Origin of the sequence: Pseudonocardia charpentierae, from assembly GCF_031845345.1 — a bacterium.
Classification (GTDB): domain Bacteria; phylum Actinomycetota; class Actinomycetes; order Mycobacteriales; family Pseudonocardiaceae; genus Pseudonocardia; species Pseudonocardia charpentierae.
This window is the reverse complement of sequence record NZ_JAVREJ010000030.1, coordinates 1-51339: the sequence shown is the minus strand read 5'-3', so window position 1 is coordinate 51339 and position 51339 is coordinate 1. Positions and strand designations below refer to the sequence as shown.

Sequence of the window (51339 nt, the reverse complement as noted above, 5' to 3'; positions counted from 1 at the left end):
CCGCTGCCGCATCGGCGTCCGGGCCGGGCTGGTCCTTGCTCACTCGGGTGTCCCTTCCGACCGCCGTGTCGATCACAGCGGTCGATCTTGGGTCACCCGCGGCTTACACGGTCGTCGTGACACGCCCCTGGCGGGCCGAGACGTTCAAGTTCTCCACCGATCCCGAGCTGGAGGCCAAGGTCCGTGACGTCGTCGGGCTCTATCTGAACCCGCCGGACAAGGCCGTCGTCCTCTGCGTCGACGAGAAGTCCCAGGTCCAAGCGCTGGATCGGACCGCGCCGATCCTGCCGATGCGCCCCGGCCTACCGGAGAAGGCCACCCACGACTACGTCCGCCACGGCACCACCACCCTGTTCGCGGCGCTGGAGATCGCGACCGGACGGGTCGAGCAGACATGCCTGCCGCGACACCGCCACCAGGAGTTCCTGGCGTTCCTCAAACAGGTCGCGAAGGCCTACCCGCGGCGCAAGCTGCACCTGGTGGTCGACAACTACGCCACCCACAAACACCCCGCCGTGAAGACCTGGCTGGCCCGCAACCCGCGGATCACCCTGCACTTCACCCCGACCTCCGGGTCCTGGCTGAACCTGGTCGAGGTCTTCTTCTCGATCATCACCAGACAGGCCATCCGCCGCGGCAGCTACTCCAGCGTCAAAGAACTCATCGCCGCCATCGAACGGTTCATCGACGGCTGGAACGACCGCTGCCACCCGTTCGTCTGGACCAAGACCGCCGACGACCTCCTCGACCACTGCCGCCCCGGTCAAAGAACATCGTTTACGCGACACTAGGGACGATGACCACGCGCGATGGCATTGGTCGCCTCAGACTCAGTAGGTTAGGGCTTATAGGTCCCTTCGGGCGCATCCCGTGAGCATCTAACACCTACCGCTGCTCACTCAGCAGGCCTGAGAGCGGCTTATGATGGCAACGCACTCACCGCGCAGTTCCTCACCCGACTGCTCGCGTCTGCGATGTGTGCGCGACGCGCGGCGGCTTGGTCACGCCGGCTCGATGCTGGCCGCGCAGGCGTCGACGAAGAATCCACTTGTTACGGCGGTGCGGCTGCCACGACAAGGCGCTAATCCGAATCTGCGTTTATGTCAGATACAATCCGCCTACGAGGATAGGAGGTCGCGCCACCGTTCGCGCAGCGTGCTGCGCAGCGCGTCGTGGAACAGGCTGTAGACGGTCGCGTCGTCCTCGACCGAAGTGACGAGGTACGCGCTCATGGGTGACGCCAACAGTTCTGCGATGTCCCTGTCCCCGAACTTGGAGGAACGGCCAGCAACGGCGTTCGCGACGGCCGGCCAGATATCGCCCCAGGGAAGCCCCCGGCCGTAGGCGAAGGCAACGGCACGAAGCAGCTCGACCGCGGCCTGCCGCTCGGACTGGTCGCGGTAGGCGCGGTCGAGGTCGGAGCGGAAGGCGGTCACGACGTTGTCGTCGACGGTGTCCAGCCACGCCGAGTCGTCCGGTTGGACCGGACCGCTCCGCTGCGTGAGCGCGTGTGCCGCGAGCCGGGCGATCAGGAAGCTGCGTCCCACGCGCTCGGCGATCACCTCCGCCAGCCGGCCGGCGAGATCGTGACGACCCGCGTCCCGGTACGGCGATTCGGGCGTGTGGCGTAGGTAGCTCGCGGCGTAGTCCCGCACGTCGTCCTGGTGCCACCACGGGTCTTCGTCGACGCGGATCCGGTGCGCCGCTGTGAGGCGCTCCACGTGATCGGCCAGCGAGCCGGACCGGGGTTGGTGGTCACCGGACCCGCTGGGTGAGCGCACGCCGACGATCAGCTTGACGCCGTTACCTCCGGTCAATCGCGCGAGGGCAGAGGCGATCGCTCCGGGATCCGCGGCCTCGTCGAGGGCGTCGACGACCATGACGGTGGGCAGGCCGGCGGCCGCGCGGTCGGCGAGATGTGCGCGACAGGTGTCGATATGCGCGTCCAGGCCGACGCCGACGTCCGTCGCCCTCTCGACCTCCATCGCAGCAGCGATCTGGCCGATGATCTCGTGCGGGTACTTGTTGGTCGCCAGCACGGCCACGTCGACCGCACCTACGGGTGGACGTAGGTCGTCGGGAATCTCGGCGACCCGGTCGGCCCATAAGTCGACGAAGTCCGGGTCAGAAAGCGTCACCAGGCGGGCCAGGACGGCAGACTTCCCGCTCCCGGCACCACCGGTGACGAGCAGCGTCGACGACGCGCGGGTCGGCTCGGGCGTGACGTGCTCGACGAGGGTGCGCATCAGGTCCGCCCGACCGGTGAACAGCCACCGCCCAGCGTCGGCCCCGCTCTGCCGCGGACCCCAGTGCGTGGCGAGGTCCGACTTCGGCAGAGCGAGGTCGTGGCGCTGTGGCTGCGTAACGACGCTGTCGGGCTCACGGTAGTGCGGGTTGGGCAGGCAGACGTGCTCAGCCTGCATGATCCCCTGGTAGCCCAGCCTCACCAGGTCCTGGCCCGGATCGGTGCGGTGCAGGTGCTCGGTTACCGTGTCGACAAACTGGCTGACCAGGAAGTAGCGCCGGTGGGTCCCTCCGCGCTTGGGTCCGATCGGGCCGCGCAGCTCTTCGACCGCGCCGGCGATGGCCGCTGTCAGGGCACCGGTGGTGGCGGTCTGGTCGCGGGACGCGCTGGAGAGCATCAGCCACGTCTTCGGGAACGGTCGGTCGAAGTCGTTGATCTCGCCGGCCGCGGCCCCGGCGAAGCACGCGTCGATGATCAGCAGCAGGTGCTCGACGCCGCCCCTGCGGTGCAGCCAACGAATCAGGTCGGCTGTGCTCACGGCGGTCGCCCCGAGGTCCCCCTGCTCGGAAGCGCGAAGGACGAGCCAGTGCTTGTTTCCCTCGACCTCGCCGTGCCCCGTGACGAACACGACGGCCGCGTCACGCTCGGTCCACGGCCGGGCCGGGTTGCGGAACGCTCTGCGGATGACGTCCTCGTCGGGATCGAGACCCACCGCTGGCGAGCCGACGTCGAACGCGCGGCGGCCCAGTCGTTCCCGGTCGGTCAGCCAACGGCGCAGCTGCTCGACCTCGTTCTCCACCGGGAGGCTGCCGTAGTGCTCGTCCTCGTAGGTGCTTGTTGCTACAGCTACGAAGTGTCGGCGCATGACGTTCTCGTCGTCCGCCGGGACCGGTGTGGTCATCGCTCCTCCGGGACACCCAGCCGCGGCTCGGCGCCGAGGATGGCCGACCCGGTCTCGACCTTGCTCAGGTAACGGGAGACGTTGTGCGCGTCGGCCTCGTTGTCGACGTGCCGGTCCTGCACGCCGGGCCACAGCCGGACGAGGTCGCCCGCGCAGGCCACCGGGTCGCGCGGATCGCGCACGTTGATCCAGCGGGCGACGTTGCCCGGCACGCCAGCGGACGTGTCCGCCCCGGGGAGCGGGTCGGGCAGTCTCGACCGCACCATCCGCAGCCCCAGGGGGGAGCCCAGGGTCAGGAACAGGTCGAGGCGGTGCTCGGGGTGACGGCGCAGATACTCTAGTGCGACCACTGAACCCAGGGAGTGTCCGATCAGTACTCGGCAGGTCGGTGTGGTCGCGCGGTCGACGATGCCGTCGACCTCGGCCTTCAGGTCGGGCAGCACGAGGTAGTGACGGACCTGGCGCAGTACGCCGAGGTACAGCACCCCAGCCGCCGCCCCGAACCTCGCGTCGAGCGCGCGGAGAACCGCCTGCAGCGGCTTTGGTACCCGGACGTATGCCTTCTTCGGTGGCCCGGCCTCCGCTGCGGCGAGCTCCTCCGGCGTCACCGCCTCCCGGGCGACGTCGAGCAACTCGTCCATCTCGGCGTCGGACAGATCCGCCAGGACTTCGTGGGGCTCCGTCGAACCGCCCTTCTGCCCGGGCTCGGATGGCGGAAGAAATAAGTTGCCGTAGAAGGCGAGATCGAAGGACGGCTCCACGACCGGGCGTCCGAACGCGAGCTCGAGGCCGTCCGTCAACGCCGGACCCCACGCTCGCAACAGTTGGCGGCGGCCCAGCTGCTGCTGCGCCACCCCGTGCACGCCGACGACGACACTCCCGGCAGCGACGCTCACGGTCACACCCCTCCTTGCGGGACATCCGGTGTCGGACTCGGAAATCCGGCCACGAGCGTTTCACCCATGGCGCGCGATCCGGCATCGTCCCGCACCGCCCGGTAACGGACCCAGGTGCACCGGCGAGTTGGTGTGCGGACCGGGACGGATGGTGGGAAGTGGACGACGATGTCGCCGCAACGGAGAGGGGCATCGCCGAGCGGCTCCTGGGCCTGATGGCGGTGCGCGGTAACCAGGCCACCGTGCCTCCCGCCTACATTCGCCGACACATCGTGGAGCACGCCGCGGCGGGCGGCGATCTCGACGGGCGTTTCGTCACCCCGGAGCTGCTTCCGTTCCTCGATCCGCAACGCCTCCGCGCCGTGCTGGACGACCTCGACACCGCCGATCCGGCGACCCGAGAGAACCTGCGCATCTGGCGGCGCGCGTCGCACGCGTGGGTGTGGGACGACCCATTGTCAAACGCCTCCTCGCTGGCATTCTGGATGCGTGCCTACGGGCGCGACCCGCTCCGCTCGGCCTTCTGGACCGTCCGGTGGGTCAACGCCTTCACCGGCATCGGGGAGACCGTCGGCCGCCACCCCGGGGCGGGGTGCGCGGCGATCGTCCGGCGACCATCGGCCGGCCTCGTCGCGCTGAGCGGCGGCCACGACCCCGAGCTGCGCCTGTGGGACCTGCGGACCTTCGACCCGTTCGCCCGTGTGCGGACCCGGCACAGGTCCATCTCGTTGCTCGCCACCGTCGCGCACCCCGACGGCGCTGTCATTGCGGTGACCGGGGAGAAGTTCGAGCAGCACGTCTACCTGTGGGACGTCTGGTCGGGCGCCAAGATCTGGGGGCCCGTCGTCCACGAGCGCGGCGTCCGCGACCTCGCCGCCTGTCGCATGAGCAGCGGGGACACCCTCGTCGCCGTGCTCGGCCTGGACGGGACGGTCTACGGATGGAGCGTGCGGCAACGGTCGCTGATCGCCCGCCGGCTCGACGACACGGGTCGTCCGCCGACGGCGCTCACCGCGGTGATGCTGCCGTCCGGAGAGGTGGCCCTGGCCCTCGGCCACTACGACGGCCGTCTCACCCTCTGGAGCCCGGCGGCGGGCGGCCGAGACATCGACTCGATCGCCAGCGGGGTCGAGCGCGAGGTCGAGGCCGTCACCGCGGTGGTGAGCACCGCTGGCCGGCCGGTCGTGCTCAGCGGCGGCTCCAACCCCGGTCAGCATCCCGGCCAGTCGGTCAGGGTCTGGCACGTCGGGTCGGGTCAGGAGGTCGACCAGGGCATCGGCGAGAACTGCGCGAGCATGAAGAGCATCGCCGCGATTACATTGGGCGACGGGCGGTCGATCGCGGCGTCCGGCGGCTCGGACACGTGGCTGTGGATCTGGGATGCCGGGTCGGGAACCGTCGCGGCGGCGTTCAACGGCCACGAGAACTGGATAACGGCGGTCGACCTCGTCGAGGAGGCGGGGCGGCCGGTCGTCGTGACGGCGGCTCAGGACGACACCATCCGGCTTTGGGACCTCGCCGAGGCGGAGATCGTCGCCGACCAAAACCGCCAGCACAGCGACTTCTTCGAGGCCGTAGCCGTCGACTTCCTCCCGAGCGGTGACGGGGTAGTGGTCACGGGGAGCCGGCAGGCCGAGCTCGCCGTCTGGAGCCTGGACTCCGGGGAACGCCGTGCCGAGTTCGACGACATGGTAGGTCCGTTCAACAAGCCGACCGGCGTGGCGATCCTCCGGACGAGCAACGACACCATCGCCGTAATGTCCGCCTACGACCGGGACAAGACCGTATGTGTCTGGAGCCTGGTCGAGAACCGACTGTTGCATTCCGTGGCCGCCGGGGCGAGCGCACCGGTATTCGCCTGCACCGCGACAGGCGACGGCCGGATCCTGGCGGTCGTCCCGACCGATGAACGGACGGTGGCGCTCTGGGACCTGAGCGGCGGAGCACGAATTGGGCCCTCCTACAAAGGCCACTCCGCCTACGTGTTCCAGCACGCCGCGTTGCTGCAGCTCCCCGACGGCAGCTTCGTCGCCGCGACGGCCGACATGAACCGGGAGGTGCACTTTTGGAATCCGGCCACAGCCGAGCCGATCGATATCGTCCAGTTCCGGGCGCTCAGCGGCTTCACCGCGTTCGTCGCGCCCGACGGCACGGCGACCGCCGTCGCCGTCGACCACGACGGCGAGGTCGTCGTCCGAGACATCCGGGCCGGACGCGAGCTCCGCCGCTTTGGCACCGGCCTGCGAGGCACGCACCAGGTGGCCGTGACGACCGTCACTGGCGGCGGGACAGTACTGGCGGTCGCCTGCGACGCCTCCGTGCGGCTGTGCAGTCTGGATCGCGGGCATGCTTTCGGGCACCCGATCCACGTGACGTCGCGCGTGGCCTCACTGGCGCTAGTCGAACGGGACCGTGTGCTCTCCGTCCTGATGGTCGGCACGGACATGGTGGCTCGGGTCGACGCCGAGACGTCAGCCCTCGCCCAGTGAGGACCAGTCGCCCGCGGGCGCGTCCGCCTCGAGGATCGTGACCCCGGACGGTCCCCCGGCGACGACCAGGAGGCCGGCCCCAGACCGACGCAGGATCCGGACCGCCGTCTGCGGGCCGTCCAGGGACAGCGTGGCCAGGCGCTGCCCCGACACGACGTCCCACCTGACGATCTCGCCGGGACCGTCGTGCGGGAACTTTTGACCACCGACCGTTACTCCGCGGCGTCCGTCCGGGTCAAGGGCGACGCCCCCGACCGCGTGCTCGACCTCACCGACCGGACGCGGCACGGGCACATCCCCGGTGAGGTCCCACGCCAGCACCAGCCCCCGGTCGCGTTCGCCCGAACCACCGGTCAACGCGGTACGGCCGTCGGCGCTGATCGCCACCGACTCCATCTCGGCGTCGGACGATCCCGGCCAGGGGACCGCGCGGTGGACGGGTTCGGCGGGCTCAAGGTCCCACCACAGGACGTCGCCGTACCCGCACGGGGTGAAAGCGTGGCGCCCGTCGGCCGTCACCGCGATCGCCTTCATCGGGCGCGGCGCGGCGTGCCTGGTCACCGACGGCGGGTCGGTCTTCAGGTCCCAGCGCTCCAGGGAGCCGCCGCCACCCCACGAGCTCGTGGAACACGCCCACAGCGTCCCGCCCGGCCCCGGCGCGACGGCTGCCACGCCGTCGCCCATCTCGTGGGCCTGCGGGGTGCCGACCCCGGCATCTAGCTCCCGGACGACGAGCGTCGACCTGTCGAAGAGGAAGCTCTCGGTCCGGACGATCATCGCCTGCGTGCCGTCGGGGCTGATCGCCACGTCCGTCGGAGAGCCGGACCCGTCGTCCTCGACCGGCCGCACACCCGGACGGGCCGGATTCTGCAGGTCCCACAGGTGCACCGGGCCGCCGCAGCGCCCACTACCGGCCGTGATCATCCGGTCGTTCTGTGCGGAGAGCGCGAGCCGGTGCGCGGCGTAGCGCGGAGGCGCAGGTGCGGGGGTGTAGTGCGGGTCGAGGTCCCACAGCTCAAGCCGGCTGGTGCCGAAGAAGTTGCGGCAAGCCAGGAGAGCCCGGCAGCCGTCCGCGGTCACGGAGATCGACTGGACAGTCCGTTCCGGTCGGAGCCACGTCTCCGAGCGGACCGGCGTCGCAGTGAGGTCCCAGAACAGGACCTCGGCCCGGCCGCCGTTGCCCGGGTCGTCACCGGCGGTCAGCGCGTACCGCCCGTCCGGACTCACGGCGATTCTGCCGATCGCCTCGCTCGCGGTACCTAGCACCTCGCTAACCAGCTCGGCGCCATTTAGGTCCCACCGGACGAGCGCCTGGCCGGGGTATCGCCCGATCATCGCGAAGAGGTCGAACGCCTGCGCGGAGCCGTCGCCCAGCACGAACCGACCGTCCGCGCTGAAGGCGACGCAGCGGGCGGCCCGGCCCGCGTCCCCCCGTCGCGCAATCGTCGGCGCGGGCCCGGTCAGGTCTAGCAGGACGTTCTCGCCGCCGCGCTCGACCCGGCAGCTGAGGAAGGCCGACCGGCCGTCGGGGGAGATCGCCATTGCCATGACCCGCCCGGGAAGACCGGCGACCCGCCGGGGCTCGTTGGCGAGATCGCGCAAATCGTAGTGGAGCAGGAATCCGTCGTCGTCGTCCTCGTAGCGACCGCCCTTCCCGCCCCGGACGAGCGCGCTTCGCCCGTCCGGGGCCAGGACGACCTGCGTGGCCGGGGTGTCGTCCAGGTCGACGTCCCCCGCGCGCATTTCCGTCGCCAGCAGGTTGTCGAGGTCCCAGCGGTACACGTTGCGGCCCACCGCGAGGGCCCAGCGGCCGTCGGATGCGATCGCCACATCGTCGGCGTCCGCGTGGATGGACGACGGGCGGAAGACCGGCGGGTCGGCGTCCAATTCGACCACGGCGACGCTGCCTTCACGCCAGCTCGCGCGAACGGCGGTCCCTCCGACCACGGCCCGGCGCCCGTCGGCCGACACCGCCGCAGCCTGGACCTCGTGCTCGAGCGGCTGGATCCACCGCTGCTCCAGCGGAACGCGGTGACCACTCCAGAGGGGCAGCAGTGCATCCGGCGACCGCGTCCGCAGGTGTGCGTGCAACCGGTCGGCCAGCGGCCTGTCGAAGACGCGTGCCTGCAGGCAGAGCTGGGTGAGCCCGGCGCCCGGCGTCCGGTCGGTGAGGAGGTCCCGCTGGAAGTCCAGGCACCGGCTCAGGTCACGCAGCTGCCGGTCGGCAGGTCGGCTACGGGTCAGCGCCCGGACCACCGAGCCGAGCGTCTTCGTCGTGCCATGGCCGATTATGAGGTCGACCAGCGGCAGGTCGGTGACGAGCGCGGCCGCTCGGGACACGTCGCGCGCTGCCGCGACCTCGAGATACGTCGACAGCACGTAGGCTGGCGTGTCCGCAGGCCAGCCAGCGGCGCGGTACGTCTCGACCCAGCCGTCGAGCCGGTCAAAGTACCCGTCGGTAACCCCCCGGGCATCGAGGTTCAAGCGGGTCCGCTCGACGAGGGCGACCGGGAACAGGGCATACGCGGCGTCGTCCCCCACGGGTGCGGTCTCCACAATTCGCCCCAGGGGTCCCTCGCCGATGGCTCGCCGCACGGCCTCCTCTGTGCGCGTTGTCGAGGCCGCGCCCGAAGAGACGAGGCCCGCCAAGTCCATGCCAGTCAGTCGACCACGGGTAACGGCAAGGAACGCCAGGCAGTCGAACGCGGTGTCCTCGGTCTGCTCGTGGGATTCTGAATCAAGGATACTGGCCAGGTCGCGCCACTCCTGGTCCTCGAAGGTCACAGGGGCGACTCGCGAGGGTCTCCTAGAACGTTACCCGATGGTAGTTGGCGGCGTCGCTGCCTCTGGCCGGATTGCGGCGCCGTCAACCCGGTCACCTCCGCACTTCACCCTCGCGACGGCGCCGGCTAATGGCGGCGCCTCCTGTCGCTCGCGTAACGGCACTGCGACCCATTACCCCCGCAGCTCGGACAACCTGCGTCCGTTCCAGAGGGTGGTCACGACGTAGCCATCACGACCGTCGAAGTGCTTGTCGAATACGTCCGAGGTCCGCGCCTGCTACCCGAGTGTCAGTGCAGGAGTCGCTCACACCTGCATCTCTGAGAGCCTGCGGCCGTACCAGAGTGTGGTGACGACGTAGCCGTCGAGGAACCCCAGCACGACGTAAGTGACGAGGATGGCGCCGGCCATGGCCGTCGCACCGGCGGAAACGGGTGCCGTCCCAGTCGTTGTCGTGCTGATGCCTTGGGCGATCGCGTGCACCAACACCCCTGCCAGCCGGGCGAGGCTCCCGAGCTGTACGAGGCCTGCCCCGAGCAACAGCTTGGTCAACCAGTCGCTGATCTCCGACAGGTTGGTGCTCGGAGTGAACTGACCGGTGACCGCGTCGGGTTTCGGGTCGTCGCTCACCTTGCCGTCCTGCGTGAGCCGCAGCGCTCCGGTCGACACGACGCGGGGGATTCCGAACAGGAACCCGGCGAGACATCCGACCAGGAAGCTCGCCATCCCCGTTGTCAGGGCGACCGCGAGGTACCGGGCGTGCGGCCCGTCGGTGGCAAAGCAGTACACGACGATCACCACCAGACCGGCCGCTGCCAAAACGCCTGACAGCAGGGCCAGCCAGCCAGTGACCACGCGCGGCAGCCGCATCGTCACCTACCCATCCGCCGCTGAGGTCGCGACTGTCTCCGCATCCCGCGCTCGTCTCGGCGGTTGACCGCCTCCGTAGAGTCCTGCTGCGCTAACGGTCGCCCGTCGACCACCCACTGTTACGGGAGGTGTGCGAGTTTCGGCCACTCCACGAAAGCCGTAAGTCGATCTTGCCGACGAAGATCACGCTGGACCCGCTCGCATGGTCGTCGTCGCGTGACACCAAACGTGACACGAAACGGAGTCGACAACAGTGGGTACCAGCAACCTGAGGGGTCGGCGCTGCTACTGGTGTGCCTGGTAGTGACCCCAGTGGCGGTTGTCGGCGGTCTTCCAAACTGGCTACGCGGGTTCGATTCCCGTCGCCCGCTCCTCTGACCAGCGGTTTTGTGGTCGGAACTGATCTTTGAAGATCGCGCGTGACACGAAACTGCACTGGAAGTCACCGGTTCGACGGCGGCAGGCGAGGGTCTACGAGCGGTTTGTCCGTTGTTGGGCGAGCTGTCGCCCCGAGGTGGTTGTCGCGGTCGCCGGGATCTTCCTGCACGGCCGCATCTGCCGGCGACACAGCGGCCTACGACGAGACCGTGATTAGGTGCGGAGGTCGGGCCCATTTCAGACCCTCTACACCGGGCCAGGCGAAGATCGCTGACCCCACACCCGAGCTTGCCCGCGTACGGGGGCAAGCTCAGGACGTAGTGGTGGGTGTAGCCCTGTGCTCACGCAGTACGCCAGCGCTCGCACCGACGGCCCCGACAAGTACGGCGAGCAGCGCATACGCCGCCGGAAGTCCAAGCGCAGCCGACGTTGTCCCAATCAAGGGTGGGCCGGCGAGACTGCCGACCGTGCTGAAGCCGATGACCCGCGTCAGCACGGCAGGGTCGGCATCGCCCGCCCGCCCAGCGGCAGCGAGAATGCGCGGACTGAGAGACGAGAGGCCGAGCCCGCAGACGACCACGCCGACGAACGCCGCGACGAGTGTGGGACTCAGCAGGAGAATCACGACTCCCAGCGCTGTCGTCGCCCCGCTGAGTCGCACCATGCGAACGTCGCCGAGCACTCCGGTGATGAGGTCGCCGAACATCCGACCAATGGTCAGGGCGGCGGCAAGAGCCGTGAAGCCGAGTGCTGCGACGGCGGTCGTCGCCCCGGACTCCGCCCGGAGGTAGACCGTGATCCAGTCCGAGATGCCGCTCTCGGCGACAGCGCAGGTTGCCGCAACAGCAGGGATCAGCAGAGACCGTGGGCCAAAGCCGCCCGATCCGGTACGCGTAGGCCGCTCGGGCTGTTCAGCACTGCCGGGCATGGGGGCAAGTCGCATGCTTGCTGCCGCGGTGGCTACCGTCACGAGGACGAGTGCGACGGCAGTCGCCGCCTGCCTCTGCTCAACCAAGTGTGCGATGTAGACGAGGGCCGCTCCTGTAGCGAGCCCGTACCCGAATGGAGCGTGCAGGCTGGCCATCAGTGGCCGCCCCTCGGCCACCTCGAGCCGGGCGCCGTAGTGGTTCGCCGCCACGTTGACCTGGCAGAGCGTGACGCCTAGCAGGAGTAGCGCGAGACCTACCTGTATAGGACTGCGTGCGTTGAGCAGGCCCACCAAAACCGCCGCGGATCCCAGTTCTGCGCCTGCGAGCAGCAGGCCGTGGCTGAAGCGAGCCAGGATCCGGCGATGGAGGGCCAACCCGACGAAGGTTCCGACTGGTAGCAGGGCGAGCACCAGTCCCAGCCCCTGGGCCGAGAGTCCGGTGCGCTCCTTTACACCGGCGATCTCGGCGCCCCACAAGCCGGTGGTTAGGCCCAGGTAGGCGAAGGCGAGCAGTAACGGAGCCGTCGAGCGCGATGGCTTCACGGCCGGCGCTTTTCCGTCTCGGCGCGAACGAGCTGCGCGACGGCGTGCCGCAGTTCGCGAGGAGCGGGATCGAGCCCGACGAGTTCGGCGTAGCGGGGGAGAGCGGGCGCAATGTCGTCGCGCTGGTGCGCGGAAGCGCGAGGTTCGGGTCGGCGCCCGGCCACGTTGCGGGTCGTGATCCTGGGCCCGATATCGCTGTCGGCGTTGGCCAGCATCGTCTCGCAACTCAGCGTCGCCAGCACCTGGGTGAAGCATGCGGCGTCCGGCTCGACGCGCCCGTGATGCATGCCCGCAGGGTTCTGGCAGGCCGCGGCAGGGTGTGCGACACGAACCACCTTACGTTCAGACACTGTGGCCTCCTAGATGACGCAGACTGACACCTTGCGTCGACGCGCGACGACTCCTAGTCTCAGCGAGCGACGTAATCGGTGTCAAGGAGGCTGATCCTGTGGCAGACCCCCCGGTCCGGATGGATCCCGTTCTCGTCAAGCTCGCCGAGTGGGCACGGCAGGAGCCGCGCATGAGCCGCGAGGCCGTGGCGCGGCGTCTGGGGGTGAGCCGGGGCGCCGTGACCGGCTGGTTCCTCTGGCTGGAGGCCGTCGAGCGCGGCGATGACCCCCCGTCGAGCGCCCGGACCTTCCAGTTCGCCAAGCAGCACCCGGACGTGCAGTCGAGAATCGCGGCAGTTCTGCGACAGCCCGTCGCGGTCCTGATGGCCGAGTCGACCGGCTCGACGGACGATTACACGCTCGACCGGCACAGTGGTTCGCTGCTCAGCGACCTCGCGCTCGGCGAGGGGCCGTGGGGACGCCCCGGCGAGCAGCGTTACCGCGTCGTCGCGCTCCTTGAGCTGGTGGACGGCGTGGCGGCGACCGCGATCGTGCCCGTCCGCCGCGGCCTCGACGGTCTGGTCTACCAGTATCAGGTCGTCGTGCTGGTCGACCCAGAGCGGGACAAGTTGCCGATCAAGGAGGAGATCGACCGGGATCTACGGGCCGCCGGCCTCGACTGCTACTGGGAGCATGGACCCGGGCAGCCCGGTGTGGAGATCCGCTCAGAGGGCCGCCGGCTCGAACTGCTTGGTTCCCTGGCCGTTTCGGCGCTTACCGGGGTGCGGTCGCCACGATCCGGAACCCTCGCCGACCCGCGGTTCTCGCCCGGACTGCAGCCCCCGCGGCTGGCTGTGGTGGTCTCCCCGCCCTACGGCGGCAGTCGACCCGCCGCTGCGCTGCTCGCGGTGGACGTCGGGGCCGGGCACATCCCTGCTGAGGCATGGATCCGGCTCGTCCACTGGGCCGAGGACGCGGAACTCGGCAGTCCCAGGACGCTCGACCACGTAAGGGAAAGCGTCGCGCTCGACGCGGGCTTCGTCATGCACAGAGTCGTGCACCAGCTCGAGCGGGGCGACATCCCCGGAGCCTGGCTGATCTCGCTGGAGACGGGGTCCGCGCTCGACTACCCGCCGCTCGGTACCGCCCTCATCGAGTTGCGCGGCCTCTTCATTGCCATGCGGCTGGGTCCCGTGTGGCGGCGCATGGCGGCCTGGCGACTTGCAGGCAGCGATCTCGATGACGACCTCAACCGCGGTGGCGCCGGCAATCGCCGGATCGTGGTTTCGAACACCGAGCCGTTCGTCGCGCGGACCCCGTCTGACGCCGGTCGGCGGGGCTTCGCTGACCACCGTGTCAAAGCGGCGCAGCGGCTCGCCGAGATCGACGAACTCGAGCGGCACCTGGACGACCTGCTCGCCCGCCGCCGCGAACTCGGCCTGACCACCCACGAAGTGACGCTGGACGACCTCGGTGACGAGCTCCTGTGTGTCCGCCTCCGTGATGGCCGCTACGAGCGGGTGCACGGTGACGCGCGGCTCGCCGACGACGTGGCCTTCGCCGACGACGTCGTGCCGATGATGCGGGAGTGGCGCCGGGCCGCCGACCGGTTGTCCGTCACGTTGGTCGCGGTCGAACCTCCGATGGTGTGAGGGGTGGCCGGGATGGACCTCGAGCTGGTCGCGAACTTCCTTGGAGCCGGGGGCAACGTCGCCGCTGTGATCACCGCGTTGTTCCTCGCTGTCTACCCGAGCCGGCGCAGCCGACCGCGGCTAGGTCTGTGTTCGGGTGTCATCGACGGAACGCTTGAGGGCAGCGAGGACAACGTGCTGATCCAGGACCCGGACCACGGCATCGTGGAGTACTGGATCCGGCTGCGCGTGTGCGCGGCCGCCGGAAAGCGGACGGCGAGGAACGTGCAGTGTCGCGTGGCGAGCGTGACACCCCTGTCCCGCCCGGCCAGCCGCGTGATCCCGAGCGGCCCGCTGAACTGGTCGAGCATCGGTCCTGAGCCGCAGTCGATCCTGTCGGGCTCCTGGCTGCGGGTCGACCTCCTGGTGTTGTACGTCGAGCACCCCCAGCGCACGTGCGGCCCCCGGATCGCCATCGGCTACTCGTTCGATAAGGGGGAGGCGCAGATCATGCTGGAGCCGGGCCGTTACGAGGTACGTGTGCACCTGGGCAGTGACGACGTTCCGACGTCGTTGTGGAGCGTTGAGCTTGAGTACCTCCCCGACGCGAAGGCGATCAGCGACGCCGACATCAGGTCGCAGATCCGCCTCACACGTCTGGAGAGGCTTCGGTAAGTGGCCTGCCCTTCGTGGGTCTGATCGTCGAGGACATTTGAGCAGTCGGTCGAACAAGCCTCCTGCGGCGTCAGGTGATCGTCGGGCTGCTCGAACCAAGCTGGCCGAGGCTGTTGATGCGGAGGTCGCGTGACACGGCGCGTGACACGAACTGACAGCGACTGAGGCGCCTGTAGGACGCGAGCGAGGTGAGCTGCGAGGCCATCGGTGCAGGTAGTGGCCACAGTGGCGGGTGTCGGCGGCCTTCCAAAACTGGCTACGCGGGTTCGATTCCCGTCACCCGCTCCATATCTGACGTGCTGTTTTGCGTTGTAATCTAGATCTTGGTTGATCAACTGTGGCATCATGTTGGGCGGAAGTCGATGCAAGTCATGCCATGGCGGTCCCGGTGTTCGAAGTGAACGATGATGCGACGCTGGACGTCGCATGGGCCAGGCTTAGGTTGCGTCTCTAGTCTCGTCGCTGTGGAACAACGCAACTCGGGTGCTGGATTTCGTTGTGCGAATTGGCCAGTTGGCGTGGCGCCGCTGGCTGGCGCGCTTCGGTGGTCGCGTCGACGGTTCGACCCGTCCTCGGACTGCTCACCGCGTCAGCCGGGCTCGGCGACGTTCCGCGGGAAGCGCCGCTGGGGTTCCCAGTGACTCCCGGCTGTCCAACCAGTTGGCCCAAGACCTCTACCGACGCGCCCGAGCCCGCGGGCACGATCACCCCCACGCCGGGCGGCCTGGCCCGTGCCTGGCTCTACGTGATCTGGCGCTGCTGGCAAGACGCCACCCGCTACGACCCGACCAGCGCCACGGCTTGCAGCGCGTCCTCGATTTCGAGCGATCCGGGGACGATAAGCCCTGACGCGGAGGAGGTCGGCGGCGCGGAACAGGCCCCGAACGAAAAACCGCGTCTGTCCCTCGCAGCCGTCGGCGCAGTGAGGCTTTGCCAACCTGATGTTCGAGCAAGTCAACTGGCGTGCGGCGTGGCGTGACCACGAATGAGTGAAGCTCCTGGTAAACGGGCGGTTGCTGACCAGAACGTCCGACCAGGAGCTTCAAGGTGCTGTCCTACCCGTCTGGGATGACCGTGTCCACTCGCGCGCTGGGCATGCTCGCTGATGCGCTGCGCCGCCCACGCCGAGAGCGGGCGACCCGCTGGCGCAAGCTGTCGGCCGGCCGCCAGGCCTTGCTCGTGGTCGCCCATCTGCGTAAGGGCGAGACGTATGCCGACTGGCCTGCGGGTTCCGGATCGGGACCTCGACGGTGTACTGGAATCTGCGCGAGGGGATCGGGCTGCTCGCCGCGCTGGGCCCGACCCTGTCGGGGTGGTGCGGGACGGATCGCTCCAGTTGGGGGGTGACGGTTGTTAGCCTGTTCTGCGGTTGCGGGTGAAACCGTAGGCCTTGAACCAGACATGCCGGACGACCTGCATAAACAAGCCTGACCCGGCCGCATCAGGTTAAAGATCAAGCTTAGCCACGATCGCGCAGTGAACGTTCTGGATCAGCTGCGCGACCCGAGAATGGAGATGACGGCAACGGTGAGCGCCAGGGCCCCTGTCACCTGCAAAACAGCCGCGGCGAAGACGAGTTTCGCCTTGCGCTGAGTCAACTTGTGAGTCGTCTCCCACAGCTTCAGCCTGGTCGCAGCGATCTTCGCGACCGGATTGTCGGATGCGTCCCCCCATCGCTCCCATAGCTCGGAGCGCAGGCAGTGCGGCCTCAGTCCCCACCCCCGCGACGGCGCGTTCGCGACGCCGGCGCAGGCGGCCGCCGCGACGAACAGGACTGCAGCCGTCGCTGCGCCCGCGAAGGCAAGGCCGGGCAGCAATGCTTGCTGCACGCGGGTCACCAGCGCCGCGAGCGCCAGCAGGAGAGTGACAAGTGTGCCGGAGCTGGTCACGACAGCCAGTGCCCGCGTTTCCATGCCGCTGTTGCGCTTTTCCTCCGCCTCCAGGAGATCCTTGAGGAACGCGTCGTACTCCGCGCCGGGCCTGGACGGCTCCGCGGTATCTCCGCGCCAGATTCCGGCGGCGTCGGAACAGAACTCGACAGCACTGGGCGAGATTTGCTGCGTGGTCGGGTAGTCGGTCATGAGCATCCCTTTCGCACGTGAGCCCAATGGTCTCAGTTGTCTCGACCGATGCTCACTGTCACCATGGGCAGAACGAGACGGAGGGGGAGTGGTGGAGCCTACGCTGGCCACAGTGGTCGCGACCATCCAGAGGAAGTTCGGGCAACGGGTACTCTCCCTCGCGCCGAATGCCGGGTACGTCCTGGACGGGACGACCAACGGACCGGACAGTGAACTGCGTGTCCTCGACCTCTCCGGCGCCCTCCAGGCGTCGTGCTCGGTGCCGGGTCGCCTGGTCAAGGCCGAGCTGGCACCGGACGCCGATGCCGTCCTCGTGCTGACGGAGGACGACAAGAAGCGCAGGCGGGTGCTGATGCTCCGCCTCGACCTGGCCGAGGGGCTGCTGGTCGGTAACGAGCCCGACTGCCCGGCCGCCGCGGCGCCGGACGACGTCGCGTGGTTGCCGGACGGCTGCGCATTCGTCGTCGGCGATCGGGGTGATTACGCCGCCTTTGCGATCGCTCGCCGACTCGGCGAGCCATGGTCCGAGGTGAATCTACCGGCGGCGTTCCACGGAGGGGTGTGGGAAGTCCACTGCGAAAGCGACTGCCTGGTCCTCACCACCGTTCTTGATGGGAAGCGTGATGACTCCGGTGAGATTATTGATCGGCAGAGATCTTACGTCAGCACTTGGGCCGTGACTCCGGACGGACCGACGCCCTTGGTCGCCGACCGTCCGATGCTCGCTGTTCCCGGCATCGAGGGGTACCTGGCGAGTGCGGACGGTCGCCACCTGTCGCGCCACTTCAGCGACGAAGCCACCGGCTCAAGGACCAGCGTCTGGGCAGCTGGATCACCGCCCCGGCAGTTCGACATTCCGGGCGTGTTGAACCTCGCGATCGGCCGTGACTGCTTGGCGGCCTCGGGCCCCAGAAACCTCATCCACGTGTATCGCCTGACGTCTGAAGGTCCAGTTTCGTGGGGCCCCGGCTGGCGGCTTGGCGTATACGACCTGCTAGAGGAGGTATTCTTCGCGAACGGTCGCGAGGCCACCTACATGGTCGTGTCATTCTCTCACCGAACGCAGGTCCTTCAGCTCAACGATCCAGATATTTTGGACACCTACGTCGGTAATGCGACCCGTCGGCAAGCGGCCGTGCGCGCCTTAGGGAAGCGACAACGTGCCGACGCGGTACCTCACCTCACGCGCCTGGTGCCGCTGCACTGGAACGTCGACGTCCCTGCCGTGGCGTGGGCTCTTGGTTTGATCGGCACCGACGAAGCAGTCGACGGACTTCTCGCCATGGATCCTGATGTTCCCGAGGTGCAAGAGGCGTTGCGGATGATCGACGCTAGCCAAGCGCAAGCGGCAGTGCGACGAGGCCTCGCCGGAGACAGCCGCGAGGCGTTGCGGGGTGCTACGGCGCTGCTCGTCCGGCGACCGGACGTGCCGGCGACCGCGGAGCTCTGCACCCTGCTTGCGGATGGTGAGCCACGGATTCGGGCGATGGCTGCCGAAGCGCTGGCGGCTCGGGCCGACCCTGCAGCCCTGCCGGCGCTCATCGCTGCCCTCAGCGACTCCAACGAGGCGACGGTGCGGCATGCTTCCACAGCGGTCTTGGCCGTCGACGCGGAGCAGGTGCTCGAGGTCGTGCAGTCATGGCTCGCCCGCCGCCGACGCAAGCCGTTGCGGGACGCCGCGGCAGTGCTCGTCCGGCGACCGGACGTGCCGGCGACCGTGGAGCTTCGGACCCTGCTCGCCGATCGGGACGCAGGGATCCGGGCGATGGCTGCCGAGGCGCTGGCGGGCCGGGCCGACCCTGCAGCGTTGCCCGATCTCATCGCCGCGCTCGCCGACTCCGACAAGCGGACAGCGCAGCACGCATGGACCGGCATCCTGGCCGCGATGCCCGCCGCTTCCCTGACGGATGGTCCGACGGCGCATGGAACCGTCGAAGCGGCCATCAGGTTCGCTGCCTACGTTCGCAGGACCGGATGTAGCGACACCACCCATGTGACGGCTCCGGAGGGTGGCCGGCTCCTCCGGGCCATCGCCGCAGCTCTGGTTGACGACGAGCAGTCGGCCGATCGCGTCCTCAACGCGCTCAAGGACCTCGGGCACAGCGATCGACATGCGCCGACCGCCATGACGATTTCTCTGCTCGCCGCCGAATCCCTCGTCGAGCGCGCCCACCGCGAGAAGGCCATCTCCTTCTTCAGCCAGGCCGCCGAGCAGGCCGCACTGGTCGGATCGGCCGAGGTGGAGTGGCGTGCGCGGGCCGCAATCGGTGACGCCCTCGCTGCGTCGCGACGCTGGCGACAGGCACACCTGCACTACAGCGCCGCCGAGCGAGTCATCGATCGAATGTGGGCAGCCCTGCTCGGCGACCTCGACGACCGCAACTTCTTTCGGGACAAGGCGCACCTCTACGAGCAGGCGATGCTGTGCCGGCTACGGCTGGGCTCGACCGCGAGCGCGCTCGAGACGCTCGAGCGGGCGAAGACCCGATTTCTCGGCGACCTGATCGCCCGACGGCACGCCCGGCCGGTGCACGGGCTCGCTCGAGTCGACGAGGAGTTCTGGCGCGCAACCGGTCGGCGCCGGCCAGTCGTCTTCAGCCGCAACTCCGACAGCGTGAGCGAAGGCGACGACCTGGAGATCATCGACGTGGCTCTCGGGGAGCCCGCGAACGACGACGGTGTGCTGCCGGCCGCGCTCGCCGAGTTGGCGGACACGACGAATGACACCTACCAAGCCATGATGATGGCCTTAGACCTCTGGTCAGTCGTGGCGATGCTCCAGCGCGGCGAGTACGAGGATGAGCGCGCAGACGCCGTGCGCGACGTGCTTCTGGAGGTTGACGCCGCAATGGCCGAATTGCGGGCGGCGGCCGATGAAGTGCCGCGAACCGACGGCCGTGCCGCGGCACGACGCTACGATCAGGTCGCCACGGCGCTGGACGATCTGCGGCAACGCGATCCGGCTGCATCCGACGATGGCTCGGCAGAGCCAGGTTGGGCGCTGCGGGAGTTGCGGGGGTGGGTGGTGCCTTACCTCGATGGGGCGCAGGAATACGTCCCACTCGTGGAGGCCCTGCAGGAAGCAGCGCGATTCCCCGCGGGGCGCACCCACGTCCGCGCAGTGCGGGGATCCGAGACCGCGGAGCGCGTGGTGTTGAGCCAGCGTCGAAACGGCCCGTTGCCCGTCTTCACCGCAGCCACTCCCTCGGACGAGCAGGCGGCCGACGGCGACATCCACCCGACAGCCACGTCAGCCCTCTCCGTGGTCACCATCGCCCGCTGGCGCTACGTGCGGCAGATTGCCCGCGGCGAGACGGTCGGGGTGCGAGAAGCCGCAGGGTTGCTGGCCGGCTGGCCCGGCACCGCACTGCTGGAGTATGCCGTCACGAAGTCCGGGGCCGTCGTTTACGTCATGGTGCCGGACGCGGTTGTCGATTCGGAGCCACTACCCGACCTTTCCGGCTGGTACGGGCCTGCGGTGTTCACCATTTCGGACGTGACGAGCCAGGATCTGGAGAATCGGATTTATGGACCGCGAGGCTGGATGAAGCGGTACGAGGGCCGTCGGTCCGACCCCGTCGCCTGGCAGGAGGCGACCGACCAGCTGCTGCAGTGGCTTTACGGCGAACTGTTCGAGCCGATACGTAGGTGGTTGCTCGACAGAGACATCCGTCGCCTGCTCGTGGTTCCGCACCGCGGGCTCCATCTGCTACCTCTCAATGCCTGGTTCACGACGAGGTGGGGGCGACGCAGCTATGTCGGTGACACATTCGACGTGTCATTCTCGCCGAGCCTGACACTTCTCGACATCTGTCGAAATCGCATCGATGAGGCCACTCAAGCCGGTTCCGGCGGCCGCCTGCCCCTTGCGCTGCTCGATCCTACGTCCAACCTGCCGTACACGCGGCTCGATGCCCTCGCCATCCGTCCGGAGCCGTCACCGACGGACATACTTGCCGGGAGCGACGCCACCCTCGGCCGATGGGCGGAACGCGCCGCTAACGCGGATCCCTGCCACTACGCCGGCCACGCGGAGTACCTTCGCGCCGACCCCCTCGGCTCACGAGTGGAACTGAGAGACGGCGCCCTAACTCTCGGGCGCATGTTCGACGGCGAGGTGCCCGTCGCGCCCGGCGCGACCGTGGTCCTTTCGGGATGCGAAACGGCAATGACCGATTATGGAGACGTGGCGGACGAATACCTCGGTATCGCCAGCGGATTCCTCTTCGCCGGCAGCGCAGCCGTGCTTAGCACACAGTGGGCTGTAGCGGAGGGAGCGGCCGCGCTCCTCATTGCGGGCTACTACGCCAACCTGCGCCGAACCGATCCCTCAGCGGCCTTGGCAATCGCCCAACGTCGGCTTCGCCGCGCATCCCGAAGGGACCTGATCCGTCTCCTCGACAACACTCGGGATCTTGACAGGCTCGGCCTTCTTGGCGCGCGTACGCGCGCGCATCTGGAGGATGCACGGCAGGGGGCTCGGCAGGTCCGCCTGGACTACTCACATCCGGTCTTCTGGGCGGCCTATACCATCACCGGCCTGCATGCTCGATCGTCACCGAACTCGTAGTCGACCAACGGGTTCTGCTCGGTGATCTCGAATCGACCGACGAGGCGTCACCCGGGATCGCGGTTGTCGGCCCCCGACGACGGCGACGGCCGCACGGCGGTTTGCGGCGCGGGCGCTCGCGCTGATCCGCTTCACCCATCAGCCACGGCCCCGCGCCCCGAGCCGGGCATCCCCGTCGCGCTCGGGCGTTGCCAGTCGGGTCTAGCAAGTCCACCTACCTGGGGTTCGGGTAACGATCTTTACCGCGGTCAGCTTGCTCGACCGGCTCCTGCACCACGCCAACGTCGTGGGTCACCGACGGCGAGTCCTACCGCATGCGCGAAGCCAAAACTCGGCGGGGCCCAGCCACCAGAAGAAGCTGATCAACCCGAGGGTTGGAGACATCTACTGGCCACCAGCGGGGACCGCAACTTGGCCGTTGACACGGTCCATCTCACTGCGCCGGCCGTAGAGCGGGCCACGGTCGGCACGAGGCAGCCGCGGCGAGAACTGTCGACGTGTTGGCCCAACGCGAGCCGACTGCCCGCCGGAGCCGTGGCATCACATGTGGCGCGAACAAGCGTCGCCTGCTGTTGCTCGCGGCAACGCCGGAGCGCCTTTTCGTGGCCGTCGACGCAGGTAGAGGCCACAGCCTACGCCGAACGGTTGCCTTCCAAGCTAATGACGGGATCCCGAGGTCGATCATCCAAGAGCCTCGTGCCCTACGGCTTCCGCCGAGCTGTACAAGTCACCGCAGCGCGGCGTCCAGAAAGACCGCAGCGTCGGGGTGCAGCTCCCCACGGCTGACGTACGTGTCCTTGAGGAACTTCGCCTGCCCCATGAGGTCGGCCTTCGCGCGGTCGGTCAGGCTCATCTCGTCGTCGAGAATGGTGGCGTAGGTGCGGCGCCACGTGTGAGGCGTCATCCAGTCCAGGTCGACCTTCTCCCGCAGGACTCGGACGCTGCGGCGGACGTTGGAGGGCCAGCGGTAGGTCGGCTGCCCGTTGCGGCCGGCCGAGGCGAACACGGGCCAGGCGGGGTCATCGTCGGCGTGTAGCCGTGCCCGCAGTTGTGTTACAACGAACTGGGGCAGCGGAACGATCCGCAGCGCGGTCGAGGTCTTGCCGCCGTGCACGACCAGGCCCTTGCCCTTGACCGGGTAGACGTTCTGTCGAACCGCGACGACGGGCACGAGGCGCATGTCTTTCTCGCTGACGACGGGGATGCCGTCGAGGTCGAGGTCCATCCAGCGCACCGCGCAGATCTCGCCGATGCGCAGCCCGGAGCCGAGGGCGAAGCGGATGAGGTCCGGCATGTCGGCCCGCACGGCCGTCTTGTCGGCGTCGACGCAGACGAGCAGACGTCGGCGTTCTTCGGCCGTCAGGCCGCGTGGAGGCGCCTTCTTGTGGCCCTTGGGCGACTCGATGCGCTCCAGGTCGCGGACCGGGTTGGTGGCAACGGCGTGGTGAAGCACGGCCTGTTGCATGATGCCGCCGACGATGGCGCGCACCATCCGACGCGTGTTGGCAGCAAGCTGTGGTTTCTCGATCGTCGAGCCGTCGGCCTGCTGAACGAGCTTCCGTGCGCGCTCCAGGCGCGAGAAGAAAGCGTCGAGGTGCGCGACGTCGCATTCGACCAGGCGCAGTTCGCCGAGCTGGGGAAGCACCTGGTTGCGGAGGCAGCTCGCGTAGGTGTCCGCGGTCGAGTCTTCCCGGCGCTCGCGGATCTTGCCCATCCAGATGTCGGCCGCCTCGCGGAACCGGGACTCAGGCCGCAGGACCTCGGCGCGCTCGCCGCGTTGGGCCCGTAGCTCGTCCTGAAGCGCGAGCCGCGCGGCTGTCTTCGACTTGCCCGACTTTTGGATGTGACGGGTCACGCCATCGAACCCGCGGACGCGGCAACGGGCCACCCAGTGATCACGTTTGGGGGCGATGGAGATCGAGCCGTGCTCGCCGAGCGGCAGGGGAGGACGGGCCATCGTGTCCCTCCTGGAGAGGGTTTCCGCGGGGTTACCGTGGGCTTCGATCTCCAGAGACACTAGCAGGCCAGAGCAACAACGCTCTGGCCTGCAAGTTTGGTGCGCCGCGAGGGAATCGAACCCCCAACCCGCTGATTAAGAGTCAGCTGCTCTGCCTATTGAGCTAGCGGCGCTCGTCCTGCGCCCGTCCGCTCGGCGCCCTCGGAACGTTACCAGCTGTTCCGATCGTGCCGGGCGGCCGGGGCCGGCCGGGTGAGTGACGGGACTTGAACCCGCGACTTCCTGGACCACAACCAGGTGCTCTACCAGCTGAGCTACACCCACCATTGTTCACCGGCCGGAGCCGGCGACGAAGTTGAGCTTACCGTGCCTGGTCGGCGTGTCCGACCGGGGGAGGGGCAGGGGCCAGCGAGGCGGCGACGGCCTGGGCCTCCTCGCTCGTCGGGCCGGGCGGGGCGACGAAGAGGGTGCGCCGGTAGTAGTCGAGCTCGCGGATCGACTCCTGGATGTCGGCGAGCGCGCGGTGCGCCAGCCCCTTCTCCGGCTTGGCGTAGAAGACGCGCGGGAACCAGCGCCTGCACAGCTCCTTGATCGAGCTGACGTCGACCATCCGATAGTGCAGGTGGGCGTCGAGTTCCGGCATGTCCCGAGCGAGGAACCCGCGGTCGGTGGCGATCGAGTTGCCGGCGAGAGGGGTGGTGCGGGGGTCGGGCACGTGCTCGCGGATGTAGGCGAGCACCTGCTCCTCGGCTTCGCGCAGGGTCACGGTCGACCGCCGGACCTCCTCGGTCAGCCCCGAGCGCGCGTGCATGTCGCGGACGACGTCCGGCATCCCGGCGAGCAAAGGCTCGTCGGCGTGGATGACGAGATCGACGCCCTCGCCGAGCACGCGGAGATCGCCGTCGGTCACCAGCGCAGCGATCTCGATGAGCGCATCGCGCTGCAGGTCCAGGCCGGTCATCTCGCAGTCGATCCACACCAGACGGTCGTTCACCCGGCCAGCCTATTCGCTAGGCTCCGACGTCGTGGCAGACGACACGGGGCAGACTCCGGCGCAGCGCATCGCAGCCGGTTACGCGGTCGAGGGTGGCGCCCTGGAACTGGGTACCGTCGTCGTCGACGGGCAGGTCGATGCGGAGGCGCGGGTGCGGATCCCGCTCGCGATGCTCAACCGGCACGGCCTCGTGGCGGGCGCGACCGGTACCGGCAAGACGAAGACGCTGCAGGCGCTGGCGGGGCAGCTGTCGGACGCCGGCGTGCCGGTGTTCCTGGCCGACGTCAAGGGCGACCTGTCCGGGATGGCGCGGCCGGGCGAGGAAAACGCCCGCGTCCAGACGCGCGTGAAGGACACCGGCGACGACTGGACGCCCACGGCGTACCCCGTCGAGTTCCTCTCCCTCGGCGGCAAGAGCAGCGCGACTCCCATCCGCGCGACGCTCACCCAGTTCGGTCCGATCCTGCTGAGCAAGGTCCTCGACCTCAACGACACGCAGGAGTCGACCCTCGGGCTGATCTTCCACTGGGCCGACCAGCGCAAATTGCCGCTGCTCGACACCAAGGACCTGCGCGCCGTCATCCAGCACCTCACCTCGGACGAGGGGAAGGCGGACCTCAAGGGCATCGGCGGCGTGTCGTCCGCGACGGCCGGGGTCATCCTGCGCGCGCTGGTGAACCTCGAGGCCGCGGGCGGCGACGACTTCTTCGGCGAGCCCGAGTTCGACCCCGCGGACCTGATGCGGCAGGTCGACGGCAAGGGCGTCGTCACCCTTCTCGAGCTGGCCGACCAGGCCGGCAACCCGCGGCTGTTCTCCACCTTCCTCATGTGGCTGCTCGCCGAGCTGTTCGAGGACCTGCCCGAGGCGGGCGACCTCGACAAGCCCAAGCTCGTGTTCTTCTTCGACGAGGCGCACCTGCTGTTCACCGACGCGTCGAAGGCCTTCAAGGAGCGGATCGAGCAGACGGTCAAGCTCATCCGGTCCAAGGGCATCGGCGTGTTCTTCTGCACCCAGCTGCCCACCGACATCCCGAACGCCGTGCTCAGCCAGCTCGGCGCCCGCGTCCAGCACGCCCTGCGCGCGTTCACCCCCGAGGACCAGGCAGCGCTGGCGAAGACCGTCAAGACCTACCCGAACACCAAGGACTACGACATCGAGGAGGCGCTCACCTCGCTGGGCACCGGCGAGGCGATCGTCACCGTGCTGTCTGAGCGCGGGGCGCCGACACCCGTGGCGTGGACCCGGATCCGGGCGCCGCGGTCGATGATGGCCGCGATGCCCACCGCCGACGTGACCGCGGCCGCGCAGGCGTCGCCGCTGCACGGGAAGTACGGCACGACGGTCGACCGCGAGTCGGCCTACGAGCGGCTGACGGCGCGGATCGCGGAGCCGGAACCCACCCCGGAGCCGCAGTACGTGCCGCCGCCTCCCGCCTACGAGCCCGAGCCGCCGCGCGAGCGGGAGGAGCCGGGGTTCTTCGAGAAGGCGTTCGACTCACCGGTCGTCAAGTCGTTCCTGCGGTCGGCCGCGACACAGCTGGGTCGCGAGGTGACGCGTGGGATCTTCGGCACGCGGACGCGCACCACCAGCCGGACCCGCAGGCGCAGCTGACGCGATGGTTCATGGCGGCGCCGGACAAGGGTGAGTAGCGACTACGGATTCGCCCGCGCCGGCGCCGCGCTGCAATCTGCCCATGTCCTTCTACATGGGGTGGCGACGATGATCCGCCCGTCGCCGTGGCCGGAGCTCGACCGGCTCGCTCGTTTCGTCCGCGCCTCCGACTCGCTCGCCGACACGCTCGCTGCCTGGACCGGGCGTGGGCTCGCCGTCGAGGTCATGAACCGCGTCGACGGCGTCTGTCCGGACCCGCTGGTCGCCGACTTGCTCGCGCTGTACGACGGCGCGCGCGTGCAGGACCGGGTGGTGCTCATGCGGTGCGGCGACGTCGTCGTGGCCGCAGCTCGGTCATGGGTGGCGGCCGATTCACCGGCCCTGACGCCCGCGGTCCGAAAAGAGCTCCGGAGCGGCGCCGACCTCGGTGACCTGCTGCGGCCGCTGAGCCACCGGCGGGTGGCCGTGCAGGTGGCGGCGACTCGGGAGCGGGCCACCGGCGATCTCACGACGCCGGTGCTCACCGTGCAGGCCCGGCTGGACGTCGGGGGCACTCCGGTCGCCTGGTCCGATGAGACGATCTTCGAAGCGGTGTTCGCGAACGACGGCCGGACTGCCCGCCGCGGACCACTGAGGATCGCGGCGTGATGGCCGGCACGATTCTCACCCTGCTCGGGGTCGCGGTGACGTTCGCGGCCGGCGTGGGCTACGCGGGCGACACCCTCCGCGGACGCGTGCAGCCCAACCGCGTCACCTGGTTCGTCAGCGGTGTGACGGCGTGGATCGCGTGTGCGGGGCAGGTCGTCCAGGGCGTGGTGCTCGGCGCGGTGCTCACGTTCGCGGTCGCCGTCGTGCCGACCTTGATCGTGGCCGCCTCGCTCGTCAACCGCGACGCCTACTGGCGGACGACCCGGCTCGACGTGGTGTGCCTGGCTCTGGCCGGCACGGCGGTGCTGGTGCTGCTGACCTCCTCGGGTGACCTCGCCATCGCGATGGGCATCACGGCTCGTTGCCTCGGCGGGGTGCCGACGGTGGTCAAGGCGTGGCGGGCGCCGCGCACGGAGCAGACCACCGTCTACGCGGCCGGAGTGTTCGGCGCGGTGTGCACGCTGGTGGCGGCGCCGACGTGGACGTTCCGGACGGTCGGGTTCGCCCTCTATTTCTTGGTGTTCTGCAGCGTCATGACCGTGCTCGTCCGCATGGGCGCACTGCGGAACGGCGCGAACAGGTCCCGGGTCACGGCGTCGGCGAGCGCGACGGCGTCGTCCGGGGCGACGTCGAGCACGAGGTAACCGCCGCGTCCGGCCGCCGTGACCGCCTCCGCGGTGACGACCCCCGCGCGCCGCTGGAAGATGCTCTGCCGGAACGTCCAGCCGATCACGCCCTCGCGCTGCAGGGCGACGGTGCTGCGGCGCAGACCGCCGATGCGGGTGACGAGGTGCCGGGCGGTCAGCGCGTGCCCGAGCCCGCGGTAGCGGTCGACGGCCAGCCAGACCGCCGCGGGGAGCAGCACCAGCGACGTGACTCCGGCACCGGCCCACCACGGATCGACGAGCCAGGCGCCGGCCACGAGCGCCGCCGCCGGCAGCACCGCCCGGGTGAGCCGGCGGCGGAACGCGGCCCGCGGATGGCGACGGAGCGGGGCCCGTGTCACCTCGGCGGGATCGGCGCGCAGGGCGGCCGCGGCCACCCGGTGCGTCTCGGCGCGGGGAGCCGGGGGAGCGAGGGCGCCGCTCCCGCCATCCCGGAGGCCGGTCGACAGAGCCCGGGCCTGCGCGCCGCGACCGGCCCGCAGCAACAGCGGCTCGGTGATCTCGGCTCCGCGGAGCCGCTCGTGCGACACCGAGAGCGACCGCTTCGTGAGCAGGCCGTGCCGCACCCGCAGCGATCCGTCGGGCTCGCGGGTGAGCCGGTAGCCGTACCAGCGTTCGGCGAACAGCACGACCGCGCCGACGACCGCGACGACGAGCAGCGCCGCTCCGGCCAGGCCGATCCCGACCCAGAGCGGTGCCATGGCGACGCTGCGCGCCGCGTCGGCGACGACCCCGACGTCGCGCGGGTCCACACCGGCCTCGACCAGCAGGTTGAACACCGCCCCGCCGAGGGCGCCGACGCCCGCCAGCGCGGAGAACGTCAACGGGGCGAACCGCAGCCAGGCCCAGTCGAGCCGGGCGATCTCCACGGACGGCTGTTCCGACGGCGTGGCGGCGACGGAGGCGCGGTCGAGCAGCACCCGCCGCAGACGTTCGGCCTCTGCCGTGGTGACGGCGTCGAGGTCCATGCGGGCCGAGCGGTCCAGACCCGACGACGCTCCGGTCGCCGACCCGACTTGGACGACGCTCAAGCCGAAGATCCGGTGCAGCAGCGAAGCATTGAGATCGACGGTGCGGATCCGGTCGCGCGGCACCGAGCGTCGCTCCCGGCGCAGCCACCCGGTGTGCAGCTCGACCCGCTCGTCCGTGATCCGGTAGCGGGTGGTCCGCCAGCGGAGCACGCCGGCGAGCACGACGACGGCGGCGCCGCCGACCGCGAACCAGACCTGGGTGAGGTTGCCGGAGCGGCCGGTGAGCAGTACGACGAGCAGGAAGGGGAGCAGCTGCATCAGGTTTTTGACCGGCCCGACCACGAGCATGCGCGGATCGAGGCGCCGCCATGCCTCGTTGAGCGGGGCAGTGTCGGTCACGTGGCGTCGCCCGACGTCGCGTGGGTGGTCTCGGTGAGAACGCGGGCCAGTTCGGCGGCGTCGTCGGCGGCGAGCCCGCGGATGCGCACGGCACCGCGGGCCGACGCGGTCGTGACGGTGACGTCGGCGAGCCCGAGCAGCTGCTGCAGGGGCCCGCGTGCGGTGTCGACGGTTTGCACCCGCGAGATCGGCGCGATCCGCCACTCGCGGACGAGCCAGCCGTGCAGCGTGTAGACCGCGCGGTCGGTGATCTCCCAGCGCGAGATGCGGTAGAGCCACGGGGGGACGGCGGCGACGTAGGCGGCGCCGACGACGACGATGGCGACGAGCAACGCGACGGTCCAGGTCGTGCCGATCACGAGGAACAGGGCGAGTGCGGGCACGGCGAGCACCAGCAGCCCTGCTGCGGCCCGGATCCGCCACCACGTGACGGCCCGCGGGTGGACGCGGTGCGCGGGCGGCCGCAGGGGCAGCTCGGGCAGCGGGGCGGCCACCACGTCGGGGTGCATGGGTCCACTCTGCCCCGAGCGGCCTCTCGGGGGTGTCAGGAAGGCCACCTTCAGGGCGGGAGACGTCGTGAAGGTGGCCTTCCAGGCGGGAGCGCAGCCGCCGGGCAGCTCAGCGGGCGAGAGCCGTGAGCTGGGCCGCCCGCACCGCCGCGGTCTGGGCCTGCACCAGATGGAACGCCGCTTCCCTCGCCCAGCGCTGCTCGGCGCTGTCGGCCAGCAGTGCGCTCCCCGAACGCGCCGCGATCAGCGCGTGCGCGGCCTGCACGGTGAGCGCCGCGAGCTCGCCCCGCAGCGTGGTGCGCTCGGCCTGACGCTCCTCGGCCGGCATGCCGAGCCGCAGCGCGTAGGCCTGCCCGCGCAGCGCGGCGGCGCGTCCGCCGAGGTGGAAGGCCGCATGTACGGCGTCGGGTCGTTCGCGCTCGTCGCCCAGCTCTGCAAGGGCCACGACGATCCGGCGCAGCAGGCCGACCGCCGCCGGCATCACGTTGGCGGTCCGTGCCTCGTCGGCGGCCCGCCAGGCCGCACCGTCGACCACCGCGAGCACGTCGTCCGGGGCCACCTCGAGGTCGTCGATCGTCAGCGGGACCGTACGGGTGCCGCCCATCACCGACAGCCGCAGCGGAGCGCCGGCCCGCAGCCCCGGGCCGTCGCGCGCGGGCACGAGGGCGAGGATGATCCGGTCGTCCGGAGCGGTGCCCGCGATCATCACGACGTCGACGAGCCCCCATCCCGTGCACCAGTCGGAGGTGCCGGTCAGGTGCCAGCCCGCGCCGTCGGGCACCGCACGCACCGCGGGCTGACCGGGCCGTCGGAGGTGCGCGACGGCGATCCCGGCTCGGAGCCGTCCCGACGCGAGGCCGGGCCCGTGCCGCTCGGCGGCCGGGCCGCGAATCCAGCGGTCTCCAGGACCGAGCGCACCACGGGCGACGGCCTGCGGCATCTGGTGCTGGGTGAGCACGAACCACGTCGCTCCGCACGCCCCGCTGAGCCGCTCGACGACCTCGATGTCGACGCGGGCGTCGCCGCCCAGCCCGCCCTCAGCCGTCGGCACGCCCACCGCCAGCAGGCCCGCGTCGCTGCACAGGGAGAGGTGGGCCGGACCCACGCCGCGTGCGGGGTCGTCGGCCGCGGCGGCGTGCGGGACGAGCATGTCGCGGGCCAGCCGGGTGACGGCGCGGACGGCGGGGTGCTCGGCGACTGCCGGTTCCGGGGCGAACAGCGCCTCGACGGCGGCAGCGGCACCCGTCTCCACGAGCCGGACGCTACGCGAGCCGACGCACCCGCGAGGCGCTCAGCGCGGTGACGGGGAGGGCCGCAGCGCCGCAGGAGACCGGACGATCGCCGGGGCAGGAGATCGGGCGCACGGTGACCTGCCACCGCCTGCCGTCCGTGGCGGCGACCGTCACGAGCTCGGCGCCTGCCGGGCCCTGCTGCGTCGCGGGCTCCACCTGCAGCACGTTCGCGCCGCGCAGCCCCGTCTTCGCACGCACGGCCAGCTCGGCCACCTGACCGGGCTGCGTCCACGTCGCCCGCCCGCGGCAGAGGCCCGGCTCCATCTCGCCGACGGCTGCAGCCTTGTGTGCCAGGACCGCGCCGGCGACGTCGAGCCGCCCGTAGAGGTAGCCGGTGGGCAGCACCAGCGCTGTCGGGGCGAAGCGATGTCCGCCGAGGTGGGTGGACTCCCAGACGTCCGACTCACCGGTCGCGACGACCGCCCGGGCGAGCGCACGGCCGTCGACGGCGCAGCAGCGGTCGCGGCGACCGTGCGTGCAGACCAGCAGCATCGGGTCGGCGACCGTCTCGCCCGGGAGCGGGGTGCCGTCGGCCGGGAAGGCGATCGACGCCAGCTCGGCCGGGTCGACGACGCGGAGCACGGTCGTCCGCGGCGCCGGAGGAGCGGTGTCGGCGAAGAAGATCCGCGTGGGCCCGTCGGACGGGCGGCGGCCCGGGCGGCGGACCAGCACCGGACGCCAACCCGAGGAACGGGCCCGGGCGATGAAGGCGCGGACGGCGTCGTCGCGGTGCTGGGTGATCTCGTGCGGCCAGGTGCCGCGGTGCTCGATGCCCACCCAGCGGCGGGCGACGGAGGCGGTGCCGGGAAGGGGCTCGTCCAGGGCGCGCGCCAGTGCGGCACACCACGGGGTGGATCGGTCCGCTCCCACCACGGCAGCTTAGCGGAGGCTTCCCTAACTCAGGCGGGTGATTCTCGTTGCCGGTGACCTGCGGGTCCAGGAGAGGCCGCGGGCGTGCGCATGGTCACGAGACCTTGCTGCAACAAATTGCGTTCGTGTAACGATTAAGGTCCGCAGGCCCACAGGCCCGCGATCCACTCTGACACGTCGGGAACCTCGATGCACCTGTACTCCGCCTCCGTCCTGCCGCGCCGTGGTCGAGGAACCGTCACGCTCCCGCACAGGACAGGGCGTCCGGCCCGCACCGCCCCGCGCAGCGGGCCGATGTCTGCGACGTGTCGGTGCGGTCAGGAGCGTTCCCTCCAGGAGTCCCTGCGCCCGGGCCGCGACTGCGCCCGCTGTAGCGCGCTCACCGTCCTCTGACCCTGACCGAAGGGCGAGGGCCGGCCGCTGTGCGCACCGGCCCTCGATCTGTCGGGCTGATCAGCTTGTCGGCTTCGTGAGGTCGTAAACCGTTCGGCTCCCGATCGTCTGCGCCGCGAAGTGCTGCTGCACCCACTGCGTGATCTCGCTGTTGCCCCGGCCCGGTCCTCCGCCGCCGGCGACGAAGTAGTGGATCTCGCCGTTCGCGACGTAGGTATGGAACTGCGCGAGCGTCGGCGACGGGTCGCTGCCGGTGTATCCGCCGACCGCCATCACCGCGGTGCCGGTGCCGAGCATCATCGACGACGCGCCCTGCGAGCCCATCGTGGCGCGGCCCAGCGGGTGCCGGCCGACGTCAGCATGCCCGCGAGCTCCGTGCCGACCTCCTCGCCGCAGGGGCCATGCCGCTCACCAGCATCGCTCTGCCTGCCACCAGCAGATCCCGGATCTGCCGCCACCAGCCGACGGGCGCGGCGAGCAGCCACACCGCCGTCAGCGCCGGCCGCGCGAGGAACGCCTGCAGCATCTTCGCGAGGAAGCCGATCCCGACGAGCACCCCGGCAAGCACAAGCCAGCGCGTGCCGCCCTTCTCGACCCCGCGCTGCATGGCGTACGCCGCACCGATCAGCACCAGCACGAGCAGCGCGTCGGGGTTGTTGAACCGGAAGATCAGGACCGCGACGGGGGTCAGCGCCAGCGCCGCGCCGGCGATCAGTCCGGCGCCGGGCCCGGCGACCCGCTTGACCGCCGCATACAGCAGCCCGACGGACGCGACACCCATCAGCGCCTGGGGAACGAGGACGCTCCAGCTGCTCAGCCCGAAGAACCACGCCTTCCAGCTCTCGCCGCCGGCCTGGGCTGCGGCGGAGTAGAAGGCGTTGCCCCAGCCGGAGCGGGACAGCCCCCAGATGTAGAGGACGGCGGTGGCGGCGAGCAGCGCGGACAGCGCGAGGCGGGGCCACCGCGGCGCGCGGGACCGGGATGTGCGGGCTCGGCGGCGACCGGTCGAGCGGGGAGCGTGGGCACGGTCGTGGTCACGATGGCCACGTTTCCTGCGCCGCCTGTGCCGTCCCGGTGGGCCGCCTGTGCGTCACCTGTGAGCGTCGACCCCGCGCGAGTCTTGCGTTGGGGTACGCGAGTCTTGCGCTCCGGTGCGCGAGTTCCGCGTTCGCGTACGCGCAGGGCTCACGGGCCGGCGTGGATCCCGCCGCTGATCACCGCAGTGCTCGGGGCGACGCGGTCGTCCGGGGGAGGCGCAGGTGTCTCCGTCGGCAGCCAGACCGCGAACTCCGTGTGTCCCGGCCGGCTGTGCACCCGCACGTTGCCGCCGTGCGCGGCCACGACTGCGTCGACGATCGCCAGACCCAGTCCGGTGCTGCCGGTCCGCCGCGACCGCGAGACCGACCCTCGCGCGAACCGCTCGAACACGTGCGGCAGCAGGTCCTCGGCGATGCCCGGGCCGTCGTCGACGACCGTGAGCCGCGCGCCGCCGTCGCCGCGGGCGAGGCCGACGGTCACCGTGGTCCCCGCCGGGGTGTGCGTGCGGGCGTTCGCGAGCAGGTTCGTCAGCACCTGGGTCAGCCGCGGAGCGTCGCCGGGGACGACGACCGGCTCGTCGGGCAGGTCGAGCTGCCACCGGTGGTCCATCCCCGCTGCGTACGCGTCGTTGACCCCGTCGAGTACAGCCGCGTCAGGTCGACGGCGCCGCGTTCGAGCGGCCGTCCGGCGTCCAGCCGGGCCAGCAGCAGCAGGTCTTCGACCAACCCCGTCATCCGCTCGGTCTGCGACGAGATCCGGGCGATCGAGTACTCGGCGTCCGGCGGCAGGGGAGCCCGCCGGGTCAGCTCCGCGTAGCCGCGGATGGCGGCCAGCGGCGTGCGCAACTCGTGGCTGGCGTCGGCGATGAACTGCCGCAGCCGCATCTCGCTGTCCTGCCGGGCCTCCAGGGCGCCCCCGACGTTGTCCAGCATCTGGTTCAGGGCGCTCGCGACCTGGCCGACCTCGGTGCCGCGGGTCGACGTCGCGCACCCGCTCGGCCAGCTCGACCTCGCCGCGGTCCAGCGGGAGGGCGCTGACCTTGACGGCGGTGTCGGCCACCCGCTCCAGCGGCCGGAGCTCGCGGCGCACCAGCACGGCGCCGGCGATGCCGCCGCCGAGCAGTGCGAGCGCGATCGCGATCACCTCGACCACGACGAGCCGGCCGATCACGTCCTGGGCCCCGCCCGCGGGCTGGCCGATGACGTAGACCGTCCCGCCGGTCTCCGTCGCCACCATGCGGTAGTCGCCGATCGACAGGTCGACGCTGATCGGGCCGTCGCCGACGAGCACGGCGAGGAGCACGGCCTGGTCGACCGCGGGCAGGGCCGACGATCCGCCGCCGCGGGTGCTCACCTCGGCGCGCTGCACCGCACCGTCGCGGATCGTGGCGCCGAGGGTGCGGGGCCCCTGGACCGGGCCGAGGAAGTCGGGCTGCCCGTAGCGGAACCCGCCCGGCGGCATGAGCTGGCCGGTCTGGGCACCCACGAACCGGCTGTTGGCCTCGGTGACCTCGCGGTCCAGGCGGCCGTAGAGGAACTGGCGCAGGGCCAGCGTCGTCGCCACTCCGATGATCGACAGCGTCACCGCGAGCAGCACCAGGACGGTGGCCACCAGCCGCGCGCGCAGCGAGTGCGGGCGCGCGGGCATTCTCATTCCGCCGGGTTTGAGCACGTAGCCCGCCCCCCGCACGGTGTGGATCATGGGGGCCCGGCCTGCGTCGATCTTCTTACGCAGGTAGGAGATGTAGAGCTCGACGACGTTGGACTGGCCGCCGAAGTCGTAGTGCCACACCCGGTCCAGGATCTGCGCCTTCGACAGCACCCGCCGCGGGTTGCGCATGAGGAAGCGCAGCAGTTCGAACTCGGTGACGGTCAGCTCGACGGGGGTGTCGCCGCGGCGTACCTCGTGGCTGTCCTCGTCGAGGGTCAGATCGCCGACGACCAGCGCGACTCCTGGCGGGCGGCCGTCATCCCGGCCCGCCGCAGCAGCCCGCGCAGCCGCGCCACCAGCTCCTCGATGCTGAAGGGCTTGGTGACGTAGTCGTCGCCGCCCACGGTCAGGCCCGCGACGCGGTCCTCGACCGAGTCCTTCGCGGTGAGGAACAGCACCGGTACCTCGGGGCTTCCACCGCGTATGCGCCGCAGCACCTCGAAGCCGTCGAAGTCGGGGAGCATGACGTCGAGGACCACGGCGTCGGGCCGGAAGTCGCGGGCCGTGCGCACGGCCGACGAGCCGTCTTCCGCGGTGCGCACCTCCCAGCCCTCGTAGCGCAGGGCCAAGGCGAGCAGCTCCGAAGAGAGTGGGCTCGTCGTCGACGACAAGGACCCGGACGGCACTGCCGTCCGCGCGGCGCAGCGCGGGCGCCTGCTCACTCACCGACATCATGCTAATCAGCCTCGCGCGCGCGGCTGTGCCCCCGATGGGGTTCTCCTGTGTGCTTCCTGTGCGTCGGCATGTGGACAACTGCCTGTGGACAAGTCGTGGCGGGGAACCGCGGCGGTGCCGGGTCCGTCTGGAGTCCCACCGACTCCAGGAGGACCCCATGACCACCACCGATGCCCACCCCTTCACCGGCTGGCCTGCCGACGCCGCGGCGTTCCTGGCCGAGCTCGCCGCCGACAACACCCGCGCGTTCTGGACGGAGAACGCGCACCGCTACCGCACCGCGCTGCTCGAACCGACCCGTGCGCTGGCCGCCGCGCTGACCGAGGAGTTCGGGCCGCCGCGGGTGTTCCGCCCGCACGTGGACCGGCGGTTCCGCCCGAACGCCGACCCGTACCGCACCGATACCGGCATCACGGTCGCCGGGCCGGGTGGCACGCCGTACGCGGCGGCGCTGTCGGTCCAGGGCCTCGCGGTGCAGGTCGGGTACCAGGCGTTCGATCCCGGACAGCTGCGCCGGTACCGCAACAGCGTCGACGGGGCGGCGGGGGAGACGCTCGAGGAGGTGCTGGCCGCGCTACGCCGCGACGATCTCGTGCCGGACGGGGTGTCGGCGTTGACCGGGCGACCGCGGGGCTACGCCGCCGACCATCCGCGCCTGGCGCTGCTGCGGGTCCGCGGCCTGCACGTCGACCGCACCTGGCCGCCGGGCGAGTGGCTCGGTACCGACGAGCCTCTGGAGCAGGTCCGGGCGGCGTGGCGCGCCGCCCGGCCGCTCGCCGACTGGCTGGATGCCCATGTCGGGCCGCGGGACGAACCGGTGTTCGCCGCACGTCGGCCTGCCTCGTCCGACAACGACCAGGAGGGCTGAACCGGTCGTCGCCGGGGTCGTACCGGTGGGCGGAGCACAGCTGATCATGGCTGGACGCACAGGGAACACCCATCCGGCGTCGACAGCGTGTGCTCCACGAGCCGCGGCACTCGACCGCGGCCGGACCCAGGAGTGCGAATGACCGACATGCGGACCCCGTCGCGACACCGGTGGATCCGCGTGATCGCGGCGCCCGTCTGCGTGGTGGCCCTCGTCGGGCTCGCGGCATGCGGCACGAGCACCGACACGACGTCCACAGCAGCGGCGTCGAGCGCGGTGGCCGCGCAGCCGTCGGCCGCGGACGACGGGGACGACGGGGACGACACGGACGCCGACGACACGGACATGGCCGACTACCGAACCTGTTTGGAGGAGAACGGCATCACGATGTCGGAACCGCCCGCCGGGGGCGGCACGCCGCCCTCGGGCGCACCGGCCTTAGGTGGCGGGCTTAGCGGCGCGCGGCCTCCCAGGCGCCTCCGGGCGTCGACAGCGACACCTGGGCCGCCGCCCAGGAAGCGTGCGCCGATCTGGCCCCGACCCCGCCGGACGGCTCCGCGCCGGCGGCGGGCTCGGGTACCTGATCGGCGCTGCGGGGGAGGGGAGGCCCGGCATGGGGACGCCGGGCCTCCCGACCGTCCGGGCGTCGGGACCTCAGCGGGCGCGCCAGTAGCCCGTCGCGTACACCGCACGGCGGTCGAGCTTGCGGTCGTCGAGCAGATGGCGGCGCAGGTCGCGGACGCACGCCGACTCACCGGCCAGCCACGCCTGCCCTCTGCCCTCGGGGAGCTGCGCGGCCCGCACGGCATCGGCCAGCGGTTCACCGGCAGGCCGGTCGCGGCGGTGCACCCAGTGCACGGCGGCGCCACCGGGGAGCTCCTGCTCCTCGGCCGCATCGGCGACCTCCAGGTACGCAATGGCCGGCACGCCGCCGGGCAGCGCCGCGAGCACCGTCGCCACCGCGGGCAGCGCGGACTCGTCGCCGATCACGAGATGGAAGTCCGCCTCCGGATCGACGACGTAGCGCCCGCCGGGCTCGGAGACTCCCACCCACGCGCCCGCCCGGGCATCGCGCGCCCACGCAGCCGCCGGCCCGTGCCCCTCGTGCAGCACGAAGTCGACGTCCAGTTCACCCGCCGCCTCGTCGAACCGCCGCACGGTGTAGGTGCGGATCGTCGGCCGGGCCTGGCCCGCGGGCCACAGCGGGCCACCCGACGTCGCCCGTGGCACCGCAGGCCGGTCCTGCCCCTCGACCGGGAAGAACATCTTGATCCGCCGGTCGGGCCCGTCGCCGCCGAAGCCGGCGAGCTCGTCGCCCGCCAACGTCACGCGGACCATCCGCGGGGTGATCCGCGTGCTGCGCCGCACCTGCAGCAGCCGCGGTGCCGTCGTGCTCACCGCGCCCATGATGCCGCCGGTGCGGGCCGGCCCGGTCGGCAGGGCGACGGGCAGAACCGGCGGCCCACCCCTGTCCGGCCGGGGGGTGTCGATTCGCGGGAAGGAGGTGGGGGGGCCTAGCGTGCTTCGGCGATGACTGTGGTGGTGGTCGGGGCCGGGATTGCCGGCATCGCGTGTGCGGTGGAGTTGGCGTCGGCGGGAGTCGAGGTGCGCGTCGTCGATCGCGGCCGCGCCGTCGGCGGCCGGATGGCGAGCAAGCGGATCGACGGCCGCCCCGTCGACCTCGGAGCGGCGTACTTCACCGTGCGCGACCCCGAGTTCGCCCAAGTGGTGGCCCGGTGGCGGACGGCGGGTCTGGCGCGGCCGTGGACGTCGGAGATGGCCGTGTTCAAGGGGACGGGGGAACGCAGCCGCGCTCCCGGCCCGGTCCGCTGGGCTGCGCCCGGTGGCTTGCGCAGCCTCGTCGCCGCGCTCGCCGAGGGGCTGCCCGTCGAGCTCGGGCACAAGGTCACGCGGGTCGGTCCGGGCCCGACGGTGGACGGCGACGCCGCCGACGCCGTCGTCCTCGCGATGCCCGACCCGCAGGCCCGGCGCATTCTCGCCGACACCTCGCCCGCGACGGCCGAACTCGACGGCCGGGAATGGCAGCCGGTGATCACGGTGGCCGCGGGGTGGGCGCGGCGGGAGTGGCCGCCGATGAACGCGGCGTTCGTCAACGACCACCCGGTGATCTCGCTCGTCGCCGACGACGGCGACCGCCGCGGCGACGGCGCACCGGTGCTGGTGGCGCACACCGTCGCCGACGTCGCGCGCCGGCACGACGCCTGTCCCGACGACGCCGTAGCCCCGGTGCTCGAGGCTCTGCGCCGCCTGCTGAACCTGCGGTCCGACCCCGTCTGGACCCACGCGCACCGCTGGCGCTACGCCTCGCCCGCCGAGAAACGGGATTCCACGTTCCATCTGGGCGACGACGGCATCGGGCTGGCCGGCGACGGCTGGGGCAGCCCCCGCATCGAGACGGCCTGGCGCTCCGGGACGGACCTCGCCCGCGCCTTGCTCAAAGGGTCAAGATTTTCCTCGTGAGGGATTAACGCGTACCCGGACTTGAACGACTTCATTCCCGACACGACCGGGATGTTCTCGGATCGGGTCCATGGGGGCCGAGATGGCGACGATGCAGCATCTGCGTCGACCGAGGACGCTGGACCTCGTTCTCGTCGCCGCCGTGGCCGTCGTGGCCGGCCTGCTGCTGATCTGGTCCGCCACTCCGAAGACACACGTCGTGGACGCGCCCGCCACCCCGGGCAACGAGATGCTCGACGACCACGCGTGGGGCGAGCGGGGTTGCGTCCTGCCCGGTGCGGGGATCGACTCCGTGCCCGGTCTGTTCGATTTTCGCCACGCCTGCACCCACCACGACGGCTGCTACCAGGGCCTGAACCGCGCGGGCGAGCAGGCCGTGACCGACCGGCTCCGCTGCGACGACCTGTTCCGCACCGACCTCACCGCCTCCTGCGAGGACCTGCACGGTGCGGTGCACAACTGGCGGGCCCGCGAGTGCGTGGACACCGCGAACGCCTACTACGAGGTGGCACGGTCGTTCGGCCGGACGTACTACACCGGCCGCGGCGACGCGTCCTGACGTCCGAACGCGTTACCGTGCTCGGGTGGCAGCACCCGGGGACCCGGTTCTGGCGGAACTGCGAGCCGCGCTTCCCGCCGACCGCATCCTGACCGACACCGACGTCGTCGGCTCCTACCTGCACGACGAGGCGGAGTGGGCCGAATACGGCCGCGCCCGGGCCGTCGTCCGACCGCTGGAGACCGCGGAGGTCGCCGCCACGGTCGCGATCTGTGCCCGCCACGGCGTGCCGGTCGTGCCCCGCGGAGCAGGGACGGGCCTGTCGGGCGGTGCGAACGCGGTCGAGGGCGGCATCGTGCTGTCCACCGAACGGATGCGCCGCATCGTCGAGATCGACGCCGGCGAGCGGCTCGCGGTCGTGCAGCCGGGCGTGGTCAACGACGTGCTGCGTGCCGCGGTCGCCGAGCACGGCCTCTGGTACCCGCCCGATCCGGCGAGCGCCCCCTGGTCGACGATCGGCGGGAACGTCGCCACCAACGCCGGCGGCCTGTGCTGCGTCAAGTACGGCGTCACGCGCGACTACGTGCTCGCCCTCGAGGTCGTCACGGCGTCCGGCGAGGTCGTGCGACTGGGCCGGCGCACCGCGAAGGGCGTGGCGGGCTACGACCTGGTCGGGCTGATGGTCGGCTCGGAGGGCACGCTCGGGGTGGTCACCGAGGTCACGGTCCGCCTGCGCCCCGCCCGGTCGGCGGCGTCGCGGACGGTCGTCGGGTTCTTCGACACCCTCGCCGCGTGCGGCGCCGCGGTCGCCGGCGTCACGGCCCGAGGCCTGCAGCCCGCAGAGTTCGAGCTCGTCGACCGCCACTGCCTGCAGGCGGTGAACGAGTGGAAGCACACGGGCTTCCCCGACGACGCCGCGGCGCTGCTCCTTGCGCGCACGGACCTGCCCGAGCCGGCCGGGGGCCAGGAGGCGGACGCGATCCTCGCCGAGTTCGAGGCGGCCGGTGCGCGTGATGCCGTCGTGTCGACCGACGCGGTGGAGGCCGAGGCCCTGTTCGACGCCCGGCGCCTGGCCTACCCGGCGCTGGAGCAGCGCGGCGACGCCGTGCTGACCGAAGACGTTTGCCTGCCCCGCGGACGCCTGGCCGAGATGCTCGGGCGGATCGACGAGATCGGCGGCCGCCACGGCATCCTCATCGCCACCGTCGCCCACGCCGGCGACGGCAACCTGCACCCGCTGCTCATCACGAAGCACGGCGACGAGGCGGCACGGGCCCGCGCACAGGCGGCGTTCGAGGAGATCGTGAACGCCGCGATCGACATGGGCGGCACCGTCACCGGTGAGCACGGCGTCGGCCTGCTGAAACGCGCCGGTATGCGTCGCGAGCTCGGGCCGGCGGTGCTCGCGATGCAGCGGGCCGTCAAGGCGGCGCTCGACCCGCACGACATCATGAATCCCGGCAAGGCAATCGGGTGACCGACGCACTGCTGCCCGCTCTTCTGGACCCGCCGGCAGAGCGGCCTGCGCTCGCCTTCCCCGACGGCGCGCTGACCTACCCCGAGCTGGCCACCCGCGCCGGAGCCCTCGCGCAGCAGATCGCCGGGCTGAAGCGGGTGGCCGTCCGGGCCACGCCGACGCTGGACACCGCCGTCGGGATCGTCGCGGCGCTCCTCGCGGGGGTCCCCGCGGTCCCGATCAACCCGCGTAGCGGGCCGCGCGAGCTCGCCCACGTCGTCGCGGACGCGGCGCCCGACGCCGTGCTCGCCGCCGCCGCCGCCGACGCCGACCTCCTGCCTCCCCTCGCCGCGCTTCCCCGGTTCCCGATCCCCCGCGAGTCGGCACGTTCGACAGCGCGAAACCCCGATCTCGACATGCCCCCGAGCGCACCGGCGCTGGTCATCTACACGTCCGGGACCACCGGCCCGCCGAAGGGTGCGGTGCTGTCGCGGGTGGCGCTCGCGGCGAACCTCGACGCGCTCGCCGACGCGTGGGCGTGGACGGCCGCCGACGTGCTCGTCCACGCCCTGCCGCTGTTCCACGTGCACGGCCTGGTGCTCGGGGTGCTCGGCCCGTTGCGGCGCGGCGGTTCGATGCGGCACCTCGGAACGTTCTCCGCGTCGTCGCTCGCCAGGGCGGTCGAGGATGGCGCGACGCTCGTCTTCGGCGTCCCCACCCACTACCACCGGCTCGTCGACGAGCTGGCCGCGGATCCGGCGGCAGCGGCCGCCGTCGGCCGGGCGCGACTGCTCGTCTCCGGTTCCGCCGCGCTGACCGCCGTCGACCACGCCCGGCTGCAGCGGCTCACCGGACTGGCCGTCCGCGAGCGGTACGGGCTGACCGAGACCCTCATCCTCACCGCCGCCCGCGCCGACGAACCCGTCGAGCCCGGCACCGTCGGCCGCCCGCTCGCGGATACCGAGATCCGCCTGGTGCGCGAGGACGCGGGAGACGACCTGGGCGCCGTCGAGGTGCGCGGACCGGGCCTGTTCAGCGGCTACCTCGGCGGGTCCGACCCGACGACGCAGGACGGCTGGTTCCGGACCGGCGACATCGGCCGCTGGACGGCGTCCGGCTCGCTCGCGCTCGTCGGCCGGAAGACCACGGATCTGATCAAGTCCGGCGGCTTCAAGATCGGCGCAGGCGAGATCGAGAACGCCCTGCTGGAGCACCCGGCCGTCGCCGAGGTGGCGGTGCTGGGCGTTCCGGACGACGACCTCGGCGAGCGCGTGGTGGCCTTCGTCGTGACGTCGGACCGGACGGACGCCGGCGCGCTGGTGGACCACGTCGCGGGCCTGCTGGCCCCGCACAAGCGCCCCCGCGAGGTGCGGTTCGTCGATGCCCTGCCGCGCAACGACATGGGCAAGGTCGTCAAGTCCCGCTTGCTGCGCTGACGCCCGCCCCTCCCGGCGAGTTGCGTGCTCCTGCAAGGCGGGTCGCGCCTGCGCATCCGTGGCACCATCGCGGCGTGACCGCACCGCGTGATCCCGTCGCCGACCTGCGGCGGATCGCGTTCCTGCTGGAGCGGGCCCACGAGTCGACCTACCGTGTGCGGGCCTTTCGCGGGGCCGCCGCCGCGCTCCGCGGCCGTGGTCCCGACGAGCTGGCCGCACTCGCGGCGTCCGGGGAGCTGCGACGTCTGCGTGGAGTCGGGGACGTGACGGCGAAGTGTGTCGCCGAGTCGCTCGCCGGCGAGGAGCCGGTGTACCTGACCCGCCTGCAGGCCACCGAGGGCGCGGCGCTCGCCGACGCCGCCGCCGACCTGCGAGCGGCCGTGCGCGGCGACTGCCACAGCCACACCGACGCCTCCGACGGCGGCTCACCACTGCCCGAGATGGTCGAGACGGCCCGCGACCTCGGCCACGAGTATCTGGTGATCACGGACCACTCACCGAGGCTGACCGTCGCCAACGGCCTGTCGCCGGAGCGGCTCCGCGCGCAGCTCCGCGACGTCGCCGAACTCAACGAGGCGCTGGTCGGCTCCGGGTTCCGCGTGCTGACCGGCATCGAGGTCGACATCCTCGACGACGGCAGCCTGGACCAGGAGCCCGACCTGCTCGCCGAGCTGGACGTCGTCGTCGCGAGCGTGCACAGCAAGCTGCGGATGCCGGCGGCCGAGATGACCGAACGGATGCTCACGGCCGTCGCGAATCCGCACGTCGACGTCCTCGGCCACTGCACCGGCCGCATGGTGACCGGCAACCGGAAGCGGCCCGAGTCGCAGTTCGACGCTGCCGCCGTGTTCGCGGCCTGCGCCGAGCACGGCGTCGCCGTCGAGATCAACTCCCGGCCGGAGCGCCTGGACCCGCCGAAGCGGCTGCTGGAGCTGGCCGTCGACACGGGGTGTCTGTTCACGATCGACACCGACGCGCACGCGCCCGGCCAGCTCGACTGGCTCGACGCGGGGTGCGCGCGTGCCGCGGCCTGCGGGGTGCCGGAGGAGCGGGTGCTGAACACGTGGCCGGTCGAGCGGCTGCTCGAGCGTCAGCGCTGAGGCCGGGGCCCGTACCGGAACGCGCAACTCGCCGTACCGACGCGCAACTCACCGGGCAGGAACGCGCAACTCGCGGTCAGGAGCTGGACCCGGCGAGCTCGAAGTCGGCGAAGTCGAAGCCGGGGGAGACGACGCACGTCACCAGCGCCGGGTCGGTGCCGAGCAGCCGGGCGGTCTGCCACGTGGCGGCGGGGACCAGCAGCTGTGGATGGTCGGCGTCCAGGAGATGGACCTCGACGTCCGTGGGCGCGCTGTCGACGCCGCCCGTGCGCAGCTCGATCGGTGAGCCTGTGTGTCGGCACCACAGTTCCGCGGAGCGGACGCGGTGCCAGCGGGAGACGTCGCCGAGCAGGTAGAGGATCGCCGTCGCGCTCGGCCGTGGGCCGCCCGGTGTGTCGACGGTGACGATCGACGTCCAGGTGCGGCGGTACCACCCGCCTTCCGGGTGAGCGGCGAGGTCGAGGGCGGCGGCGAGGGCGGGAACGGTCACGCGGACAATCCTTTCGCGACACCCGACCGGGTGGCAGGAGTCGCGTCCGGCCGCCGGTACCGGTGGAATGTGCCCCGAGACGGCGCGCGCAGCGCACGACACGAGCAGACGAGGAGGTGACGCGGTGCCGAGGTGTCGCACCGCGCGCCCGATCGCCGCGCTCCTCGGCGGCTGCGCCGTACTCGCAGCCTGCGGGACCGACGGGGGCCGCCCCGCACCGCAACCGACCGCCACCCCGGTCGCCGGCACCGATGCGCACTGCTCCACGACCGCAGCCCAGCGCCTCGGTTGGGGCGAGCCCACCCGCGCCGCGGACTTCGGCGACGGTCTTCCTTCCGACTGGCATCCCTACGGGCCCGAGGTCGGTCACAACAAGAAGGGCGTGCGTACGCCCGAGGCGATCACCACCGCCGACGGGGTCGTGACGATCGCCGGGACCGCCGACGGCACGACCGGTGCTATGAGCTGGCATCCGGGACAGCGGTACGGCCGGTGGGAGGCCTGCGTGCGGATGGACCCCGGGCCGGACGCGCTGCACGGAGTGCTGATCCTCTGGCCGGTCGCGGAAGACTTCCCGGCCGGCGGCGAGATCGACTGGATGGAGATCTTCCACGGCGACCGCGACGAGGTCACCGTCAACGTCCACCACGGCCCGCCCGACACGAGCTTCGGCGGCAAGGTGGACCACGACGCGACGGAGTGGACCGCGTGGGCCGTCGAGTGGACCCCGGACCACATCACGACCTATGCCGACGGTGAGGAGTGGTACTCGACGGACCGCTCCGATCTCTTCCCGCCGAGACCGATGAACATGACGATGCAGCTCGACTGGTTCCCGCCCGACGGCGGCGGTCCCGCGGAGAGCGGCTCGGCCATGCAGATGGACTGGGCCCGTCAGTGGGCGCTCCCGGAGAGCGAACCCGCGACGCTGTCGCTCGCGCCCGGTGACCCGGCCACGGGTCAGAAGCGCCTGCACCCAGACCGGAAGCCGCGGCCACTGCCCGGCGACCCCTGACTCGTGGGCGGCGGGTGGCGAAAAGGATCTGGGGCCGTCATCCGCCGCCCACGACCTCGTCGTTCGCGCGTCAGCCCATCCGGGACAGCCGCAGGTCGCCGCGCGTGGGCGGGTCGGCACCGCGCCGCGAGCAGGCGATCGCCGCTGCCAAGACGGCGTCGTGCAGCAACTCGTCGAGCGTGCTGTAGTCCAAGGTCTGCAGCTTGGCGGCTCCGTCGCCGCCGAGCAGGCCGTGCCCGTGCAGCCCGGCGAGCAGCGCGGCCGAGAACGTGTCGCCCGCCCCGACCGTGTCGATGACCTTCACCGCGACGCCCGGGCGCCGCGCCCGCAGACCCGCGCTCGCACCCGCCACCACGCCGTCCGAGCCGAGGGTGACCGCCACGAGCGTCGGCCCGCGGGTGAGCCAGTCGTCGACGACCTGCTCCGGAGCCATCCCCGGGAGCAGCCACGCGAGGTCTTCCGAGCTGACCTTCACGACGTCCGCCGCGCCGAGCATCTCGTGCACCCCGCGCAGGACCTCGACCGGATTGCCCATGAGCCTCGGCCGGCAGTTCGGGTCGTAACTGATCGTGATCGTGTCGGACGCCCGCATCAGCAGGTCGCGCAGTACGGCGTCGCCCGGTGCCATGGTCAGGGCCAGTGACCCCGAGTGCAGCGCCACGACCGGCCCGGCCGCTCCGGGCTCGAGCGCACCCGCCACCTCGGCCGGCGTCCACTGCCAGTCGGCCGTGCCGGTGATCCGGAAGTCGTAGGCCGGAGATCCGTTCTCGTCCAGCGACACCATCGCCAGCGACGTCTGCTCCTTCGCCGCCACCGCGTGGTCGAGCTGGACGCCGTTGTGCACGAGGTGCGTCCGGATGCGCTTACCGAGCATGTCGTCCGCGATCCGGGCCAGCAATCGTGCCGGGACGCCGAGGCGCGCGAGGCCGAGCGCGACGTTCGCCGGGCTGCCACCCGGGGCGATCTCGAAGTAGCCACCCACGGGCGCCGGGACGAGGTCGACGAGGGCCTCGCCGGCGACGGCGATGATGCCGGGGCCACCGGAGTGGGCGGTCGCGTCGGCGGCCAGGCCGCCGGCGGCGGGCGCGTCGGGGGCGGTCATCGCTGACCGGCCCGGAGCGAGGTGTCGATGGTGCACTCCTCTCCATTGGCGGGCCAGGCCCGCCGGACGTGCTCGGCTGCAGTGTCATCGTCGCCGGTGCGGTGCGCTCCTCGCCACCGCTGACCGGTGCATCAGCCTCCCACGCCACTCATCCTGCACCCGGGTACCGACAGTTCGGCGACGACCCGTTGTCGATGATCCCGTCGGCGTGCTCCCACGGCCGTTCGACCGCGTACAGCGCCTCCTCCTGCGCCGCCCACCGCGCGCGGTGCGGCGCGTACCGCGGCCAGTCGATCCGCTTCTGCAGCCGCTCGTCCCGCAGCTCGGGCGGGGTGTCGACCCACAACGCCGTCGAGGTGTACGGCCGCAGCATCGCCGCCCCCGCCCCGCAGCCCTCCAGCACGACGACCGGCGCGCACGGCGTCTCCCGCCACTCCGCGAACCGGTCGGTGGTCCAGTCGTAGCGCCGCCAGCGCGCCGGGCGTCCCGCCGCGAGCGGCCGGGCGACCCAGTCGACGGCCAGTTCCACGCCCCCGGCCAGTCCGTCCCAGCCGGGGTAGAAGAAGTCGAGGTGCACGATCGGCGCGCGGTCCAGCGCCCGGGCCAGGCGCCCGGCGAGCCGCGTCTTGCCTGCTCCGGAACGACCGTCGACGGTCACCAGGCGCATCGCGCCGACGGCAGGCTGCCGCCGTACGAGCGCGGCGAGATCGTCGATCACTTCTGGTCGCCGCGCCCTACAGCGCAGCCGACCACTTCGACAACCCGACCGCCAGCGCGACCTTCATCAACTCGACCACGTCCGCCATCGGCGGCTCGTCGTGCGCGGGGACACGCGTCAGCACGTCGGCCGCCAACCAGAGGACGGCGGCGCTGCCGATCATCGTGACGAGGCCGAGTCCCAGCGCCATCAGGACGAGCGGCCTGCGGGACCGCCGGGCTCGTCGGGACCGCCGGGATCCTGCCGGGTCTCGCACGGTGGCAGAGACTACCGCCGCCGACCGACCGGTCGATCATCATGTCCGAGCTCCGCCCTGTTCTGCGCCCTATTCTGCGGGTATGCCGATCACCGATCCCGTCGACGGTTTCCGACTGGTCTACGACGACCACCCCGGCGGTTCCGGGACCGTGGTGCTGCTGCACGGCTGGCCGGGCGACCGCCACGACTGGCGCGACGTCGTACCCCTGCTCGCCGGTCGCTGCCGGGTCGTGGTCCCCGACCTGCGGGGCTTTGGGGAGTCAGAGTCGGAACCCGGCGCGGAAGCGGTGGCGTTCGGCGGTGACGGGCAGGCGCGCAGCGTGCTCGGCCTCGTTGAGCAGCTCGGGGTCGGCCCCGTGGTCCTGGCCGGCTACGACGTCGGCTCCCGGACCGCCCGGACCGCCGCCTCCGCCCGGCCCGATCGCGTGCGGGGGCTGGTCCTCGCGCCGCCGCTGCCCGGTGCGGGGGAGCGGGTGCTCGAGCCGTCGGCGCAGCGCGAGTTCTGGTACCAGCCCTTCCACCAACTGCCGCTGGCGGAGCGGCTGCTGGACGGCTCCCGCTCCGCCGTGCGCTCCTACCTGGAGCACTTCTGGACGCACTGGTCCGGCCCCGACTACGTGCCCGACCCCGCCCAGCTGGACCGCCTCGCCGACGCCTACGCCCGGCCAGGAGCGTTCACGGCGTCGATCAACTGGTACCGCGCGGGAGCCGGGACCGTCGCAATGGCGGTGCAGGAGAAGCCGCCCGCCCCGGCCGACCGGATCGCGGCGCCGACGACCGTCCTCTGGCCGGAGCATGATCCGCTCTTCCCGCGGGCGTGGTCGGACCGGGTGGACGACTGGTTCGCCGACGCGAAGGTGCGTCCGGTCGACGGCGCCGGGCACTTCACGCCGCTGGAGGCGCCCGAGGCGTTCGCGGCGGCGGTGCTCGAGCGGGTCAGTGCCGGGCGGGGGTGACCGTTTCGCGCTCGTCCGCCACTGCAGAACAGGATCCAGGCGACGGACAGCACGGTCATCGCCGGACGTGAATGTGGCTCGAAGATCGGACGTTATGCCCGCAATGCGGAGAAAGGTCCGATGAGTTCCCACTCACAAGGGCTCCGCGATGAGGATCGAGAGCCCGGTGCAGAGCTTCGGCCCTGGTGCCCCCGGCAGGACTCGAACCTGCGACCTAGAGATTAGAAGGCTCTTGCTCTATCCAGCTGAGCTACGGAGGCTTGCGATGCGGCACCGCACCGTCGAGCCTAGCGGCCGGGGCACCGGAGCACGTCGCGGCAGGTCACCGATCGGACCCGTTCGGGCGACACACCAGTACCGGAGCGTGGCGGCCGAACGGTTGTTGAGAAGGTAGACCCATGACTCCGACGGTGCGCTCGGCGGCCGGATCCGACATCGGGTGCCGCCGCGCCGTGAACCAGGACTCCGCATACACCAGCTCGCGACTCGTCGCCGTCGCCGACGGAATGGGCGGGCACGCCCACGGCGAGGTCGCGAGCGCAGTGGCGATCAATACCGTCGCCGAGGTCGACGCCTCGCTCGACGGTGTCGATCTGCACAACGTCGATCTGCTCAGCACTCTCGGCACCGCGATGGACACCGCGGCGAGCCGGCTCACGGACGTCGCCGACTCCGATCCCTCCCTGCGCGGTACGGGCACGACGCTGGTCGCGCTGCTGATCGACGGCACGCGGGTGGGGGTGGGCCACATCGGCGACTCCCGTGCCTACCTGCTCCGCGACGGCGAGCTCCACCAGATCACCCACGACCACACCCTCGTGCAGAGCCTGATCGACGAGGGCCGGCTCACGGTCGACGAGGCCGCGGACCATCCGCGCCGGTCGGTGCTCGTGCGGACCCTGCAGGAGGGCAGTCCGGCCGAGCCCGACCTGTTCACGGTCGAGGGCCAGATCGGCGACCGCTTTCTCGTCTGCTCGGACGGGGTCACCGCCGTGCTGGACGACGACGAGATCCACGAGGTTCTCAGCGACGTCGCCGAGGCCGCGGATGCCGTCGACCGCCTCATCGCCCTCGCGAACGAGGGAGGGGGACCGGACAACATCACGTGCGTGGTCGCGGACCTCGTCGAGGGGACCCCGTCGGATGCAGGCGGCTTCCTGTTCGGCGCAGCGGCGGAGGCGTCGAACGCCTCCTGAGGCGGCTGCCGGACACCGATCCCGTCGGTGGACGGGGCGCCGGCCGCGTCCCGTCCTAACCTGGACGCATGGCGCAGACGACGGCTCCTCCCGGCTCCCCGCCCCGGCGGGGTCAGCGCAGCGTGCTCGGGCTGGTGGGAGCCGGGGCGGCGCTGGCCGCCCTGATCGCCGCCGTGCTGACCCTGGTGGTCAACGGGCCGGTGGACGTCGTGCCCGGACTGTCGAATCCCGACCGGCTCACCACCGTCGGGCTGCCTGCGGTGCGGGCCGTCGCCGAGATCGCCATGGCGATCGCGGTGGGTGCGCTGCTGCTCGCGGCGTTCCTCGTGCCGCCGCAACGCTCGGGCTACCTCGACGTCGCCGGCTACCGGGCTGTGCGGTCCGCCGCAGCCGCCGCGCTCGTCTGGGCGGTGGCCGCGACCCTGATGGTGCCGTTGACCGTGGCCGACTCGGTCGGCAGGCCGGTCGGCGACGTCCTCGACGTCGGCCTGCTCGCCCAGACCGTTCCACTGCTCAGCACGGCCACGGCGTGGCTGGCGACGGCCGCCATCGCCCTGCTCGTGCTCGTCGCCTGCCGGACCGTCCTCGGCTGGGGCTGGACGGTGGTCACCTTCGGCCTCTGCCTGCTCGGACCGCTGCCCGTCGCCCTCACGGGTCACTCCGCCACGGGTGGAGCGCACGACGTGGCCAGCGACAGCCTGGTGCTGCACGTCGTGGCCGCCTGCCTGTGGGTCGGCGGGCTGGTCGCGGTGCTCGGTACCGCTGCGGCTCGCGGGCCCGATCGGGCGTCCGCGCTCGCGACGGCCGTTCCCCGCTACTCCCGCCTGGCCCTGGTCTGCTGGCTCACGCTCGGGATCACCGGGGTGGTGAACGCCCTCGTCCGCGTGGCGCCCGCCGACCTGTTCACCACCGGGTACGGCGCGCTGGTGGTGGCCAAGGCCGTGGCTCTGGTCGCTCTCGGTGCGCTGGGGTGGGCGCACCGCAGGCGGACGGTCGACCGCGCTGCGGCGGGGGAGCCACGAGCTCTCCTGCGACTCGGCGCCGTCGAAGTCGTTCTCATGCTCGCGACGATGGGGCTGGCCGTCGCGCTCGGCCGCAGCGCACCACCTGCGTCGGCCGTGGGACCGCCGTCCCGTACCGAGGTGCTGATCGGCTACGACCTGACGGAGGCGCCGACGGCGCTGCGCCTCCTCCTCGACTGGCGGTTCGACCTGATCTACGGCACGGCGGCCCTCGTCCTGACCGCGGTCTATCTCGCGGGAGTCCGGCGGCTACGGCGTCGGGGCGACGCCTGGCCGCCCGGGCGGACCGTCGCATGGCTCTGCGGGTGTGCCGCCATGTTCGCCGCCACCAGTTCCGGCATCGGCCGGTACGGGCCGGCGATGTTCAGCGTGCACATGGCCGAGCACATGATCCTGTCGATGCTGGTGCCGATCCTGCTGGTACTCGGCGCTCCGGTGACTCTCGCTCTTCGTGCACTGCCGGCGGCAGGCCGCGCCCGGCCGCCCGGTCCGCGGGAGTGGTTGCTGACAGGTCTCCACTCGCCGTTGGCCCGCTGGCTCACCAACCCGTTGGTGACGCTGCCGCTGTTCGTCGGCAGCTACTACGTCCTGTACTTCTCGGGGCTGTTCGCCGCGGCGCTCCCGGTCCACGCCGCGCACGTGTTCATGAACCTGCACTTCATGGTCACCGGGTTCCTGTTCTTCTGGCCCCTGATCGGGATCGACCCGGCCCCCCGCCGCCTGCCTCCGGCCGCACGCCTCGGAGTGGTGTTCGCCTCCGTCCCCTTCCACGCCTTCTTCGGCGTGGCGCTCATGAGCGCGGGGACCGTCATCGGCGGCGGCTTCTACCGGGCACTGGCCCTGCCCTGGGTGACCGACCCATTGCGTGACCAGCAACTCGGCGGCGGGCTGGCCTGGGCGTCCGGTGAGCTTCCCCTGGTGCTCGTGGTGATCGTGCTGCTCGTGCAGTGGTCCCGCCAGGACGAGCGGTCGGCACGTCGCGACGACCGACGAGCCGATGCGGACGGCGACGCGGATCTCGAGGCCTACAACGCGATGTTGCGCCGCCTGGCCACGAACGGACGGCCGTCCGGCGCGGACGATGAAGTGCGGTCGGGGTCACAGGAGGCCGTTCGGCGCGACGGGGACGATGTGGTGCCCCGTGAAGAGCGGACCATCGGCTCCTCGTGAGCTCGGTGTCGTCGCTGGTGACGGGCCTGAAGGCGGGTTCCGCCGGTAGGCCGGAGGCGGCTCCGGAGGCACGACCGTTCGTCGCGGACAGGTCCGGCGTGAACCTGCCCCAAATCAACGTTTCCGCTGGTCACCATGCTTTGAGGGGGGCGATTTGACCCCGGCGGAGACGCTCGCGTAGGTTTCTTCCTGTCAGCGAGACGCCGGACAGAACGAGCCCCTCGGGGATCGGTCACCAGGCCCGTTGATCTCCCCGCCGGGCCCACCTGGGAACGTTAGTTCCCATGGGGGCGTAGGATGGGGGAACACAGCCCCGGATCGTGGCTTGCTGCTGCGAGATGGTGTGCGGGTGTCTTTTGAGAACTCAACAGTGTGTCGAGCTTGTTTGTTTGGAGCTGGTGGTGTTGTGCCAGTTTTGATATGGCTCTTCAATATCTACGGCCCCGTCCGTGGTGGAGAGTTTTTTGGTTAGAGCCAGTTTTTGTTGGAGAGTTTGATCCTGGCTCAGGACGAACGCTGGCG

General features: G+C 71.2%; 36 protein-coding genes, 3 tRNA genes and 5 pseudogenes. 18 read left to right on the top strand and 26 right to left on the bottom strand.

Annotated features, from left to right (window positions below; all coding sequences use genetic code 11):
- Positions 1-122 precede the first annotated feature (122 nt).
- Positions 123-791, top strand: a pseudogene (locus tag RM445_RS28120) (IS630 family transposase); the annotation flags it as partial.
- 327 nt (positions 792-1118) lie between these two features.
- On the opposite strand, the gene RM445_RS28115 reads toward RM445_RS28120, so the two are convergent.
- Positions 1119-3146: an ATP-binding protein gene (locus tag RM445_RS28115; RefSeq protein ID WP_311559891.1), complete on the bottom strand. Its 2028-nt coding sequence runs from the start codon at positions 3144-3146 to the stop codon at positions 1119-1121.
- Positions 3143-4042, bottom strand: a complete 900-nt coding sequence (locus RM445_RS28110) for an alpha/beta fold hydrolase domain-containing protein (protein WP_311559890.1) — start codon at positions 4040-4042, stop codon at positions 3143-3145. The genes RM445_RS28115 and RM445_RS28110 overlap by 4 nt, the downstream gene beginning before the upstream one ends.
- Before the next feature lie 158 nt (positions 4043-4200).
- On the opposite strand from RM445_RS28110, the gene RM445_RS28105 reads away from it, so the two are divergent.
- Positions 4201-6531, top strand: a complete 2331-nt coding sequence (locus RM445_RS28105) for a WD40 repeat domain-containing protein (RefSeq protein ID WP_311559889.1) — start codon at positions 4201-4203, stop codon at positions 6529-6531.
- On the opposite strand, the gene RM445_RS28100 is transcribed toward RM445_RS28105, so the two are convergent.
- The 4 genes from RM445_RS28100 to RM445_RS28085 form a co-directional block, all read right to left on the bottom strand.
- Complete coding sequence (locus RM445_RS28100) at positions 6514-9072, bottom strand: WD40 repeat domain-containing protein (protein WP_311559888.1); 2559 nt, start codon at positions 9070-9072, stop codon at positions 6514-6516. The two genes, RM445_RS28105 and RM445_RS28100, sit on opposite strands and share 18 nt — an antisense overlap.
- Before the next feature lie 546 nt (positions 9073-9618).
- A complete protein-coding gene (locus RM445_RS28095) occupies positions 9619-10188 on the bottom strand; it encodes a hypothetical protein (protein WP_311559887.1) in 570 nt (189 codons plus the stop codon).
- Between the two features lie 682 nt (positions 10189-10870).
- Positions 10871-12031, bottom strand: coding sequence for an MFS transporter (locus RM445_RS28090; RefSeq protein ID WP_311559886.1), 1161 nt, complete (start codon positions 12029-12031; stop codon positions 10871-10873).
- Positions 12028-12318: a hypothetical protein gene (locus tag RM445_RS28085; protein WP_311559885.1), complete on the bottom strand. Its 291-nt coding sequence runs from the start codon at positions 12316-12318 to the stop codon at positions 12028-12030. The genes RM445_RS28090 and RM445_RS28085 overlap by 4 nt, the downstream gene beginning before the upstream one ends.
- A 161-nt stretch (positions 12319-12479) precedes the next feature.
- Here RM445_RS28085 and RM445_RS28080 point away from each other — a divergent pair, with 161 nt between their 5' ends.
- From RM445_RS28080 to RM445_RS28070, 3 genes and pseudogenes are all read left to right on the top strand, one after another.
- Positions 12480-14012, top strand: a complete 1533-nt coding sequence (locus RM445_RS28080; RefSeq protein WP_311559884.1) for a helix-turn-helix domain-containing protein — start codon at positions 12480-12482, stop codon at positions 14010-14012.
- A gap of 12 nt (positions 14013-14024) precedes the next feature.
- On the top strand, positions 14025-14666 hold the full coding sequence (locus RM445_RS28075) for a hypothetical protein (RefSeq protein ID WP_311559883.1): 642 nt from the start codon (positions 14025-14027) through the stop codon (positions 14664-14666).
- 1047 nt (positions 14667-15713) lie between these two features.
- Positions 15714-15976, top strand: a pseudogene (locus RM445_RS28070) (transposase family protein); the annotation flags it as partial.
- Positions 15977-16156: 180 nt separating this feature from the next.
- On the opposite strand, the gene RM445_RS28065 reads toward RM445_RS28070, so the two are convergent.
- Complete coding sequence (locus RM445_RS28065; protein ID WP_311559882.1) at positions 16157-16747, bottom strand: hypothetical protein; 591 nt, start codon at positions 16745-16747, stop codon at positions 16157-16159.
- Between the two features lie 112 nt (positions 16748-16859).
- On the opposite strand from RM445_RS28065, the gene RM445_RS28060 reads away from it, so the two are divergent.
- Positions 16860-21317, top strand: a complete 4458-nt coding sequence (locus RM445_RS28060) for a CHAT domain-containing protein (protein ID WP_311559881.1) — start codon at positions 16860-16862, stop codon at positions 21315-21317.
- Between the two features lie 727 nt (positions 21318-22044).
- Here RM445_RS28060 and RM445_RS28055 read toward each other — a convergent pair.
- The 4 genes from RM445_RS28055 to orn all read right to left on the bottom strand — a co-directional run bounded on the left by RM445_RS28055 (position 22045) and on the right by orn (position 24268).
- Positions 22045-23334 carry a site-specific integrase gene (locus tag RM445_RS28055; protein WP_311559880.1) on the bottom strand — a complete coding sequence of 430 codons (1290 nt, stop codon included), beginning with the start codon at positions 23332-23334 and terminating at the stop codon, positions 22045-22047.
- Positions 23335-23371: 37 nt separating this feature from the next.
- A tRNA-Lys gene (locus tag RM445_RS28050) sits at positions 23372-23447 on the bottom strand.
- A gap of 78 nt (positions 23448-23525) precedes the next feature.
- Positions 23526-23598, bottom strand: a tRNA-His gene (locus tag RM445_RS28045).
- Positions 23599-23635: 37 nt separating this feature from the next.
- On the bottom strand, positions 23636-24268 hold the full coding sequence (orn, locus tag RM445_RS28040; protein WP_311559879.1) for an oligoribonuclease: 633 nt from the start codon (positions 24266-24268) through the stop codon (positions 23636-23638).
- A 31-nt stretch (positions 24269-24299) separates the two neighbouring features.
- Between orn and RM445_RS28035 the strand changes: the two genes are divergently transcribed.
- The gene (locus RM445_RS28035; protein WP_311559878.1) at positions 24300-25880 is read left to right on the top strand and encodes a helicase HerA-like domain-containing protein; all 1581 of its coding nucleotides are present in this window, start codon (positions 24300-24302) and stop codon (positions 25878-25880) included.
- Between the two features lie 108 nt (positions 25881-25988).
- Positions 25989-26528, top strand: coding sequence for a hypothetical protein (locus RM445_RS28030; RefSeq protein ID WP_311559877.1), 540 nt, complete (start codon positions 25989-25991; stop codon positions 26526-26528).
- Between the two features lie 508 nt (positions 26529-27036).
- Here RM445_RS28030 and RM445_RS28025 read toward each other — a convergent pair.
- From RM445_RS28025 to RM445_RS27985, 9 genes and pseudogenes are all read right to left on the bottom strand, one after another.
- Complete coding sequence (locus RM445_RS28025; protein ID WP_311559876.1) at positions 27037-28563, bottom strand: PH domain-containing protein; 1527 nt, start codon at positions 28561-28563, stop codon at positions 27037-27039.
- The gene (locus RM445_RS28020; RefSeq protein ID WP_311559875.1) at positions 28560-29072 is read right to left on the bottom strand and encodes a PH domain-containing protein; all 513 of its coding nucleotides are present in this window, start codon (positions 29070-29072) and stop codon (positions 28560-28562) included. The genes RM445_RS28025 and RM445_RS28020 overlap by 4 nt, the downstream gene beginning before the upstream one ends.
- Positions 29073-29181: 109 nt before the next feature.
- The gene (locus RM445_RS28015) at positions 29182-30324 is read right to left on the bottom strand and encodes an acyl-CoA dehydrogenase family protein (protein ID WP_311559874.1); all 1143 of its coding nucleotides are present in this window, start codon (positions 30322-30324) and stop codon (positions 29182-29184) included.
- A gap of 10 nt (positions 30325-30334) precedes the next feature.
- Positions 30335-31234 (bottom strand): sucrase ferredoxin, encoded by a 900-nt coding sequence (locus tag RM445_RS28010; protein ID WP_311559873.1) that lies wholly within the window; start codon positions 31232-31234, stop codon positions 30335-30337.
- A 453-nt stretch (positions 31235-31687) separates the two neighbouring features.
- On the bottom strand, positions 31688-31951 hold the full coding sequence (locus tag RM445_RS28005; protein ID WP_311559872.1) for a mannosyltransferase YkcB-related protein: 264 nt from the start codon (positions 31949-31951) through the stop codon (positions 31688-31690).
- 82 nt (positions 31952-32033) lie between these two features.
- Positions 32034-32573: pseudogene (locus RM445_RS28000) on the bottom strand (glycosyltransferase family 39 protein); the annotation flags it as partial.
- Between the two features lie 239 nt (positions 32574-32812).
- Positions 32813-33211 (bottom strand): annotated as a pseudogene (locus RM445_RS27995) (sensor histidine kinase); the annotation flags it as partial.
- A complete protein-coding gene (locus tag RM445_RS27990) occupies positions 33205-33549 on the bottom strand; it encodes a histidine kinase dimerization/phospho-acceptor domain-containing protein (RefSeq protein WP_311559892.1) in 345 nt (114 codons plus the stop codon). The gene RM445_RS27990 and the pseudogene RM445_RS27995, both read right to left, overlap by 7 nt.
- Before the next feature lie 769 nt (positions 33550-34318).
- Positions 34319-35050: pseudogene (locus tag RM445_RS27985) on the bottom strand (response regulator transcription factor); the annotation flags it as partial.
- 157 nt (positions 35051-35207) lie between these two features.
- On the opposite strand from RM445_RS27985, the gene RM445_RS27980 reads away from it, so the two are divergent.
- Positions 35208-35918, top strand: coding sequence for a DUF2461 family protein (locus tag RM445_RS27980; protein WP_311559870.1), 711 nt, complete (start codon positions 35208-35210; stop codon positions 35916-35918).
- A gap of 654 nt (positions 35919-36572) precedes the next feature.
- Here the strand turns inward: RM445_RS27980 and RM445_RS27975 are convergent.
- Complete coding sequence (locus RM445_RS27975) at positions 36573-37325, bottom strand: siderophore-interacting protein (RefSeq protein WP_311559869.1); 753 nt, start codon at positions 37323-37325, stop codon at positions 36573-36575.
- A gap of 123 nt (positions 37326-37448) precedes the next feature.
- On the opposite strand from RM445_RS27975, the gene RM445_RS27970 reads away from it, so the two are divergent.
- From RM445_RS27970 to RM445_RS27950, 5 genes are all read left to right on the top strand, one after another.
- On the top strand, positions 37449-38399 hold the full coding sequence (locus RM445_RS27970; RefSeq protein ID WP_311559868.1) for an NAD(P)/FAD-dependent oxidoreductase: 951 nt from the start codon (positions 37449-37451) through the stop codon (positions 38397-38399).
- A gap of 70 nt (positions 38400-38469) precedes the next feature.
- Positions 38470-38958 (top strand): phospholipase A2, encoded by a 489-nt coding sequence (locus RM445_RS27965; RefSeq protein WP_311559867.1) that lies wholly within the window; start codon positions 38470-38472, stop codon positions 38956-38958.
- A 25-nt stretch (positions 38959-38983) separates the two neighbouring features.
- On the top strand, positions 38984-40375 hold the full coding sequence (locus RM445_RS27960) for an FAD-binding oxidoreductase (RefSeq protein WP_311559866.1): 1392 nt from the start codon (positions 38984-38986) through the stop codon (positions 40373-40375).
- Complete coding sequence (locus tag RM445_RS27955) at positions 40372-41790, top strand: AMP-binding protein (RefSeq protein WP_311559865.1); 1419 nt, start codon at positions 40372-40374, stop codon at positions 41788-41790. The genes RM445_RS27960 and RM445_RS27955 overlap by 4 nt, the downstream gene beginning before the upstream one ends.
- Before the next feature lie 74 nt (positions 41791-41864).
- Complete coding sequence (locus RM445_RS27950) at positions 41865-42890, top strand: PHP domain-containing protein (protein WP_311559864.1); 1026 nt, start codon at positions 41865-41867, stop codon at positions 42888-42890.
- Between the two features lie 76 nt (positions 42891-42966).
- On the opposite strand, the gene RM445_RS27945 is transcribed toward RM445_RS27950, so the two are convergent.
- Positions 42967-43380, bottom strand: coding sequence for a cupin domain-containing protein (locus tag RM445_RS27945; protein WP_311559863.1), 414 nt, complete (start codon positions 43378-43380; stop codon positions 42967-42969).
- A 124-nt stretch (positions 43381-43504) separates the two neighbouring features.
- On the opposite strand from RM445_RS27945, the gene RM445_RS27940 reads away from it, so the two are divergent.
- Entirely contained in the window at positions 43505-44395 is an 891-nt protein-coding gene (locus RM445_RS27940; RefSeq protein WP_311559862.1) for a glycoside hydrolase family 16 protein, read from the top strand.
- 70 nt (positions 44396-44465) lie between these two features.
- On the opposite strand, the gene RM445_RS27935 is transcribed toward RM445_RS27940, so the two are convergent.
- The 3 genes from RM445_RS27935 to RM445_RS27925 form a co-directional block, all read right to left on the bottom strand.
- Positions 44466-45497 (bottom strand): carbohydrate kinase family protein, encoded by a 1032-nt coding sequence (locus RM445_RS27935; RefSeq protein WP_311559861.1) that lies wholly within the window; start codon positions 45495-45497, stop codon positions 44466-44468.
- 148 nt (positions 45498-45645) lie between these two features.
- The gene (locus RM445_RS27930) at positions 45646-46215 is read right to left on the bottom strand and encodes a uridine kinase family protein (protein ID WP_311559860.1); all 570 of its coding nucleotides are present in this window, start codon (positions 46213-46215) and stop codon (positions 45646-45648) included.
- 16 nt (positions 46216-46231) lie between these two features.
- Positions 46232-46405, bottom strand: a complete 174-nt coding sequence (locus RM445_RS27925) for a hypothetical protein (protein WP_311559859.1) — start codon at positions 46403-46405, stop codon at positions 46232-46234.
- A gap of 148 nt (positions 46406-46553) precedes the next feature.
- Here RM445_RS27925 and RM445_RS27920 point away from each other — a divergent pair, with 148 nt between their 5' ends.
- Positions 46554-47429: an alpha/beta fold hydrolase gene (locus RM445_RS27920; protein WP_311559858.1), complete on the top strand. Its 876-nt coding sequence runs from the start codon at positions 46554-46556 to the stop codon at positions 47427-47429.
- Positions 47430-47612: 183 nt separating this feature from the next.
- Here RM445_RS27920 and RM445_RS27915 read toward each other — a convergent pair.
- Positions 47613-47689: transfer RNA gene (locus RM445_RS27915), tRNA-Arg, on the bottom strand.
- Between the two features lie 138 nt (positions 47690-47827).
- Between RM445_RS27915 and RM445_RS27910 the strand changes: the two genes are divergently transcribed.
- Both RM445_RS27910 and RM445_RS27905 read left to right on the top strand, forming a co-directional pair.
- A complete protein-coding gene (locus RM445_RS27910; RefSeq protein ID WP_311559857.1) occupies positions 47828-48625 on the top strand; it encodes a PP2C family protein-serine/threonine phosphatase in 798 nt (265 codons plus the stop codon).
- Positions 48626-48693: 68 nt separating this feature from the next.
- Complete coding sequence (locus RM445_RS27905; RefSeq protein WP_311559856.1) at positions 48694-50817, top strand: cytochrome c oxidase assembly protein; 2124 nt, start codon at positions 48694-48696, stop codon at positions 50815-50817.
- Positions 50818-51339 lie beyond the last annotated feature (522 nt).

Coding starts and splice junctions, on each gene's coding strand:
- RM445_RS28115 (WP_311559891.1), bottom strand. CDS start 3,146: ATGACCACACCGGTCCCGGCGGACGACGAGAACGTCATGCGCCGACAC.
- RM445_RS28085 (WP_311559885.1), bottom strand. CDS start 12,318: ATGCATCACGGGCGCGTCGAGCCGGACGCCGCATGCTTCACCCAGGTG.
- RM445_RS28075 (WP_311559883.1), top strand. CDS start 14,025: ATGGACCTCGAGCTGGTCGCGAACTTCCTTGGAGCCGGGGGCAACGTC.
- RM445_RS28065 (WP_311559882.1), bottom strand. CDS start 16,747: ATGACCGACTACCCGACCACGCAGCAAATCTCGCCCAGTGCTGTCGAG.
- RM445_RS28030 (WP_311559877.1), top strand. CDS start 25,989: ATGATCCGCCCGTCGCCGTGGCCGGAGCTCGACCGGCTCGCTCGTTTC.
- RM445_RS28020 (WP_311559875.1), bottom strand. CDS start 29,072: ATGCACCCCGACGTGGTGGCCGCCCCGCTGCCCGAGCTGCCCCTGCGG.
- RM445_RS28005 (WP_311559872.1), bottom strand. CDS start 31,951: ATGGGCTCGCAGGGCGCGTCGTCGATGATGCTCGGCACCGGCACCGCG.
- RM445_RS27990 (WP_311559892.1), bottom strand. CDS start 33,549: ATGCGGCTGCGGCAGTTCATCGCCGACGCCAGCCACGAGTTGCGCACG.
- RM445_RS27980 (WP_311559870.1), top strand. CDS start 35,208: ATGACCACCACCGATGCCCACCCCTTCACCGGCTGGCCTGCCGACGCC.
- RM445_RS27975 (WP_311559869.1), bottom strand. CDS start 37,325: ATGGGCGCGGTGAGCACGACGGCACCGCGGCTGCTGCAGGTGCGGCGC.
- RM445_RS27970 (WP_311559868.1), top strand. CDS start 37,449: ATGACTGTGGTGGTGGTCGGGGCCGGGATTGCCGGCATCGCGTGTGCG.
- RM445_RS27965 (WP_311559867.1), top strand. CDS start 38,470: ATGGGGGCCGAGATGGCGACGATGCAGCATCTGCGTCGACCGAGGACG.
- RM445_RS27935 (WP_311559861.1), bottom strand. CDS start 45,497: ATGACCGCCCCCGACGCGCCCGCCGCCGGCGGCCTGGCCGCCGACGCG.
- RM445_RS27925 (WP_311559859.1), bottom strand. CDS start 46,405: ATGGCGCTGGGACTCGGCCTCGTCACGATGATCGGCAGCGCCGCCGTC.
- RM445_RS27920 (WP_311559858.1), top strand. CDS start 46,554: ATGCCGATCACCGATCCCGTCGACGGTTTCCGACTGGTCTACGACGAC.
- RM445_RS27910 (WP_311559857.1), top strand. CDS start 47,828: ATGACTCCGACGGTGCGCTCGGCGGCCGGATCCGACATCGGGTGCCGC.
- RM445_RS27905 (WP_311559856.1), top strand. CDS start 48,694: ATGGCGCAGACGACGGCTCCTCCCGGCTCCCCGCCCCGGCGGGGTCAG.